Raw genomic sequence first — 55,935 nt, 5'->3', positions numbered from 1 at the left:
CGCTTCCGCGCCACAAGAGCCGGCTGGTGGGCGCGGCTGGAATTGCCGACCTGGATCCTGATTGCCACCATCTACGGCGGCTGGCTAGGCTGTGTGCTGCATTGGCAGGCGCTGGGCCCATGGCTGGGAACGCCGTTGCTGATTCTGCTGACGGCCTGGTATATGTCGTTGCAGCATGAGCTGATACACGGGCACCCTACCCGCAATGCCCGTTTCAACGCCCTGCTCGGCCAGTTGCCGCTGGCCGTCTGGTATCCCTATGCGGTCTACCGTGACAGCCATCTCGACCATCACCATAACGAAACCCTGACCCTGCCCGGCATCGACCCGGAAACCTATTATGTATCCCGGGCCGGCGCCGGCAACGGCTCGCGCCTGCGCCGCTTCCGCAACACGTCCGCCGGCCGCCTGCTGATAGGTCCGGCGCTGGGGTGGTCGCGCACCATCCGCGCCGCGTGGTTGGCGCGCGACCGCAAGACGGCGCTGACCTGGGGCGGCCACGGACTGTTGCTGGCCGCAATGCTGACCGTGCTAGAGCACGCCGGCATATCGCCCTTGTTCTACGTATTGGCGATCGCCTATCCGGCACTCAGCCTGACCATGGTGCGCTCCCTGTTCGAACATCGGGCGGTGGAATCCGAACACGGGCGCTCGGTGATTAACGAAGCTGCATGGCCTTGGCGCCTATTATTCCTGAATCTGAATTATCATTTGGTACATCACCTCCATCCCGGACTGCCCTGGTTTCATCTGCGGCTGGCCTACCTGGCCGAGCGCGAGAGCTACCTGGAATCGTCGGATGGGTTCGTCGAACGCGGCTATCTGCCCTTGCTGTGGCGCTATCGCAGCAAGCCGGCGATTGCCGATGTTCATCCTTTTGCCTGAAGCAGCATGATATTTGAAACCGCCTCTTGACGACCACATGAACCTGCCCATCCGCCGCCTGACCGCCCTGTTCGCCTTTACCCTGCTCACTTCCCATGCACAGGCGGCCGAGCCGATCCGCGTCGGCTCCAAGATCGATACCGAAGGCGCCTTGCTGGGCAATGTCATCCAGCTGGTGCTGGAAGCCAACGGCATCAAGACCGTCAACCGCCTGCAGCTAGGCACCACCAAGGTGGTGCGCGGCGCGCTGCTGGCGGGCAGTATCGACATCTACCCGGAATATACCGGCAACGGCGCCTTCTTCTTCGCCGACGGCAGCAACCCGGCCTGGAAGAATGCCGGCGCCGGCTATCAGCTGGTGAAAAAGCTCGACGCCGACAAAAACCACGTGATATGGCTGACGCCATCGCCGGCCAACAATACCTGGCTGATTGCGATCCGCCAGGACATCGCGCAAGCCAACAAACTCAAGACCATGGCCGACCTCGGCCGCTGGATCGGCCAGGGCGGCAAGATCAAGCTGGCCGCCTCGGCCGAATTCATCGAGCGTCCGGACGCCTTGCCGGCCTTTGAAGGCGCCTACGGCTTCAAGCTGAAACAAGACCAGCTGCTGACCCTGGCCGGCGGCGACACTGCCGCCACCATCAAGGCCGCTGCCGAGCAGACCTCCGGCGTCAACGCCGCCATGGTCTACGGCACCGACGGCGCGGTCGCGGCCCTGGGCCTGACGACGCTGGATGACGTCAAAGCCGTGCAGCCGGTCTACGCGCCGGCGCCGGCGATACGCAGCGACGCCTTGGCCAGGGAGCCGAGGATCGCCGCCTTGCTGCAACCGGTATTCAGCTCCCTGGATAGCGCGACCCTGCAAAAACTGAATGCCGGCATCGCCATCGAAGGCCGCGATGCGCGCAAGGTCGCCGCCGATTATCTGCGCAGCAAGGGCTTTATCCGATGACGGCAGAGCGCCTGGTGAACCTGCCGCCGCGCTCCGGCACACTGGCGCCGCTGTCGATCCAACTGCACAATCCGGTACACCTGCTGCTAGCGGCGACGGCCATCCTTGCCGCCGCCGGCTTGCCGCTGCTGACTTTTGCGCCCAACCGGCTGCTCAGCGGCCATGGCATCTATCTCAGCGAACTGTTCAACCATGCCGGTCTGTACTGGCTGCTGGCGCTCCCGGCCCTGTTTCTGCTCGCCGCGCCCTGGCTGCGCCCGCGCCGCGGCAGCCGGATATTGCTGATCCTGGCTGCCGCGCTGTTCAGCTGCGGCCTGCTGGTCCTGGCTGGCCAGGAAGCCCGCTTGCGCAGCGGCGCGGAGGACTCGCTGGCGCGCGTCTCGTTCGGCGGCGCCTTCTGGCTGCTGGCGCTGGTCGCCTGGCTGCAGCTGGCCGAAGCCTTGCGCGGGCTGCGGCTATCCTTGCCGGCCCAGGTCGCGGTGGTGGCGCTGGCGGCATTGCCGGCGATCGGCCTGCTGCTGACGGGCCAGCTCGACAGCCTGTCGCTGCTGAAGGAATACCGCAATCATCTGGACAGCTTCGACCAGGCACTGCTGCGGCATCTGCAGCTGGTGCTGTTTTCCGTGCTGCCGGCGGTCGTCATCGGCACCAGTTTCGGCGTCCTCTCGTTCCGCAGCCCGCGCCTGCGCAAGCTCTTGTTTCCCGCCTTGAACGTGATACAGACGATTCCATCGATTGCCTTGTTCGGCCTGCTGATCGGTCCCTTGACCCTGCTCGGCCTGATGCTGCCGCGCAGCGGCATCAGCGGCATCGGCATGGCGCCGGCCTTGCTGGCGCTGATCCTCTACTCGCTGCTGCCGATGACCCGCAGCGCCGTGGCGGGACTGCAGCAGGTGCCGGCGGCGGTGCGCGAGGCGGCCCGCGGCGTCGGCATGTCGCCGCGGCAGATCTTCTTTCGGGTCGAGCTGCCGCTGGCGCTGCCGGTATTTCTCAACGGCGTGCGCGTCACCACCGTGCAGGCGGTAGGTTTGGTGGAAGTGGCGGCGCTGATCGGCGCCGGCGGCTTCGGCACGCTGATGTTCCAGGGCATGGCCAGCAGCGCGCTGGACCTGGTGCTGCTCGGGGTGATTCCGGTGGTGCTGCTGGCGATCAGCGTCGACGCTGCGTTCAAGGTGGTGATTTCATTGCTTACCGGGAAAATTCAGGAAAATCAATGATTGAAATCGAGAATATCAGCAAATCCTTCGATGGCCGCCTTGCGCTTGACAACGTCTCGCTGGCCGTCAACGCCGGCGAGCTGGCGGTGCTGATCGGCAGTTCCGGTTCCGGCAAATCGACCCTGCTGAAGCTGTTCAACCGCTTGCTGGAGCCGGACAGCGGCAATATCCGCTTGTTGGGACAGGATATAACCGACTATTCGCCGGAGCAGCTGCGGCGCCGTATCGGCTATGCGATCCAGTCGGTCGGCCTGTTCCCGCACTGGACCGTGGAACAGAATATCGCTGCCGTGCCGACCCTGCTGAAGTGGCCGAAAGCACGGATCCAGCAACGCGTCGACGAATTGCTGGCGCTGCTGCACCTGGCGCCGGAGAGCTTCCGGCATCGCTATCCGCACCAGCTGTCCGGCGGCCAGCAGCAAAGAGTCGGCGTGGCGCGCGCGCTGGCGGCCGATCCGGAAGTGCTGCTGATGGATGAACCGTTCGGCGCGCTCGACCCGCTCACCCGCAGCAGCTTGCAGCAGGAGCTCGCCAATATCCACGCCATTTCGGGCAAGACCATCGTGCTGGTCACCCACGATATCGACGAAGCGCTGGCGCTGGGCGAGCGTATCGTGCTGCTGGATCACGGCCGCATCGTGCAGCAAGGCGCGCCGCGCGATTTCCTGCTGGCGCCGGCCAGCGACCTGGTGCGCGATTTTGTCGGCCAGAGCGATGTCGGCATCCGCCTGCTCGGGCTGGACAAGATCGCCACCAGAGTGCGCGCCGAGCCCGCCATCGAAGGCGAGCCGATCCGCAGCGACGGCAGCTTGCGCGAAGCGCTCTCGGCGTTCATCACGCGCAAGGTGTACAGCCTGCCGGTGGTGGATGAACACGGCCAGTCTGCCGGCGTACTGCATTTTGCAGATTTGCTGACGGAGCGGACTTGAGCTGGCCGGGCAAACCGCGAAATTCTCTGTATCGCCAGCGCTGGCTGATTGTCAGCAGCTTGCTTCTGGCGGGACTGATCTTCGGCATGCCGCTGGCAAGCCCGCTGTTCAGCGCCGTTTTTCCGGAGCTGGAACGGCCCATCTATCAGCAGGACTCGTTTCTTACCCTGGTGCTGGCGCATCTGCGCATAGTCTCTATCTCTGGCGGCATCGCTGTACTGGGCGGCGTCGGCGCTGGCTTGCTGGTGACCCGGCCGGCCGGCAAGGCTTTTCGCTCGCTGCTGGAAACAGTGCTGGCCGTCAGCCAGTCATTCCCGCCGGTGGCGGTGCTGGCGGTGGCCGTGCCGCTGGTCGGCTTCGGCGAAACGCCGGCCCTGATCGCGCTGGTGATGTACGGCATCCTGCCGGTGGCGCAAGCCGCCATCACCGGCTTGTCATCCATCCCGCAGCCGGTGCTGGAAGTGGCGCGCGGCATCGGCATGAGCCGTCGCCAGATCCTGTGGCGCGTCGAGCTGCCGCTGGCGGCGCCGGTGATACTGGCCGGCGTCCGCACCTCGGTAGTGATCAATATCGGCACTGCGGCGATTGCCTCCACTGTGGGCGCAAAAACCCTGGGCTTGCCGATCATCGTCGGCCTCAGCGGCTTCAACACCGCCTATGTGATCCAGGGCGCGCTGCTGGTCGGCTTGCTGGCGATCGTGGCCGACCAGCTGTTCGAATTGCTGGCGCGCCGCTGGACGCCGCAGTCCGCGGGCGGCGTCCAAGACCAGGGGGACGCATGATCTGCGCGCTGCCGATGTATCCGTTTGCGGCAGCCAGCCTGCGCGCATTCTGGTCGGCCTTGCGCGACAACTTGCAGCGCGCCGGCCTGCAGCGGCTGCCGCTGGAGTTGACGCAGCCGGACCACCTGCTCCGGCATTGGCAGCGCAGCGATCTGCTGCTGAGCCAGTCGTGCGGCTATCCGATTTCCACCCTGTTGCGCGGCAAGGTGCGGGTGGTCGGGGCATTTCATTTCGACGTGCCTGGCTGCCAGCTGAGTGCTTACAGCAGCGCCTTGCTGGTACGCAAAGACGACAAGCGCACATCCTTGCCTGAATTTCACGACGCCGTCGCCGCCTGCAACGAACGCCATTCGCAATCCGGCTATCACGCGCTGCGCAGCGCGGTTGCGTCATTGGCGCGCGACGGTCGCTTCTTTTCCAAGGTCCTGTTCAGCGGCGCGCATCGCCATTCGGCGCAAATGGTTGCCGGTGGCGAGGCCGACATCGCAGCCCTCGATTGCGTTAGCGCTTTCCTGTTGCGCAGGCAAGAGCCCGAGGTCTTCGAGCGGCTGACCACTATCGGCTATACCGAGCCCATGCCTGGCCTGCCGCTGATTACCTCGCTGAGCACGTCTACAACGGCATTGGCGCAACTGCGGCAGGCACTGAGCATGTGCTGTCAAGCGCCAAGTCAGACGCCAAAACTACGCGACAGCCTGGACGCCATGCGTATCACCGGCTTTTCCGCCCTCGATGAAAGCGACTACCGCATCTGCGCGGCCAGGGCCGAACAAAACACGCGAGACGGCCTGGCCGACTGGTAGCCAGTCTGGCGCCGGCCGGTTTCGCCGCCGCTTCAAGGGCGCCAGGGTTCCAGGGTTTTCAGCATGACGCCTTTTTCCTGGACGCATTCGCCCAGCAAGGCAAAACCGCATACCTCTTCCTGATGGTTGGTGTACACCGCGCGCATGCCGGTGACGATGCCCTCTACCTGCAAGGATTCCGCCGGTTCCCAGCGGCCGTCCGACAGGATAGGCGGCACGATCACGGCCGCCAGCGCCGGCGTTTTCACCACCACCGGCATGGCGGGATACACCACGCGGGTCGGCTCGCCGTTGAGTGTTTTGGCCAGCGCCCGCGCTGCCTGCATGATCGGCATGACGTAAGGCAGTAGCAAGCCGTCCACTTCGGCGCAATCGCCCAAGGCATACACGTGCTCCGCACTGGTGTAGAGCCAGGCGTTGGTGACGATGCCGCGGTCGACAAACAGCCCGGCCTTGCGCGCCAGCGCCAGCCGTGGCGCCAGGCCGACTGCAGCCACTACCCGCTCGACCTCCAGGCTATCGCCATCGGCCATGCGCAAGGTGTAGCCGCCGTCGCGCCGTGTAACGGCTTGCGGCGTCTTGCCCAGATGTAGCGCCACCCCGAGCCCGGCCAAGGCGTTTGCCATGGCCAGCCCGGCCTGCTGTGGCAGCAGGCGGCTCAGCGGCCAAGCGGCCGGATCGACCAGGGATACCTCGAACTGCGCGTTGGCCAGGTCGTTGGCGAATTCGCAGCCGATCAGGCCGGCGCCAAGGATGGCGACGCGGCGGATTCCATGCAGCGCCTGGCGGAAGCGGCCGTAATCGGCCAGGTCGTTGACCGTCATGACGTCGGCGGCGCCGTCGCCGTCCAGCCTGAGCTGGCGCTGGTCTGCTCCCACCGCCAGCACCAGCGCGCTATACGGCAGGCGCTGCCCTGCCACGGTAATGCTGCGGCTATTTGGTTCGATCGTGTCGACTTCGCTATGGCTGAGGACGGTAGCGTCCAGCTGTTCCGCCATTTGCTGCGCCGTGAAATTGACCAGTCCTGCCATGTCCTTGCCCTGCTGAAAAGCGTTCGACAGCATGGGCTTGGCATAGAAACTGCCGCAGTCGCGGCTGATGATGGTGAGCGGCGTTTGCCGGTTCAGCTTGCGGAACTCGCGCGCCACGGTGTAACCGGCCATGCCGCTGCCGATGATGATGATTGGTGCCATGATGAAACCTCTTGGTTGGATGACGGTCGATGGCTGCGGCCTAGGCCGGCGCCATTTCGAATTCTGCTTTGGCGACGCCGCAGTCAGGACAGAACCATGTGTCCGGAACATCTTCCCAGCTGGTCCCCGGTGCGATGCCGTGTTCCGGCATGCCTTCGGCTTCGTCGTACTGGAAGCCGCACACTACACATTCCCATTTGCGCATATTGTTCTCTTCGATATAACGTTGGTTCTTGCCTGGTTCAGATGGCCGCGGCGCCATGCTGCCGCTCTCAGTGCCTGGCCAGGGCAATGAGAGACGGCGCCTGCCCGGCGCCGGCGGCGAACTTGCCTACGACAGGGTTACAGGGTTACGAGAGGGTCAGCCCGAATACGCGCTGCCCAGGCCGAGCAGGCTCATGGCGCGGCGGTAAGCGCCCGAGGAGCGATCAGCCAGGATATGCGCCTCGACGCCCCGGTCCAGCGGCAGATCGTCGGGGCGCTGGGTTTCAACGATCGCGCGGTCTTCTTCGAAAATCTGGCGATTGAAGTCGTACACCTCCTGCAAGGGCTGGTCCTGGTCGAAGTTGCGCGTGATAGGCACGAACAGGCGCGTCGACCGGGCCGATACCGGACTGGCGGCATTCAGGATAGACAGTACGCCGCCCTCGGGGAAATCGACCGTCAGGCTGGCGGTGAACGGCAGTTCGATATTGAACACCCGGCGCCATAGGTAGTCCGGCGGCGCGCGGTGCTGCATGCGCTTGGGGAAATTGCTGACCGTGCTGATGTATTCGGCGTGCATGCCCCGCTCGGTGCGCTCGGCGGTATATTGCGGCACAAAGGGATTGTCGCGGTCGGCAAAGGTCGCTTCATGGATCCAGGCGAAGTGGGCGACGTCGATGAAGCCCTCTACCTGCCGTCCGGCCGAAGCGGCGATATCTATCGATGGCGGCAGGATCTGCTGGAAAGCCAGATTATCCCAGGCCGGGAATTCCGGGAAGGTTTCGTGGCCGCCGCCAAGCGAGGTCCAGATCAGGCCGTAGCGCTCTTGCGTCGGATACATGCAGATCTTCAGGCGCTCGGAAATATGGCCGTCGGGCTGCGACGGGATATGGCGGCATTTGCCGTCCGGTCCGTAACGCAGTCCGTGATACGGACAGACGATGTTTTCGCCCTCGACCCAGCCCAGGCTCAGGGGCACGCCGCGATGCGCGCACATATCCTTGGCGATCACCACCCTGCCGTCGGCGCGATAGGCGACCAGACGCTCGTCCAGCAGGCGCACGGCGATCGGCTTGTCGGTCAGGTCAGAGGAAAATGCGACGGGATACCAGAATTTGCTGAGGATTTTCCAGTCTTCCGGATGGAATGTGCTGTCGCGCGGCGGGCTGATGTCGGGCGCGCTGTGTTGCTCTTGTTGCTGGCGTTGCTGGTATTGCGATTCGGTTGCTATAGAAATAGGCACATATGACATCAATTCTCCAAGTTAATTTATAGCGCGCCTATGAGGCAAGCTGCAAATTCCCCATAGGGGCAAAAACGTTAATTATGGTTTTCCTGCCAAGACAGGCTTGTGGCCGGCCGGCGCCGCTGCACCGCAAGCCAAGGGGAGAATAGGCGCTAAATTACGGTTTCACTATATTTTTTAATATATAGCGAAGATGCGAGCGCCAGATAGGCCAAACCGGCGCGGATGTGCGCAAACTCGCAAACGGCGTGCCAGCGGATTGCGGAACGCTCTATGACGGCATCGTTGTATACGTTAAAATATAGCGAGTCTGTCATCATCGGCCACGGCAGCGTGCGATGGCGCTGGACAAGAACTATTTTGCAGAAAATCTTAAAGAAAACCTGAAAGCGCCATGAAAACCGCTCTCGTGCTCAGGCACGTTGCATTTGAAGACCTGGGACAGCTGGCGCCACTGCTGAGCCAGCGCGGCTTCGACATCACCTATTTCGATGTCGGCGTCGCTTCGTTCGCCGCCACCTCGCCATTGAATCCCGATCTGGTGATCGTTCTCGGCGGCCCGGTCTCGGTCTACGACGTCAAGACCTACCCTTATATGAGCACCGAGGTGGCATAGCTGCGCGCGCGCATGCTGGAAGATCTGCCGACACTCGGCATTTGCCTGGGCGCGCAACTGATGGCGGCGGCCCTGCATGCACGGGTCTACCCGGGTTCTGCCGGCAAGGAAATCGGCTGGGAGCATTTGAGCGCAGGCGAAGATATGGGCGACCGGCCCTATATCCGGAAACTGATAGGCGCCGAGCTCAGGATGCTGCACTGGCACGGCGACACTTTCGACTTGCCAAAAGGTGCGAAGCACCTTGCCGCCAGCAGCCGCTATCGCAACCAGGCGTTCGCCTGGGGCCGCAATTGCCTGGCCTTGCAGTTTCATCCCGAGTTCGATATCCGCATGATCGAGCGCTGGCTGATCGGCCATGCGCACGAGTTGGCCCATATGCAGGATATCGATCCTGCCCGCTTGCGCGCCGACACTGAACAGTTCGGCCCCGGCTTTGAAGATGCATCGGCTGCGTTCTGGACCGCCTGGCTCAACAGCATCCAGGAGAAAGTAGCGCCGCTGGCCGCGGTCGGGGGCTATGGCGGCAGCTGAGCAGGTAGTCGAGGCAAAGAATTATTGCGTCTTGTCCCAGTGCATGCGCCGCTCTTCAGTTGCTTCCTTGAGCAAATGATAGGACCGCTCTGGATTTTTCTCTGCATTCGGACTTCCGGCATCCATGGCCAGCGCCAGCGACTGCAGCGCCGGCGGAAAATCTCCCTGCGCGGATTTTTCCAGCCAGCTGTGCGCCAGCGCCAGATCCTGGGGGACGCCGTCGCCCGCAGCATATGCGTTGGAAAGCAGGAACATGGCTTGCGCACTGCCGTTGGCGCTGGCTTGCTGCAGCCAGGACACGGACTGTCTCAGGTCTTGCGGCATGCCTTCGCCATATTTGGCCATGCGCGACAGCATCAAGGCAGCTCTTTCGTCATCCTGCGCCGCTGCCTTTTTGTACCATTGCGCGGCCAGCACCGGCTCTTTGCCGAGGCCAAGCTTGCCGTTGTAGTAAGCGCCGGCCAGCACAAAAGCCGCTTCTCTGTCCCCGCCCTGGGCGGCTTTGCTCAACCAGAAGGCGGCATCCTTCTCGCTCGCCGCCGTATCTTCGTAGGCCAAGGCCAATTCTCGCTGCGCTACTGCGGAGCCGCGCTGCGCCCAGGCCTGCAATTGATCGACAGCCGATGCCTGCCGGCCTTGCCTGGCCAGCACGCCCAGGCTTTCCAGCTGCGCGCTGCCTGGCGCTGCCGGCTGCTGATCGCTACAGGAGGCAAGCAGCAGTCCGAAGACCAGCGCCGCCGACAGATTTGAATATGTTTTCATCTTTATCAAACAAGACAAGCCCCGTACAACCGGGGCTTGGTACATCGGAGATGCGAGCTGCGCCTACGCCGGCCGCACCTCGCCGGCCGCACCTATTTGCTCAAGTCGATCGCGTACTTGGAAAAGCCGCTGGGATCAAGAGCGCCCTCGGTGGCGACGCGGTTCAGGCCGAGCGCCTGCGCCACGGCCAGCTTGCCCGGCGCCGAACGCAGGATCACCGGCCCCTTGGTCGCCACTTTGACGAAGCTCCAGCTCTGGCCGCCGCCGTTATTCGCCTGCGTGACCTTGCCGAGCTTTTGCAGGTAGCCGCTGACCACCGCCTGGCTGGCGTCCGGCGACTTGATGATGGTCTTGCTGCCGTCGATGCCCGGGAAATTGCCGCCGCCGCTGGCGCGGTAGTCATTAGTGGCGACGATGAAATCATCCGTGGCAGCCACCGGCTTACCCTGGTAAGTCAGGTTGACGATGCGGCTGCCGACCACCTGGGTGACGTCGATCTGGTACTGCATCGCATTGCCTTCGGCGTAGAACACGTCGTAGTTGTAGATGGACGAATATGAAGGCACCAGGTCTTGTTCCGCGGTTGCGTTGGGATCGATCTTGCCGAACTGCGAAGCGGAGGTTTCCAGCCAGTTTTTGAGGTCCGATCCCTTGATTTTCACCGCCTGCAGATTGTTGTTGCTATACAGGTAGAGATCGCCGGGATTACGCACCTGCAAGGCAAATGGAGCCGCCTTGGATGCGGTTGGCGCGACATCCGTGAAATCCGACGGCCCGTTGCGGCCGGCCTTGAACGGCGCGCTGCAAGAGATCACCGGGATGTTCTTGTAGCTGGCCAGCGTGGCCTCGGTGGAACTGCCGATGAAATTCTTGACGTAGTCGATCTGCGCCTGGTTGACGATCTGGATCGCGCCGACATCGCCCGCCAGCGCAAAGTACGACGACATTTCGAAATCCGTAGTGGTGCCGAGCGGCTGCTGCGCATAGGCGATGGTGGCCTTGTGTTCGCTGTCCACCAGCGCCGCAATGGCGGGATCGGCCGCCACGCTGGTGACGCCGTCGCTGTATTTGAAACCGCGCGCTTCGACGGTAGTCAGGGGTTGCTGGATCACCCATTTGCCGCCTGTATATTGCAAGGTCAGCTTGATGATGCCGAGGCGACGGCCCCAGCTCTGCGCCATCACGGTCGGCACATTATTGACAAAGCCGTTCTTGCTGTCGACGATGTTCTTAGGCAAAGCTGCCAGCGATGCGTCCAGCGCCGGCGCTTTGGCTTCCTTCGCCGCCGGGAAAATCAGGTGCGAGTGGCCGACCAGCAGCGCGTCGATGCCGGTGGTCGAGAGGTACAGGCTGCCGTTTTCCATCTTCGGGCTGTAGGGCGAGGCGTCCAGCCCGCCGTGCGAGAGCGCGACGATGACATCGGCGCCGGCGCTACGCAATTGCGGTACGTACTGGTTAGCGCTCTCTTGCACGCCGTTGACATATACCTTGCCAGCCAGGTTTTTCTGGTCCCAGTCCATGATCTGCGGCGGCACGAAGCCGAGGATGCCGACCTTGAGCGGCACTTCGATGGTCTTGCCGTCCCGCGTGGTGGCGGCGAACAGCTTGGGAATCACGGCATAGGGATTGAAAATCGGCTTCTGGCTGGCGACGCTGTTGACGTTGGACAGCACCAGCGGGAACGCCGGTGCGCCGCAAGTGCCGGCCGGCTTGGCGACGCCGGTCACGCCCAGATCGGAATTGGTGATCTGGCTGAGGAATCCCAGGCCGTAATTGAATTCATGGTTGCCGATGCCGCCGCCGTCGTACTTGAGGGCATTCATCACCTTGTGCACCGCCAGCGTGCCGCTGCAGGTGACCGGCGTGGCCTGCGCCTGGTAGTCGCCCAGCAAAGTACCTTGGATGACGTCGCCGTCGTCGAACAGCACGTTGTTGGGATTTTCAGCGCGCGCGCCCTGGATCAGGGTCGAGGTGCGGTCCAGGCCCAGGCTGGCGTCGGGCGCCAGCGCGTAGTAGTTATAGCCGAGCACATTGGAATGGATATCGGTGGTCTCAAGAATCGCCATCTTGAGCACGCTGCCCTCCTGCACCTGCGTCGATAGCGTGGAGGAACTGCTGCCGCAGGCAGCCACGGTCATTGCGGCGACGGCGGCCAGCGCCGGCTTGCCAAATTTATTGATCATCAAACGGTCTCCGGAAAAGAGAACGCGCCTTGGATGGCGCGTTCGTCATGTGGGGCGCGTGGTTCTGGTTTTATGTATCGGCCAGGTAACGCATTGTCGGGATTATGTATCCCGAATATGACCCCATCATGAATCCGGTTGGCAATTATTTATCAGCCCTTGAGGCGGTAGCCGGTCTTGAAGATCCACCAGAGCGCGCCCATGCACAGCGCCAGGAACGCCAGCGCCATGCCGGCGCTGATCAGCACGTTGACGTCGGCAACGCCGTAGAAGCTCCAGCGGAAGCCGCTGATCAGGTACACCACCGGATTGAACAAGGCGATCTTTTGCCAGAACGGCGGCAGCATGTTGATCGAATAGAAGCTGCCGCCCAGGAAGGACAGCGGCGTGACGATCATCAGCGGGATCAGCTGCAGCTTTTCAAAGCCGTCGGCCCAGACGCCGATGATGAAGCCGAACAGGCTGAAGGTGACGGCGATCAGGATCAGGAAGGCCATCATCCACCAGGGATGGGCGATCTCGAAAGAAATGAAGAGCCGCGCCGTGGCCAGGATCAGCAGGCCGAGGATGACCGATTTGGTGGCCGCTGCGCCGACATAGCCGCCGACGATTTCCACGCTGGAGATCGGCGCTGACAGCACCTCGTAAATGGTGCCGGAAAATTTCGGCATGTAGATACCGAACGAGGCATTCGCGGTGCTTTGCGTCATCAGCGACATGATGATCAGGCCGGGAATGATGAAGGCGCCGTAGCTGACACCGTTGATGCTGACCATGTGCGAGCCGATGGCGGCGCCGAACACGACGAAATACAGCGCGGTGGATATCACCGGCGAAGCGATGCTCTGCATCAGCGTACGCCCGGTGCGCGCCATCTCGAACATATAGATCGCGCGGATAGAGTGAAGATTCATGTTTATGCTTTCACCAGGTTGACGAAAATTTCTTCCAGCGAGCTTTGGCTGGATTGCAAGTCCTTGAAATCGATGCCGTGCTCGCTCAGCTGGCGCAGCAGACCGGCGATCCCGGTTTGTTCGCTCTGGGCGTCGAAGGTGTAGATCAGCTCGTTGCCATCTGCCGAGAGTTCCAACTGGTTGCCGCCCAGGCTGTCAGGGATCTGCGACAGCGACCGCTGCAGGTGCAGCTTCAGCTGCTTCTTGCCGAGCTTTTCCATCAGCAGCGCCTTGTCTTCCACCAGGATGATCTCGCCCTTGCGGATGACGCCGATGCGGTCGGCCATTTCCTCGGCTTCCTCGATATAGTGGGTGGTCAGGATGATGGTGACGCCGTTCTCGCGCAGGCCGCGGACCATCTGCCACATGTCGCGCCGCAGTTCGACGTCGACGCCGGCGGTGGGTTCATCCAGGAACAGGATCTGCGGCTCGTGCGAGAGCGCTTTGGCGATCATCACCCGGCGCTTCATGCCGCCGGACAAAGTGCGGATCTTGGCATCCTTCTTGTCCCACAGCGACAGGTCGCGCAATATCTTTTCGATATGCGCCGGATGCGCGGCCTTGCCGAACAAGCCGCGGCTGAAAGAGACCGTGGCCCACACGCTTTCGAAGGCGTCGGTGGAAAGCTCCTGCGGCACCAGGCCGATGCGCGAGCGCGCCGCCTTGTAGTCGCGCACAACGTCGTGGCCGTCGGCCAGGACCTGGCCCTGGCTAGGGTTGACGATGCCGCAGATGATGTTGATCAGGGTCGTCTTGCCGGCGCCGTTCGGCCCCAGCAGCGCAAAGATCTCACCGCGCCGTATCTCCAGGTTGATGCTTTTGAGCGCACTGTGCCCCGATGCGTAGGTCTTGGTCAGGTTCTTGACTGAAATGATGGATTGCACTCGGCTTCCTTCTAAAAATCCGGATAGTCATGCATTCTAATGGTGCTTTGTATTTGCTGCTGGCAAGCGGCCGTATGCATGGGATATGCCCCCTGGCCGATTTTCCATAAGCAAAGTTAGCTTGCGCACAGAAGCCGGCGGATTTCTAGATTACCCTTCCCGCCTTTGACCAATCATGTTTCTACGGAGCGGAAATGTTATTACGATCCATATTCCTGATCTTCTCCCTCGCCATTTTGGGGTGTAGTAAAACCGACAAGCCTCGCGTGGCCCCCAGCACCATGTTCCAGGCGCCGGCTTTCCCCATGCCCGCCGCGACGCTGAACGCGCATCCGGTGCCGCACCTGGCCCCGGCCCATCCCGCGTCGGCTGACAGCCGCTGAAATTGCCAAATTTGCATTGTTGTCATGTAGCGCCAGAGATTATTCCGGGCATTTGCACAGCTTGTGATTGCCTCGATTCAAAAAACTACTTACTCTCTCTGCCTATATCCATTTTTGCTTTGCTTTAAAGACAATATGAACGCAGCTATCCTGCTCACCGGGGCAACCGGCTACATCGGTTCCCACACCTGGGTTGAGCTGCTGAATGCCGGCCATGAGGTGGTTGGCGTCGACAACCTGGCCAACAGCAGTCCGCTGGTGCTGGACCGCATCAAGAAAATTACCGGCAAGACCCCGGTTTTCGTGCAGGCGGATCTGTGCGATCGCGCCGGCACCGAACGCTTGTTCCGTGATTACCGCATCGGTGCAACCATCCATTTCGCAGCGTTGAAATCGATAGGGGAATCTGTCGCCAAGCCGCTGGAATACTATGCCAACAACCTGAACAGCCTGCTGACGCTATGTACGGCGATGCGCGATGCCGGTGTGGAAAAAATGGTGTTCAGCTCATCGGCATCGGTGTATGGCGATCCAGCCGCCTTGCCCATCCTCGAACACTTTCCGCTGTCGGCCTCAAGTCCCTATGGCCAGACCAAGCTGATCGGCGAACAGATATTGCGCGACCTGGAACAGTCGGACCAGCGCTGGAAAATCGCCTATCTTCGCTATTTCAATCCGGTAGGCGCGCATAAGAGCGGATTGATCGGCGAAGACCCGCGCGGCAATCCGGATAACCTGATGCCTTATATCGCCAGGGTGGCCTCCAGGCGCAGCGCCAGCTTGCCGGTATTCGGCGGCGACTATCCGACCGCCGACGGCACCGGCGTGCGCGATTATATCCATGTGGTCGACCTGGCCAAGGCGCATCTTGCGGCGCTCGACTATCTGCAAGACAAACAACAAAGTTTCACCGCGAATATCGGCAGCGGCCGCGGCTATAGCGTGCTGGAAGTCATCGCTGCCTACGAAAAAGCCAGCGGCCGGCCGGTGCCTTACGATATGGCGCCGCGCCGTCCGGACGATATCGCCTCGTGCTATGCCGATCCCGGACGGGCGGCCGAACTGCTGGGCTGGCGCGCAGAGGAAGACCTGGAATCGATCTGTACCGATTCCTGGCGCTGGCAGTCGCAAAACCCGGCCGGCTTTACAGATTGACCTGCATTGCCCGGCGCCGCGAAGACTGAGGATTAGCTATCAATGCAGAATGGCGCCGTGTTTGCCGACCATGATCATTTCGACAAATTTCGAACCGTCGTGATTGCCTGGCGAATATGACACCCGCACGCCGCCCAGGTCGAAATCGCGTATCGTCTCCAGCGCTGCAATCAGTTTCGGCCGGGTTGGATTCGGCCCGGCCCGGCGCAATCCTTCGGTCAGCAGTTTCGCCGCCACGAAGCCCTCAAATGCCGAATAGGAACTAGGCGGCGGCTTGGCCATGCCCTTCAGGACGCTCTGAAACTCGCGCGTCGCGGCTGCCGCGAAGTCTCTGGGATAAGGCATCACCTGCATGACGCTGACGCCGCGGCCATCGTCGCCCAGCGATTCGAAAAAAGTCTCGGAACTGACGTTGGAGAGCATCATGAATGCCGGATGCGCGCCCTTCTTGTGCATCTGCTTGACGAAATCGGCGCAAGCTGACGGCGTGCACGCCATCAGGACTGCCTGCGGATTGGCGGCAGCGATGGCGCTGACCGCCGGCTCCAGCTTCAGGTCCTTGCGGTCATAGCTTGCGGTGACCAGCGGACTCAGCTTATGCGCAGCCAGATTGCGCTGGAATCCTGCCAATCCATCCTTGCCGAAGCTGTCGTCCTGATACAGGATGGCCACCTTCTTGATGCCGAGCGAACCGAACAACTCGATCATTTTCGCGGTTTCAGCCTGGTAGCTGGCGCGCAGATTGAACAGATAGGGGTTGAACGGCTGATGCAAGCTCTGGCCGCCCGAAAAAGGCGCGATCAACGGCACCTTCTCGCTCAGCAGCAGCGGCAGCACGGCCTCCACCGTCGGCGTGCTGCGATAGCCGAACAGCGCCAGCGCATTGTCTTCCTTCAGCAGCTTCTCAGTATTCAGCCGGGTGGTCTCCGGCTTGCGCTTGTCGTCATAGGACTTGAGCTCGATTTTGCGGCCATAGACGCCGCCCTGGGCGTTGACCCAGGCGAAATAAGCCAGCGCCCCCTCCATGTTTTCCTTGCCGGTGGCTTCGCCCGAAAGCTCCACCGACTGGCCGATGACGATCTTTTCCTGGCCCGCCCGATCCTGCGCCTGGGTCAGCGCGACAGATGCAAATAAGAGTATGCCGATCAACATTTTCATGCTTGTCCCTCCTGTTTGTAATTATTTTCTCAGGACAATACTCTTACAAAGCTTACAAACAGCTTTCAAACGGCATTCATTTCACTTCGATTTTTTGTAATCGCCGACTTGGCAGGCCATGACGTTTCGGCACTTGCGCCGAGCAATCCGGTCCAGGCCGGCGGCCCGTGCCGCAAACGCGGAGCGCCAGACAGACAGGCCTGCGCACTTCATTTCTTGACGCGGGTAATCAGTCCGCTGCTGGCGTCTTCCGGATAGGCGTAAGCCACCTGCCCTTTGTGGATTTCGCCCATGACGATCATGTTCAGACTGATGGCTTCATGGTCGGTCGGCGAAAACGGCCGCTGGTAACGCGAAACCACGGTCGACATGGTGGTCTGGTGCAAGTCTTCAAGTGCAGCACGGATCTTGTCGCCATCGGTGGAGCGGGCCTGGTAGATCGCCAGGATAATCAGGCGCAAGGCATCGTAAGTCTGTGCCGCGGCGACCGCCGACGGGATCAGGCTCACCTTGTTGGTTTTCTTGTAAGCCAGCGTAAATTGGTTGCTGACCGAGCTGATGTCGTTTTCGATATAGGTGACCGCCGTGCGCACGCCTTCGCCGCTATCGGCGGACAAATCGATAAACGATTTCTGCGACAGCGTCCAGGGGCCGACAATCGGCAGTTTCAGCTTCATCCTGGCGGCGCTTTTCGCCACCATGGCGCCTTCGGTCGCCAGGCAGTACAGCACCACCGCCTGGGCGCCGGCTTCGCGCGCCTGCGCCAGCTGGCTGCTCATGTCTTGTTCGCCGACCTTGAAGCTGGCCACCGTCACCGGCGCCAGATGGCGGCGCGCCAGTTCGTCCAGCACGCTCTGCTTGCCTGACTGGCCATATGGCGTTTCATCATGCAGCAGCGCGATCTTGGTGATCTTGCGACGGTCGATCAGGTCGTTCAGGATCACGATCGGCTGCAAAGCATCGCTGGCGGAGGTGCGGAACACATAGCTGACGGCAGAGGCCGGCGGCATCAACTGCTTGTTGATGACGGCGCCGGTGGCGCCGCTGATGATCAGGGGGATCCTGGCTTCCTGGAATATCTTGGCGGCGGGCAGCGCGACGCCGGTGTTGCCGAAGCCAACCACGGCGACGACTTTTTCCTTGTCCACCAACTCCCTGGCGATGCGGGCGCCGACCTCCGGCTTGGCTTCGTCGTCGCGCTCGACCAGCTCGACGCGGCGTCCCAGCACGCCGCCAAACTGATTGATGTCGCTCAGGAAAACCCGGGCGCCGCCGCGTATGCTTTCGCCCATGTCTTCGGACGACTTGCCGGTAGTCGGGCCGATGACGGCGATCCTGACCGGCGGTTCTTCAGCAAAAACCGGCAAACTTGTACAAAGAATCAGGGCCGGCAACATCCTTTTGAAAGAAAATTTTAGCAACATCGTCTCCGTTTTGTAATGTTCAGGTTTTCCTACGCCGGATAAACAGCGCAGCAGTGCACTAGCGTTGTTATATCTTACGCCACTGTTTCCGTAAAGCAATAATTGCAATTACAATACCACCTGCCCAGCGCTCTTTCCGAGCGCACAAGTAAAAACGGCTCCCTTAGGGGAGCCGTGAAACCTACGAATCAGTGATTCTGCCTGCCATCCTGCTTAAAGCTGACGCCTTCCTTTTTACCGTGGTCTTTTCTGCGCACCACGACGGTGTCCGCCATCTTGTCGTGCCAGCCTTGCTTCCTCTTGTCGAAGGCGATCCAGATGAAACCCAGGCACAAGCCGAACAGTGAAACGTAATAGCCGATATAGCGTACGAGCAGTTGGGCTGGCTGGGGATTCTCGCCGGTCCTGGCGTCGACGATCTTCGCGCCTATCATCATTTTTCCTGGCGTGCTTTGCTTCACCAGCCAGAATGCCAGCACGGCGACAATGGGAAGTATCCATTCAAAGAGGACGCCGCCGTAGCCCTTGAAAAGACGTTCGTCTTCCCAGTATGCGCTGCCGTAGATCGACAGCATGACCGGGATGATCACCAGCGTCAGCAACACCGTGTCGACCAGGCTGGCCAGCATGCGAGGCCAGAATCCAACGTACTCCAACTCCAGTTCAGATTGCGCTTGCTCCATATGACGGCCTTTGCTGTGAGCGCTACGATACGGATTGAACGACTACTACTTGATACGCTGTTTTTCCAGCTTGCGTGCCAGTGTACGGCGATGCATGCCCAAACGGCGCGCCGTTTCGGAAATATTGAAACCGGTTTCCACCAGCACTTCGTGGATGCGCTCCCATTCCAGCGTCTTGATCGAGGTCGAACGCGTGCTCAGCTCAAGCTCGGCCACCCCGGCAACGTGGCCGAAAGCGGCCTCGATGTCGTCGGTATTGGAAGGCTTGGCGAGGTATTGGCAAGCGCCCAGCTTGATCGCTTCCACCGCCGTGGTGATGCTGGCGAAACCGGTCAGCACCACGATCAGCATGGCGGGATCGTGCTTGTGCAGCATCTGCACGCAGGCGAGTCCGGAAGTACTATCGCTCAGCTTGAGATCGACCACGGCATAGCCGGGTGAATGCTGCTGCAGCAGCTGCGCGGCTTCATCCAGGTTGGCGGCCAGCAGTACTTTGTAATCGCGCCGCTCAAACGAACGGCCGAGCGTACGTGCGAAGGTGGCATCGTCTTCAATGATCAACAGCAGACGATCAGCCGGCATGTTCTGTTTCCCCTTGTTCTAGGCGGATGGCCGCCAGCGGCAGCGTCAGCTGCACCAGCGCCCCGCCCTGCGGCCGGTTGCTGGCGCTGAAAGTGCCACCCAGCTTGCGGGCAACGTTGACCACAAAGAACAGCCCCAGGCCGCTGCCCGGCCGTCCCTTGCTGGATTGATAGGGTTTGCCGATCTGGGCCAGGATAGCGGGCAGGAAGCCCGGACCGCTATCGGTGACGACCAGGATCAGCGCATCGCCTTCGCGCGAGGCTTCCAGGCTGACCCATTGCGGCGAGGCTTCCAGCGCATTGTCGAGGACATTGCAGATCATCTGCTTGAGCGCGGAATCGAAGGCCACTGGAATGTCTTGTTCGATGCGGTTTTCGTAAGCGAACGAGATCACCGGCCGGGTCGCGCCCCATTCCTTCGCCAGGTCGTTCAGGAAAGTGTTGATGGTGGTCTTCACGGACGATTCGCCGCGCGCCTCGCCGGCCGACAGCAGGATGCCGCTGACGATGCTCTTGCAGCGCTGCAGCTGGGTTTGCATGTCGCCGATTTCCTCCAGCAATTCGCGGTTCTGGCTGAACTCGGGCATGCGCCGCCAGTCGCCCAGAATCACCGACAAGGTCGCCAGCGGCGTTCCCAGTTCATGCGCCGCGCCGGACGCCAGCAGGCCCATGCGGACGATGTGGTCTTCCTCGGCGGCGCGCTGGCGCAGTTCGGCCAGCTGGGCGTCGCCGGCGCGCAGGTTGCCGTTGATGCGGGTGATGAAAAACACCAGCAGCGCGGCGTTGAGCACAAAGCACATCAGCATGCCTTCCACATACAGGCTGGACAAGGCGTTGCCGTGATCGGGCGGAAACGCCAGCGGTTCGGAAAACAGCGACAGCCCGGCCAGGCACAGGCTGGTGATAGCGACCATGGTCCAGGTCGACCAGGCTTCCAGCAGCACGGCGCTGAGGATCACTTGCAGCAGAAAGAGAAAGGCAAAGGGATTGGTGGTGCCGCCGCTCAGGTATAGCTGGGCGGTCAGGATGCCGACGTCGACCAGCAGCGCCAGGAACAGTTCGCCGTTGGTGGCGACGCGCCGCTCGTGCCAGCGCAGGTGGCTGGCGATATTGAACGCCACCAGGCAGGCCAGCACCTTCAGCATGTGCGGCAAAGGCAACTGGATGCCGAAGCCGAGGATGACGATAGCGATCGTGGTGATCTGGCCGATCACGGCAATCCAGCGCAGCTGGATCAGCTGCAGCATGTTCTTGTGGCCAGCACCGTTTTCCACGCCCGCCGCCACGGTCCAGCGCTGTTTCAAGTCTTCTGTATTTGCAAGAATATCAATTTTGCTTGCCATCTTCACTTTCACTTTGGTCTTTGCCGGCCGCGTTGCCGCCATTCTTTGGCGATTTTCGTTCTTCGCGCACGACCCAGTAGCAGGCCCCCGCCACCATCAAGGCCAGTGCATACCAAGTAAGAGCATAAACCAAGTGGCTGTTGTGAAAGGAAATTACTGTCAAACCGGCGACCGGACGCAGGCCGTCGCCGATATCCTGCGCGGCAGGCTGGCGCACGGATTCGGCGTCGACAAAGTAAGGCGCAACCCGGTCCAGGCCGCGCGCCGCCGCAATCGCCTGTACATCGCGTGAATACCAGCGGTTGCCTGCAGGGTCGTTGTGACGCAGGAAGCCGCCGCCCGGCTCGCTGATGCGCAACAGGCCGTTGACGACGGCCGGCGCGGATTCCGCGACCACCACTCCGGATTCGGGTGTAGCGGTCGGCACGAAGCCGCGGTTGACCAGCACCGTGCTGCCGTCGGCGCTGCGCAATGGCGTCAGCAGCCAGAAGCCGCCGCCCAGCTCGGTCGAAGCCTGGACCCGGGTGGTCAGTGCATACAGATAAGTGCCGCTGACGCGCACATGGCGATATTCATCGGCTTCGGCGCTGATGTGCGGCCATAGCTCCGGTCCCGGGGCGGCAACGGCAGGCGCATGCACCCGCGCATCGACCCGCTGGATCAGGTCTAGCTTCCACTGCAAGCGCTTGATTTGCCAACTGCCGAGGGCGAAGAAAGCGGCAAACAGCAGCACGGCGCAGGCCAGCAGCGCCATTTTTGCGGCCCTGGAGCGCGAACGCGGCGTCGTTGCCGGCGCCGCGTTCTGGTTTGCCGGGCTCAGCGAGCCCTGCGGTTCTGGTCTCATCGCGCCGGATTATGGCATATCGTGCATGCTGTGCGACTTCGGCATGGTCGACATGTCCATGCCTGGCATGCTCTGCATCGACTCAGGCACCGTCTCGTGCATGGACGAATCGGTCATCATGCCCGGCATCATGTTGTGGTTCAGGTGATACATGACCCACAGGGAACCGCTCAGCATGATGAACACCAGCATGATAGTGAAGATCAGCGCCAGCATCGACCAGCCGCCTTCCGACTTGGTGTTCATGTGCAGGAAGTAAACCATGTGCACCACGATCTGCACCGCGGCGAAGCCGAGCAGCACCAGTCCGAGGGTGCTGGACTTGTCGATCACCTTGCCCATCACCAGCCAGAACGGAATCGCGGTGAGGATCACCGCCAGGATGAAACCGGTGGTATAGCTTTTCAGGCTGCCGTGGTCGGCGTGGGTGTGGCCGTGATGACCGTCGTGGTCATCGTGATCATGGCCATGGCCGACGACACGGGCCGGGTGTTGTTGATGTCCGCCGCTCATGGCAAAACTCCCATCAGATAGACAAAGGTGAAGACGCCGATCCAGACCACGTCCAGAAAGTGCCAGAACATCGACAGGCACATCAGGCGACGGCCGTTTTCCTGGGTCAGGCCATGGCGCTTGACCTGGAACATCAATGTAATCAGCCAGACGATGCCGAAGCTGACGTGCAAGCCGTGGGTCGCCACCAGGGCGAAGAAGGAAGTCAGGAAGCCGCTGCGTTGCGGACCGTAGCCTTCGTGGATCAGGTGGGCGAATTCATACAGTTCAAAGCCGATGAAGCAGGCGCCAAGGATGCCGGTGACCGCCAGCCACGCCAGGGTCGCGCCCTTGCGCTTGCGCTGCATTTCCAGCATGGCGAAACCGTAAGTAATCGACGACAGCAGCAGCAGCGAAGTATTGACCGCAACCAGCGGCAGGTCGAACAGCTCGGCGCCGGTCGGGCCGCCTGCATAGTTGCGGCCCAATACCGCGTAGGTGGCAAACAGACAGGCGAAGATCAGGCAATCGCTCATCAGGTACAGCCAGAAACCCAGCAAGGTGCCGTTTTCCGGATGATGTTCGCGGACGTAGAAGCGCGCGCTCGGGTCAGCCGCGCCGGTGGCGCTGTTGGTATTCATAGTGATATCAGACATGGCTAGCCAGCAATCGTGTGCGTTCGCCCTCGGTGCGGACGACTTCGTCCGCCGAGATGTGGTAATCGCGGTTGTAGTTGAAGGTGTGGACGATGATGGCTGCCATCATCGCGGCAAAACCGAGGCCCGCCACCAGCCACATGTGCCAGATCAGGGCAAAGCCGACGGCAGCGCTGAGCGCAGCGATGATGAAACCGGCGCCGGTGTTCTTCGGCATGTGGATGGCGACGAAGTCTTTCAGCGGACGGCTGTAGCCGTTGGCTTTCATGTCGGTCCAGGCGTCGTTGTCGTGCACTTTCGGCGTGAAGGCGAAGTTGTAATCTGGCGGCGGCGACGAAGTCGACCATTCCAGCGTACGTGCATCCCATGGATCGCCGGTGGTGTCGCGCAACGATTCGCGGCGGCGGAAGCTGACTATCAGCTGCACGATGAAGGAAGCGATGCCGAGTGCGATCAGGACGGCGCCGAAGGCGGCGATCTGGAACCAGATCTGCAGCGACGGATCTTCGAAGTGGCCCAGGCGGCGGGTCACGCCCATCAGGCCCAGCACATACAGCGGCATGAAGGCGACATAGAAGCCGATGGTCCAGAACCAGAAGCAGCACTTGCCCCAGAAATCGTCGAGCTTGAAGCCGAAGGCTTTCGGGAACCAGAAGTTGATGCCGGCAAACATGCCGAACAATACGCCGCCGATAATCACGTTATGGAAGTGAGCGATCAGGAACAGGCTGTTATGCAGCACGAAGTCGGCTGGCGGTACCGCCAGCAGCACGCCGGTCATGCCGCCGATGACGAAGGTGATCATGAAGCCGATGGTCCACAGCATGGGCAGCTCGAAACGGATGCGGCCGCGGTACATGGTGAACAGCCAGTTGAAGATCTTGGCGCCGGTCGGGATCGAGATGATCATCGTCGTGATGCCGAAGAACGAGTTGACGCTGGCCCCCGAACCCATGGTGAAGAAGTGATGCAGCCACACCAGGTAGGACAGGATGGTGATCACCACGGTGGCGTAAACCATCGAGGTGTAACCGAACAGGCGCTTGCTGCTGAATGTGGAAACCACTTCGGAGAAGATACCGAAAGCAGGCAAGATCAGGATGTAGACTTCAGGATGGCCCCAGATCCAGATCAGGTTGACATACATCATGGCGTTGCCGCCCATGTCGTTGGTGAAGAAGTTGGTGCCGAAGATACGGTCCAGCGACAGCATGCCCAATACCGCGGTCAGGACTGGGAAAGCAGCGACGATCAGGACGTTGGTGCACAAGGCAGTCCAGGTGAACACCGGCATCTTCATCATGTTCATGCCAGGCGCGCGCATCTTGACGATGGTGGCGATCAGGTTGATGCCCGATAGCAGCGTCCCTACCCCGGCAATCTGCAGCGCCCATATATAGTAGTCGACCCCCACATCCGGACTGGCCAAGATGCCAGACAGCGGCGGATACGCCAGCCAGCCGGTACGCGCGAATTCGCCGACGAACAGCGACGCCATCACCAGCATGCCGCCGAAGGTGGTCATCCAGAAGCTGAAGTTATTGAGGAAAGGGAAAGCAACGTCGCGCGCGCCGATCTGCAGCGGCACCACGTAGTTCATCAGGCCGGTCACCAGCGGCATGGCGACGAAGAAGATCATGATGACGCCGTGCGCGGTGAAGACCTGGTCGTAGTGGTGCGGCGGCAAGAAGCCTTCCGAACCGCCGAAAGCAAACGCCTGCTGGGCACGCATCATCAAGGCGTCGGCAAAGCCGCGCAGCAGCATGACCAGGCCAAGTACAACGTACATGATGCCGATTTTCTTATGGTCGATGCTGGTGAACCAGTCACGCCACAACGTACCCCAGACCTTGTAATAGGTCAGCGCGCCAAGCACCGCTGCACCGCCGAGGGCGACCATGAGGAAGGTCGCGATGAGAATCGGTTCGTGATAGGGAATCGCTTCCCAGGTGAGACGGCCGAAGATCAGCTTCGTCAGATCGATATGGTCTAGCATCATTACTTTCCGGTGAAAAAGGGAAACGTGGCGCTTACCTGCGCGCCACTGCTTGCAGAGCGGAGCGCTGCGCGCGTGTATGGCGTTTGTTGCGGGCTTTGCAAGCCCTTATTCATGATGTTGTTCCACCATCTTGTGGCCGCCCATCATCTGGTCCATGCACATCTGGCCCGGTTCGATGCAGCGGTTGAGAATGGCGTGGTAGAGGTCCTGGTCGACCGAAGCGTAGGAGCGCACCGGCTCTTTTTCGCTAGGCTTTTCCAGCTGCAGGTAGTCAGGACGATTCAGATGGCCGCCGGCCGCCTTGCGCGCCTGCACCCACTTGTCGAAGTTTTCCTGGGTCAGGCCGTGGAACTTGAAGCGCATGTCGGAAAAGCCGGCGCCGCTGTAGTTGGCGGAGAAGCCGTCGAACTCGCCAGGACGGTTGATCACCGCGTTGAGCGAGGTCTGCATGCCGGGCATGGCATAGATCTGGCCGGCCAGCGCCGGGATGAAGAAGGAATTCATGATCGTCGACGAAGTGATCTTGAAGCGGATCGGGACGTCGACCGGCGCCGCCAGTTCGTTAACGGTGGCGATGCCTTGTTCCGGGTAGATGAACAGCCACTTCCAGTCCAGCGCCACCACTTCGACCGTCAGGGTCTTGGTATCGGCTGGAATCGGCCGGTCCGCATCCAGGCGCGACAGCGGCCGGTAGGGGTCCAGGGTATGAGTGCTGATCCAGGTCAGCAGGCCGAGGGCGATGATGATCAGCAGAGGCGCGCCCCAGATCACCAGTTCGAGTTGTGTAGAGTGGTCCCAGTCCGGCTCGTAGCGCGCGGCGGTATTGTTTTTACGGTAGCGCCAGGCAAACCAGATGGTCAATGCGATCACTGGAACGATCACCAGCAGCATCAAGAGGGTGGAGACGACGATCAGGCGTCCCTGCTGAGAGGCGATATCGCCGGACGGATTCATCACTACTGTGTTACAGCCAGCCAGTAAAAAAACGGGCAGCAGAAGCAATCCGCGACGAGAAATTAGGGAAACCATGGAGTAAAAGTCCAGTCGAAGCTATCAGATCGTGGTACTGTACACTGACTGGTGCGCGTTGGCGATTGGACGTTTTGTCCTACCCTTGCCAGTGTAGTGTTTCGTATGTAATCGTATGTAATGGAGCCTCAGATTATGTGCGAAGCGCCACACTAAACGTCGGGAAGGGTTCGCCATGCCATTAGTAGGCAAGGCCATAATTAGTAGAGACCCAATCCAACTAGAGACAAAATTATGATGACCAGCACCCATAGCCATAATGGCGATCTTTCCGCCAATCTCTCGTCCGCCCAAGACGTCCGCAGTGCCAAATCCGACCACCCTGAAGTCGCCCCGGGCGAAATAGCCATTGGCGTTGTGATCGGCCGCGCCTCGGAATACTTCGACTTTTTCGTCTATGCGATGGCCTCGGTTCTGGTGTTTCCGGCGGTTTTCTTTCCGTTCGAACAACAACTGGAAGGGACGCTGTACGCCTTCGTGATTTTCTCCTTCGCCTTCCTGGCCCGACCGTTCGGCACCGTTCTGTTCATGACGATCCAGCGCCGCTTCGGCCGCGAAGTCAAGCTGACTGCCGCGCTCTTCATATTAGGTATTTCCACGGCCGGCATGGCCTTCCTGCCGACCTTTGAACATCTTGGCTTCGCCTCGATAGTTTTGCTGTCGCTGCTGCGTATCGGCCAGGGGATTGCCTTGGGCGGCTCGTGGGACGGCCTGCCGTCGCTGCTGGCGCTCAATGCGCCGCAAAACAAGCGCGGCTGGTACGCCATGTTGGGCCAGCTGGGCGCGCCGGTAGGCTTCATGATCGCCGGCGCCCTGTTCGCCTACCTGCTCTCCAACCTGACCACAGAAGACTTCCTCGACTGGGGCTGGCGCTATCCGTTTTACGTGGCCTTCGCCATCAACGTGGTAGCGCTGTTCGCTCGCCTGCGCCTGGTGTCGACGCCGGAATATGCGCGCCTGCTGGATGAGCGCGAGCTGGAGCCGACCAAGGTCATCGAAATGACGCGTTCGCAAGGCCGTAACCTGCTGATCGGCGCCCTGGCCGCCCTGGCAAGCTATGCGTTGTTCCACCTGGTGACGGTGTTCCCGCTGTCATGGATCAGCCTGTATTCGATGCGCTCGGTGCACGACTTCCTCATCATCCAGGTCATCGGCGCCGCCCTGATGGCGGTGGGCGTGGTGGCTTCGGGCCTGATTGCGGACCGTTTCGGGCGCCGCACCACGCTCGGCAGCTGCGCGATACTGATCGCGATACTCAGCGCCTTCGTGCCGACACTGATGAACGGCGGCGAGCTTGGCCAGAATATCTTCATCCTGCTGGGCTTCAGCTTGCTGGGCCTGTCCTACGGCCAGGCAGCCGGCGCGGTCACCGCCAACTTCCCTGCCAAGTATCGCTATACCGGCGCCGCCCTGACCTCCGACCTGTCATGGCTGGTCGGAGCAGGTTTCGCACCGCTGGTGGCGCTCGGCCTGTCGGCCCACTTCGGCCTTGCCTATGTCAGCTTCTACCTGCTGTCGGGCGCCGCCTGTTCGCTGGCGGCCCTGAGCCTGAATCGCGCGCTGGAGATACGCGACTAGGCGAGTGAATCGCTGCTGCGCATGGCCTTGCCGAAGCAAGCCACCCGCAGCAGCATGCCATGCCGGACGCATGCAGATTAATCCTCGGCGCGCCAGCCGCTGCGGCCGAGGTACCCCTCTTCCAGTCCAACATCAGAAAAATCAAAGTCAGCGTTGCAGTTCGGGACGGAGCGCAACGCCAACGCCAGGTAACCACCCAAGGCACACACGCCGGCGCCAGCGCCGGCCAGCAAGAAAATCATCATCGCAGCCCCTTTTTTCGCACACCAGTGCGAAATTGAATTAAAAAAAACTTCAACCACCCCCGGCTATGCACCCTGGTAGTTAAAGCTCCGGTAAGTGGAAATCAAGCGGCTGTAAGCGTTATGCACCCGCTGCACCGCGCCGTTATCCCGCATGAAGCGGATATCGTGGGTAAGCCCAACGATCAAACTGTAGATTTCGAAAATCAGCTGCTCCGGATCGCTGTCCGGCCGCAGATGCCCTACTTCGATAGCCTGGATAATCGTGCGCCGCATCGTCGCCCGCCAGCGCACTACCCCGCGCTGGATGCGGTCGCGCAGCGGGCCGTCAATGTCATCGTATTCAAACGCGCCGGCAATATACAGGCAGCCGGCCACCTCGCGCGGATCGCTGGCGCGGCCGATCCAGGCCTTGACCTGGGAGCTCAGGCGCGGCAAACCGCGCGGCAGCGCCATGGATGGCCAAAACACTTCCGCACTGAAGCGGCGGTCAAACTCCTCCAGCACCGCCTCCTGCAGCGCTTCGAGCGAACCGACCCGCGAGAACACTCCGCTTTTGCTGATGTCCAGCTGCTTCGCGACTTCGCCGAGGGACAGATTGCCTATGCCCTCCGCCGCGGCAAGCGCCAAGGCGGTGTTGACGATGGAGACGTAGGTGAGTTCGCTTTTGCTGGTTTGGCTCATGATGCATGCATATTAGCACACTCATGCGAAATTGATAGAGCTTTGTTGCGCTCGCCGGCTTCCGCTAAATCTTGCTGCCGTCGACCAGCCGCAGCCAGTGCAGGTCCGAATCGCTTTCAGCAACAGGCGCAGCCGTGATGCCAGAACGGTACTTGCTTCTCAGGTTGCGCTGTTTGCCATAGGCGCAGATTTTCTCTATCACCGCGCGCAGCTCGGCGTCTCCGGACGAATCGTCCATCAGTTCGGCCCACAGATTCGAGGCGTCCCAGCGCCTGAAATGCACGTACACCGTATTCCACTTGCCGAAGCGCGCCGGCAGCTCGTGCCATGCGCGCTCGCTACCGATCAGCCATAGCAAGGCTTCTATGAACTGACGATTCTTCTTCGCGCGCACCTCAGAGTATCCGCGCTTGGCAGATAGCAGAAGCTCCAGTCTTCGCCATTGCTCATCCTGAAGAATCATGATGCTCTCTTTCGTTGGTCTCACCGCGGATCGTGCCGAAGAGCGGCTTGCCGGGACGGCATTGCCGGATTGCCTGCCTTGATGGTCGAGCGCTGGCGGGCTCATATCGTCATCGCGGCTTATGCAGCCGCCTGTACGAGCTGATTTTACATATTACTTTGATAATTTTATGTTAATGATTGTTAATTTTCGATGAGATTTATCTTGCGGAGAGCTTGATGCCGACATGACAAATTTGTCATGCCTGCGTCATCAGATCGTTTGAGGCCGAAGCATAGACTGTTGTTCAGCGATGGCGGAAAACACTGTCGCCCTCCCCACATCTAAGGAAACGATCATGCGTACCATAAAAACGATTTTCACTGTCTTGGCCTTCGGCGCCGCCGCATCAGCTTTCGCAGAAGCACCCTACCCGCCTGAACAGGCGTTCGTGTCGACCCTGACCCGGGCGCAAGTCGAGCAGGAAGTCGCCAAGGCCGAAGCGCAGGGAACGCTGCTGCAAAGCGACGCCAGCTATCCGGTCATTGCCACGCCTGCCGCCCAAGGCGAGACGCCGATGATGGCGCAATTGCACGAGCACGGTAAGACCGAGGCCGGAGCCTCTATTTATGCCGGTGCATGACACTGATGGCTCGCGCGCCGGCCGTAATGGCGGCGACTCAGCGCTTGCGCGCCAGCGTCAGGCCATCGCCGACCGGCAGCATGGACAGGTCGATGCGCTCGTCGGCATGCAGTTTCAGGTTAAGCGCCTGCAAGGCAGCGGTATCTGCATCTTGCGCGGGAGCGGCCACGCTGCCGTCCCATAGCACGTTGTCGATGGCGATCAGGCCGCCGCGCCGCACCAGCTGCAGGCAGCGTTCGTAGTAACCATCGTAAGCGCTCTTGTCGGCGTCGATAAAGGCAAAATCGTATTGCCCGGCCGCGCCGGCAGCCAGCCTGGAGTCGAGTGTTTCCAGCGCCGGCGCCAGCTGCAAGTCGATCTTGTGCGCCACCATCGCTTGCTCCCAGTAGGGGCGCGCGATGCGCGTATATTCGTCGCTGATGTCGCAAGCCAGGATCTGGCCGTCTTCCGGCAAGGCCAGCGCCACCGCCAGCGCGCTGTAGCCGGTAAAGACCCCTATTTCTATCGTCTTGCGCGCGCCCATCAGGCGTATCAGCAGCGCCATGAATTGCCCTTGCTCGGGCGATATCTGCATGCCGCCGCGGGCATGGCTACGGGTGGCGGCACGCAATGCGGTCTGCGCCGGATGTTCGCGCAGCGAGTGGCTTAGCAGATAGTCATAGAGCGTATCGTCAAGATTAAGCGTGCGGCTGGACATGGTTTCGCTTTCTTCGTTCTTGTAAGTGGAAAGATCAATTTACCACGCCAGCCTGCGCCGTCAAGGTAGGCAACTTGCTTGAGAACGCATGCGGCCACCGTTAGCCTGACCTGCCTGCAAGACCGGAGCTTATGCCTGAGCCTAGCGCGCATCGGCGAAGATGGTCACCAGCCAGTCGACCAGCACCCTTACCTTGGGCGACAACTGCCGGTGATGTGGATAGAGCACCGACACGGTCGACGGCCGCGGTCTGGCCGCTGGCAAGATTTCCCGCAGCTCGCCCGAGGCCAGCAGATGCGCGACGCCATAGCGCGGCAGCTGGATCAGGCCGAAACCTGATTTGCAGCACTGCACATAGGCATCCGCATTGTTGACCGATATGCTGCCGCTGATCGCATATTCGCCGGCCTCGCCGTCCACTGTGAATTCAAACGGATAAAGCTTCCCGCTTTGCGGCGAAAAGAAATTGACTGCACGGTGCCGGTCAAGTTCGTCCACTGCCTGCGGTTCGCCATGCTTTTCCAGATAGGCCGGACTGGCGCAGGTGACCTGCTCCAGGCTGGCGACCCGCCGGCCCACCATCGACGAATCGCGCAATTCACCCACTCGCAGCACGCAATCGACGCTCTCGCGCACCAGGTCTACCAGGCGGTCGCCCATGCCTATCTGCAGTTCGATATTCGGGTAACGGTTGCAGAACTGGTCCAGCACCGGCAGCACGAAATGGCGCCCCAGCGTGCCGTGCATATCTATCCTCAGCTTGCCCGAGGGGTTGGCGGCGGCTTGCGAAAACACATTTTCGGTTTCCTCCAGATCCGCCAGCAGTTGCGCGCAGCGCGTGTAATACGCGTCGCCGTCCAGGGTGGTGCTGACCTGGCGCGTGGTCCGGTGCAGCAGCCGCACGCGCAGACGCGCTTCCAGCTGCTTGATGGCGTTGGTCACGGTCGCTTTCGGATAGCCGAGATCCTCGGCGGCTCGGGTGAAACTTTTCAATTCGACAATACGCGTAAAAATACGCATGGCTTCAAATTTGTCCATAGAGGCGTCAAGCTTAATTGTTAAATAATATGGAACAGTGTAAGCATAAATAGCTAGTTTATCCAATTAATATTAACTGCCATGATGCACTCACTGCCCTGCAAACCGATATCCGGCAAGCACATGGGCGGCTTAAGCAACGCTCAAACCAACTTCAAGGAGCTTCAAATGAACAACGCGGACAAGAAAGTAGCCATCGTCACAGGATCCTCGCGCGGCATCGGCGCGGCAGTGGCGCAACGCCTGGCGCAAGACGGCTTTGCCGTGATCGTCAATTATTCGGGCAGCGCCGGCGCTGCCGCAACCCTGGTGCAGCAGCTGCTCGGCCAAGGCGGCCAGGCGTTGGCGGTACAGGCCGACGTCAGTGATCCCGCAGCGGTGCGCGCCATGTTCGATGCCGCGGAACAGACCTTTGGCGGCGTCGACGTGCTGGTCAATAATGCCGGCATCATGGTCAACGCAAGCATCGCCGAAACCGACGATGCCGGCTTCGACCGTCAGATCGCCATCAATTTGAAGGGCAGCTTCAATACGCTGCGGGAAGCCGCCAAACGCCTGCGCAACGGCGGCCGCATCATCAACTTCTCGTCGAGCGTGGTCGGCATGCTGCGACCCACCTATGGCGTGTATGCCGCCACCAAGGCCGGCGTGGAAGCGATGACCAGTGTGCTGGCCAAGGAGCTGCGCGGCAAGAACATCACCGTCAACGCCGTCGCGCCGGGGCCGACCGCCACCGATCTTTTCCTCAACGGCAAACCGCAGGAGCTGGTCGAGCGCCTTGCCAAGATGGCGCCGCTGGAGCGCCTTGGGCAGCCGCAGGATATTGCCGGCGCGGTGTCCTTCCTGGCCGGCGCCGACGGCGGCTGGATCAATGGCCAGGTCCTGCGCGCCAACGGCGGCGTCATCTGAGCCGCACTTTTCATACATCAATGAGAGGAAACATCATGCAGCAAGTCATCGTCATTACCGGCGCCTCCAGCGGCTTCGGCGCCCTCACCGCGCGCGCCCTGGCCCATGCCGGACATATCGTCTACGCCAGCATGCGCGAAACCGCCGGCCGCAATGCGCCGCAAGTGGCAGAGCTGAAACGCTACGCCGCCGAGCACCAGGTCGATCTGCGTGCGCTTGAACTGGATGTCGCCGCCAGCGCTTCGGCCGAGGCCGGCATCGCCAGCATCATCGCCGATTGCGGCCGGCTCGACGTGGTGATCCATAACGCCGGTCATATGTCTTTCGGTCCAGCCGAAGCGTTCACGCCGGAACAGTTCGCCCAACTCTACGATATCAACGTGCTCAGCACGCAGCGCGTCAACCGCGCGGCGCTGCCGCAACTACGCAAGCAGGGCAAGGGACTGGTGTTGTGGGTCTCTTCCAGCAGCGCACGCGGCGGCACCCCGCCCTTTCTGTCGCCGTATTTCGCGGCCAAGGCGGCGATGGATTCTCTGGCGGTTTCCTATGCCAGTGAACTGGCGCGCTGGGGCATAGAAACAGCGATCATCGTGCCCGGCGCCTTCACCAAGGGCACCAATCATTTCTCTCATTCAGGCGCACCGGCCGACCGCGATCGCGCGGCGGAATATGACAACGGTCCTTATGCCAGAGTGCCTGAGCTGGCTTTGCAAGGGCTGGCGGCACTAGAACCCGCCGACGCAGATGCGGGTGCGGTCGCCAAGGCGATCGTCGATGTGGTTGGCATGCCCTTCGGCAGCCGGCCGTTCAGGACCCATATCGACCCTTCGCAGGATGGCTGCGAGATCGTCAACGGCGTCGCCGATCGCGTGCGCAGCGAGATGTTCCGCCGCATCGGACTGGAAGATCTGTTGCGGCCGAGAGTGAACGGCTGATTCCGGCGTCAGGCATGGGGAGTGCATTTTGCCTCAAGCGGCAGATTGCGCTCCACATACGCCGCCAGCTGCTTCACGCTTGCGGCGATGCTTTCATGGCCACTATCGATCACAAGTTGCGGATGCTCCGGCGTCTCATATGGCGCGCTGATGCCGGTAAATTCTCGCAATTCGCCCGAACGCGCTTTCTTGTACAAACCCTTGGGGTCGCGCGATTCACAGGTCGCCAGGTCGGCGGCGACATGGATTTCGTGAAACGCTTCTCCGCAGGATTGGCGGGCGCGCGCACGGTCGGCCCGGTACGGGGAAATGAAAGCCGTGATGCAGATCAGGCCGGCGTCTGCAAACAATGCGGCGACCTCGCCCACGCGCCGGATATTCTCGCTTCTACCCTCCGGACTGAAGCCGAGATTTGCATTCAGGCCATTGCGTATATTGTCGCCATCCAGCACGTAGCAGGAATATCCCAGCGTCGTCAGTGCATGCTCCAGGGCCATGGCCAGCGAGGATTTGCCGGAGGCGGACAATCCGGTCAGCCACATGACTGCGCCGCGGTGGCCGTAGTGCGCCGCACGCTGCGATGCATTTAGGGCATGAGGAACTGCGGTCAAATTTTTTTGCATTCAACGCTCCACAGAATACGGCGCCCCGCGACGGCCAGGCGGCAGGATACATGATGCCTCAAAACGCAGCGGCCGCAACGGCCTATATCAGTGATTCAAGCATTAGCCATGTTACACAAGTGCAGGATGCGGTAATATTTGCTGTACAGTTTGCCGGCGCCGCGGGTGCGGAAAACGTCTCGGGCAGCCATTCAATTTGAGAGCAAAGGCCATTTCTGATGATCCCAGCATTCGTCGGCGTAACGGGTTTACCGAGGGCGGGTTCCACGCTGCTGTGCCAGCTGCTGGCCCAGCATCCCGAAATTCATTGCGAAGGACATAGCTCTCCCCTGTGCAACACCTTGCTGGGGATCCGCCGCATGATCAGCGAAGATACTTTTTTCCTGTCGCAGCTCGATACTCAGTTCGAACAAAGCTATGCCCACCTGACCTCGGCAATGCAAGGCTTCTTGCGCGGCTGGAATCATGATTGCGGCAAGCAGGCGGTGGTGGACAAGAACCGCGCATGGCTGCACGCGATAGAACTGCTGCTGCATATCGAGCCGAACGCCAAACTGATCGTGTGCCTGCGCGAACTCGGACAAATCTATGGCTCGATCGAAGCGCAGCACCAGCGTACCATCCTGGTCGATTTTATCGATCATCTGGCCGATTTCGACCGCTTCGGGCGGGCCGACATGCTGTTCGCCAAAGACAAGGCCATCGGCGCTCCGCTGATATCCCTGCATGCGGTCGCCGATCTGCCTAAGCATGTGCAGGAACGTCTGTATTTCATCCGTTTCGAAGACTTGATGGAACGGCCTTCGGCCTGCATGACACACCTGTATTCCTGGCTAGGACTGTCGCCGTTCGAAATCGATCCCGATCATCTGGCGGTCGGGGTCCAGGAAAGCGACAGCCACTACCACATGAAATACAGCCACAAGCAGGCCCGCCAGATCAGCAAGCCGAAACGGCATGACATCCCGCCGCGCATACAGGCGCAGATCGAAACTGCCTGCTCCTGGTTTTACCAGCTTTACTATCCGCAGAAGATGTAGGCCCGGTCCTTTGGGTCAGTAGCTCCTAAAACGCCTTGCCGATCTCGGCCCAGGCGCGCACTGATTTATTGTCGCCGATCAGTTGCGGCGTCGACCCGAACGGCGCCGCAACATAGAGCTTGGCATGCCACTGCTCCGGTCCGGCCCAATTCATGCCGACGCCGGCGCCGCTCAGCGTCGCGCCATTGTCGCCCGGCAGCCAGGGATTCTTGTTGACCGTCACGTGTTCGCTGTCGACGAAGGCCAGCACCTGCCAGCGCCCGCTCGCGAACTGGCCAAGATCGTGCCGCAGCTCGACCGAACCGAAGACCCCGGTATCGCCGGACAGAACGCCGATGTCATAGGCGCGCACCGTATAAGGACCGCCCGCGACCATCTTTTCGGCGGGATCCAGGTTGCTGTTGGTCCATTGGCCGGCCAGCGTGAAATACAGGGAATCGTTCTGGGTCAGATTTTGCAGCTGCGCCAGATTGCCGTTCCATTTCGTGTAGCTGCCCTGGGTTTTGGCGGTGACGGAATCGGACAGTTGCGCCGCCCGGTCGTCGAAGCCGACACGTCCCGCGGTGACGCCTATATTCCAGGTGCCGATGCCGCCAGCCAGCACGCCGTTGCGCCAATCGCCGTTCAGGCTTGCGCTCCAGTTGTCCAGATGACGGTCGGTCTTGATGTTGCTGACGCCGATGCGGTCGTTCAGTTGTTTGCGATCGTACTGGATCTGGCCGTACAGATTGGCGTCGCGCGAGCGCATGAACGGATGTTTGACCCAGATGCTCGCCACTTGCGCGGTGCCGCGTGCGTCCAGCGCGCCCAGGGCATCGCCGAGGATGTAATGCAGCGCCGAATAGGAGCCGCCCATGCGCGTGCCCAGGCCGTTGAGCAGGGTTTCATAGGCAATGCTGCCGTAATTCATGTCTCTGCCGCTGGTCAGGGCGCCAAGGCTGAGGACATCACCATGGTGTAGCGGATTGAAGATATTGACGGCAGCGCTGAGGCGGGCGCGGCCGGTATAGCGGTTGCCAAAATTATCCACAGTCACATTGCCGGCGACCTGCGCCGTCGGGTCGGCTTGCACCTGCAGGTCGGAAGTGCCGACTGCTTCGCCCGGCTTCAGGATCGCGCTGACGGCGACACCCGGGATATCCGAGGCCAGCAGCAGCGTGCGGTCAAGCCCCGCCTGCGTCACCACCTGCCCGGCCTGCAAAGGAGACAAGGTTTGCTGCAGCAAGGCGTCGCCCACCCGGCTGCGGTTGTCCAGCTTGACCTGGCCGTAACGAGCCTCGATCACCATCACCTTCACCACGCCGCCTTGCACGGTCTGGGCCGGGATGATGGCGCGCGCCAGCGGGTAACCGTGACTATGGTAGTAGTCGGTGATGCGCGAGACTACTTCGCCGAGCTGGGCCAGAGTAAGGTTCTTGCCCTCGGCGTCGGCCACCAGCGCATGCAGGGTGGCCGTATCGAACGCGGTATTGCCGGACAGCTGTATGCTGGTGACGTTGAAAGCCGCGCCCGCCGGCTGCTGGGCGCCGCCCTCCCGTTCGATGGTCAGGCCGGTTCCCGTTGAAGCGGGAAGCGCCGGCTTGACCGGCTGGATCTGCTGCAGTATCGAGCCGGCGCCGGGCGGGGTCACCGGATCGGCCGCCAACGCGCAAAAATATGGATAGCTGAGCAGCATGGCTGCGATGATCGGCTTCATTGGATATAGGAATCTACCGTTATTTTTCATTGAGGCTCGCTTATTCATCCGTGCTCACAATATTGTCCGGCAGCTTGACGCCGCCGCCCGTGATCTTCACTTCCACACCGTTCATGCCGTCGCCGATTTTATTGTTCGGCGGCTGGATATTGAACTGCACCAGGTCGAGCGCCGCCAGGTTGACGCCCGCGTGCGAAGGATCAAAAACCGAATCCAGGGCGGTGATCACGTTCTGCACCGTGACAGGCGCCGCACCCGGCTTCAAGGTCAGCGCGGTGGCGTTCCCTGCCGCTTGCACGAACACATAGTTCATCGCGCTCAAGCCGCCGCCGTCAATCGCATACAGTCCTGGCTGGCTGGTCGGCTGGGCGTTGGTTGTCCAGGCCAGGCTGCCAGTCGTAGCGTCGCCCAGCGTATCGCCGCCCAGCAGGCCGCTCAGGGTTCCGCTCAGGCCGGACGGCGTTTGACCGGCAATGCTGCTTGCCGGGGCGGCGGTATAGGTAAGCGTCGCCGGCGTAATATTGGCGCTGGTCGTCGTCGTGGCGCTCACTGTATAGTTCCCGGCATCGGCGCCGCTGGCACTGATGCCCGCCACCGTCACAGTCTTGCCGGCGCCGGCATTCTTGTCGGCGAAGTTGGCAGAGGTATCGCTGAACGTCACCGCATCGCCTGCCAATCCGCCGCTGAGCGTCACCACAGCCGTCGTATTGCCGTCATAGGTTTTGTTGGCGCCGATGGCGGCAACGGTGATGGCCAGCGGCGTAATATCGGCAGTGGTCGATGCGGTGGCATTGCTGAGCAGGTAGTTACCGGCATCCGCACCGCCTGCGCCTATGCCTGAAACGGTAAGCGTCTTGCCGGTGCCTGCATTTTTGTCGCCAAAATTTGCCGAAGTATCGGTGAAGCTCACCTTATCGCCGCCTATCAGGCCGCTGCCGGTCAATATCGCCGAACCGGAAGTGCTTGCGTCATAGACCTTGTTGACGCCGCTGGCAGTGACCGTGACCGACTGCCGGTTGACCGTATAGTCGCCGCTAATGCTGCCCAATATATAGTTGCCTGCATCGGCGCCGCCCAAGACGCCATTCACCGATTCGATGCCGATATGGGTGCCGGCAGTGAGGTGGCCGCTGCTGCTGGTAAGCCCAGCCGTATTCACCGAAACGCCAGGGGCGCTGACAAGGTCTCCCGAGATGACATTCGATATGCTGAGTGCGCCTGGCGCCAGCGCCGCACCGTAGGTCGAGCTGCCGGCGGCAATCGAACCGGCCAGCGCCAACGGACTGACAGTGTAGTTGCCCGTCGGGCCGGCAAACGTATAGTTGCCGGCATCGGCCCCGCTCAGCGCGCTGACCGATTCAATGCCGTTATGCGTTCCGGCATTCAGGTGTCCGCTGCTGCTGGTGAGGCCGGTCGTGTTGATTGCAACCGTCGCCGTGCCCAGTAGGTCGCCTGTCACGGCATTGGTGAAGCTGGCCGCCCCCGGCGTCAACGCCGAACCGTAGGTCGAGCTGCCAGCGCCTATCGAACCGGTCAATGCCAGCTGGCTGACGGTATAGTCGCCGGTTGGCGCGGCAAACGTGTAATTGCCGGCATCCGCCCCGCTCAACGCGCTGACCGATTCAATGCCGGTATGGGTTCCGGCGATCAAGTGTCCGCTGCTGCTGGTAAGACCCGTGGTGTTGACGCCAACCGTGGCCGTACCCAGCGCATCGCCTGACACCGCATTGGTGAAGCTCGCTGCACCCGGGACCAGGGTTGCACCGTAAGTCGAGCTGCCCGTCCCTATCGAACCGGTCAAGGCCAGCGGCGTAACGGTGTAATTGCCCGTGGCTCCGGCAAAGGTGTAGTTGCCGGCATCCGCCCCGCCCAGGGCAGTGCCTACCGATTCAATGCCAGTGTGCGTTCCGGCCGTTAAGTGTCCGCTGCTGCTGGTCAGGCCGGCTGTATTCACCGTGACTGCGCCCGGTGTGACCAGGTCACCGCTCAAGGCATTGGTGAAGCTCGCCGCCCCCGGCGCCAGCACAGCACCGTAGATCGAGCCGCCCACCGCCACCGTGCCGTTCAAGGCCAGCTGGCTGACGGTATAGTCGCCCGTGGCTCCGGCAAAGGTGTAGTTGCCGGCATCCGTTCCACCCAAGGCAGTGCCCACCGATTCGATGCCGGTGTGGGTGCCGGCAATTAGGTGGCCGCTGCTGCTGGTCAGGCCAGTCGTATTCACCGTGACAGCGCCCGGCGTGACCAGGTCGCCGCTCAAGGCGTTGGTGAAATTCACCGCCCCTGGCGTCAGGGTCGAGCCGTAGGTCGAGCTACCTGCGCCAACCGTGGCGTTCAACGCCAATTGGTTGACGGTGTAGTTGCCCGTGACCCCGCTGAATGTGTAGTTGCCGGCATCAGCCCCGCTCAAGGCGCTGACCGTTTCAACGCCGTTATGCGTGCCTGCAATCAGGTGGCCGCTGCTGCTGGTAAGACCCGTGGTGTTGACGCCAACCGTGGCCGTACCCAGCGCATCGCCTGACACCGCATTGGTGAAGCTCGCTGCACCCGGGACCAGGACCGCACCGTAAGTCGAGCTGCCCGTCCCTATCGAACCGGTCAACGCCAGCGGCGTAACGGTGTAATTGCCAGTGGTGCCGGCAAAGGTGTAATTGCCCGCATCGGCGCCGCTCAGCGTACCGCTCACCGACTCGATGCCAGTGTGGGTGCCGGCAATCAGATGACCGCTGCTGCTGGTCAGGCCGGTCGTATTCACCGTGACAGCGCCCGGCGTGACCAGGTCGCCGCTCAAGGCATTAGTGAAATTCACCGCGCCCGGCGCCAAAGTCGAGCCGTAGGTCGAGCTGCCTGCCGCAAGCGTACCGTTCAAGGCCAGCTGGTTGACGGTGTAGTCGCCCGTGACGCCGCTGAATGTGTAGTTGCCGGCATCGGCTCCGCTCAAGGCGCTGACTGTTTGGATGCCGGTATGCGTGCCGGCAGTCAGGTGACCGCTGCTGCTGGTAAGACCCGTGGTGTTGACGCCAACCGTGGCCGTACCCAGCGCATCGCCTGACACCGCATTGGTGAAGCTCGCTGCACCCGGGACCAGGGTTGCACCGTAAGTCGAGCTGCCCGTCCCTATCGAACCGGTCAAGGCCAGCGGCGTAACGGTGTAATTGCCCGTGGCTCCGGCAAAGGTGTAGTTGCCGGCATCCGCCCCGCCCAGGGCAGTGCCTACCGATTCAATGCCAGTGTGCGTTCCGGCCGTTAAGTGTCCGCTGCTGCTGGTCAGGCCGGCTGTATTCACCGTGACTGCGCCCGGTGTGACCAGGTCACCGCTCAAGGCATTGGTGAAGCTCGCCGCCCCCGGCGCCAGCACAGCACCGTAGATCGAGCCGCCCACCGCCACCGTGCCGTTCAAGGCCAGCTGGCTGACGGTATAGTCGCCCGTGGCTCCGGCAAAGGTGTAGTTGCCGGCATCCGTTCCACCCAAGGCAGTGCCCACCGATTCGATGCCGGTGTGGGTGCCGGCAATTAGGTGGCCGCTGCTGCTGGTCAGGCCAGTCGTATTCACCGTGACAGCGCCCGGCGTGACCAGGTCGCCGCTCAAGGCGTTGGTGAAATTCACCGCCCCTGGCGTCAGGGTCGAGCCGTAGGTCGAGCTACCTGCGCCAACCGTGGCGTTCAACGCCAATTGGTTGACGGTGTAGTTGCCCGTGACCCCGCTGAATGTGTAGTTGCCGGCATCAGCCCCGCTCAAGGCGCTGACCGTTTCAACGCCGTTATGCGTGCCTGCAATCAGGTGGCCGCTGCTGCTGGTAAGACCCGTGGTGTTGACGCCAACCGTGGCCGTACCCAGCGCATCGCCTGACACCGCATTGGTGAAGCTCGCTGCACCCGGGACCAGGACCGCACCGTAAGTCGAGCTGCCCGTCCCTATCGAACCGGTCAACGCCAGCGGCGTAACGGTGTAATTGCCAGTGGTGCCGGCAAAGGTGTAATTGCCCGCATCGGCGCCGCTCAGCGTACCGCTCACCGACTCGATGCCAGTGTGGGTGCCGGCAATCAGATGACCGCTGCTGCTGGTCAGGCCGGTCGTATTCACCGTGACAGCGCCCGGCGTGACCAGGTCGCCGCTCAAGGCATTAGTGAAATTCACCGCGCCCGGCGCCAAAGTCGAGCCGTAGGTCGAGCTGCCTGCCGCAAGCGTACCGTTCAAGGCCAGCTGGTTGACGGTGTAGTCGCCCGTGACCCCGCTGAATGTGTAGTTGCCGGCATCAGCCCCGCTCAAGGCGCTGACCGTTTCAACGCCGTTATGCGTGCCTGCAATCAGGTGGCCGCTGCTGCTGGTAAGACCCGTGGTGTTGACGCCAACCGTGGCCGTACCCAGCGCATCGCCTGACACCGCATTGGTGAAGCTCGCTGCACCCGGGACCAGGACCGCACCGTAAGTCGAGCTGCCCGTCCCTATCGAACCGGTCAACGCCAGCGGCGTAACGGTGTAATTGCCAGTGGTGCCGGCAAAGGTGTAATTGCCCGCATCGGCGCCGCTCAGCGTACCGCTCACCGACTCGATGCCAGTGTGCGTGCCGGCCGTCAAGTGGCCGCTGCTGCTGGTCAGGCCTGCCGTATTGACGGTCACCGGCGCAGCCGTGACGACATGGCCGGCGATCATGTTGGTGAAAATCACAGTACCAGGCAACAGAGCTGAACCATAGACGGAGCTGCCGGCGCCGAGCGTGCCGATGAGCGCCAGCGGATTGATCGTCAATGCGCCGTTGACATAGGTAACGACGTAACCCTGCTGGCCAGTGGACGAAAGGCCGGATGCCGTGATCGTGTAAGTGCCGGCGTTGAGCGCGGCTTGCGACGTTCCGCCATAAGTTATGCTGCCCAGCACACCGACCGGCGTCCCGGAATATCTGTAGCCGTTGAGACCGGTGTATGTAACGCCATTGTTGCTGCCATAGGCCGCGCCGTTGAAAATGCTGGTGGCGTTGTTGGCAGTGACGGTCAGCGCCGTCATACCGGAGAGTAATAACGGGTAGCCGCCAGATATTACCCAGGTGCTGCTGAAATCCCATGCAGGGTTCAGATTGCCGTTGGCAGCGGTGCTGGATGTGAAATTGGCCTGATTCTGCATGTTGGCAGTGGTCATACCGGTGCCGGCGGCGGATGTAGCCTGGCCGGAGCTTGTCTTATCCCAGAAGCTGCCGGTGACGGTGCCGGCGTTGTTGCCAATCAGCCCGCCAACCGAGGTCGAGCCGGCCCCAGCGCTGACGCCGCCTGTCGAATAGCTGTTGGTGACTGTGCCGCCTAAGGCCCCGGCGCCGGCATTATTGCCTACCAGTCCTCCGACAAAGGAAGCGCCGGCCGTGCCGGTTACGCTGCCCGTTGCATAGCTGTTGCTGATCGCAGGGTTGCCGCCCGCACCGCCGTAATTGTGGCCAACCAGGCCGCCGACAGCGCTGGTGCCGGCAACGGCGCCCGTCGCATAGCTGTTGCTGATCGTGGAAGGGCCGGAAAAGCCATAATTGGCCCCGAGCAAGCCGCCCACATAGGACGAGCCGCTGACGGAGCCGGTGGCATAGCTGTTGCTGATCACGCTGGTGGCGCTGCCTCCGCCATAGCTGTAGCCGATTAATCCACCGACATAATTGCTGGTTCCGGTGACATTCCCGGTGGCATAGCTATAACTGACCGTCCCCCCCTGCATGCCGCCGAGCAAGCCACCGACGTTATTTGCTGCAGCCCCGGCATTGAGCGTTCCGCCTGCATGACTTCTGTTGATCGTGCCGCCGGAGTTTTCGCCCACCAGGCCGCCGATAAAAGTCGCATTGCTGCTGGCACTCACCGTAGCGGTTGAAAAGCTGTTGTTGATCTTGCCGAAATTCTGCCCCACCAGCGCGCCGGTGTAGTTGGACGAGGTGACGGCCACGCTGCCGCCGAGCAGACCCAGGTTGCGCACCACTCCAGCCGCACCCGTCGCGCCGATCATGCCCACGCCGACAACCGAACCTCGATTGATCGTCAGACCGCTGACGGTATGGCCGAGGCCATCAAAGACGCCGGAAAATTCCTGCGCCGGGGTCAATACTGTAACTCCATTACCGCCTATCGGCGTGAAGCCTGCGCCGCTGTTCCATGCCGAAGTGGCGGCTGCGTTGATATCGCTGCCCAGCGCATAATAACCGGCGAGATTTCCTAGCGTCCCCTGCAAGCTGCCGTCGCCGCTGCTGGTGGCCGTACCCAGGGAGTTGATGACCGTATAAACATGATTGTTCATCGTCAGCACGCCGCTGCCGCTGAAATTGACGCGCCCGTTAAATGCGCTGCTGCCCACGGCGACATTGACATTGCCGCTGCCAGGCTCCAGATCCAGGCTGGCCGAACCGCTTGCCGTCATGGTGGCATTGATGTTCACGTCGTTGCTGGCATTCAGGGTCAGCTTGTGTCCGCTCCAGGTTACCGTATCGTCGACGTTGACATTGCCGCTGGTGCCGCCGGCGCCGCTGGCCGAAGAAATGGTCACGTTGCCCAAGCCTAATGCGGTGCTGAGCGTGGCGCCGGTCTGGTCGCCGCCGCTGGGCGCAATCGTGAAATCGGTAGGATCGATCAGCCAGGTGCCCGCCAGGCCAATCGCCGCGGCGGTGGTGATCTTGGTGTTGTTGGCCACCTTAACGTTGGCCGCGCTGGTTTCGATGAAACCGCCGTTGCCGCCGGCCGGCGCGCTGGCGTCGAGCGTGCCGCCGACATTGACGGTTCCCGCCGCCATGCCGCCCAGCAGGGTAATCGTGCCGCCCTGGTTCTCCACGGTGCGCGCTTCAATCACGCCGGTGTTGTTGACGACGCTGGCCAGCAACGCATCTTTTGCGCCCGCGCTCATGATCACCCGGCCGCCGTCGGCCCGGATCAGCCCGCCGTTTTCCGCCGCGCTGTTCAGCACGCTCTGGTCGACCTGCAGCTGCAGCAGGCTGTTGCCGCTGAATGTGAGAGTGACGGCGTTGCCGGCGCCTAGCGCCACCGCGCCTTGTTGCGCGCTGATCGTGCCCTGGTTGCTGACATGGTTGCCGAGCAAGGCGACGTAACCGCCGTTAGCCGCCGTGATCGATCCCTGGTTGACCACGCTGCCCGTGCCGCTGCCGCTGAAAGTGCGAGCATTGCCGTTCAGGCTGGCGTCGCGCAGATCCAGGGTGGAAGCCACCAGGCCGCCGACATTGACCTGTGCGCCGGAGCCGAACAGGATGCCGTTCGGGTTGATCAGGAATGCCTGGCCGTTGGCATTCAGATGGCCGAGGATCTGCGTGCCGTTGGTATCGAATATGCGGTTGACGGCAATCGCGCTGACAGACGGCTGCACGAAGTTCACCGTTTCTTGCGGAGCGATGTTGAAGCCGCTCCAGTTCAAGGTGGCATTCTGGCTGGTCTGGCTGATCGTGGTGGTCGCGCCGGATTGGCGGATGCTGCCGCTGCCCGCGACAATCTGTCCACCGGTAGGCGCCGCCTGGGCGGCAATGGCGGTCAGCGACAATGCCGCCGCCACCAGTTTGCGGCGTCCGCCCTTGCCGCGTCCACGCGTTGTTTCCGCGACTGCGATCCAGCCATTGGTCACTGTGCTCCAGACCAGGCGATAGATGTGGTTCATAGATCCGTGGCGTTTCATGGAATGGTTTCCTGGTTGAACCTGCACTTCTCGACCAAACAATGCGCGCGGCCTGCAAAAGACGTGTTCAGCCGCTCACCTGCTCCTTGCTTCAACAAACCGTGCGGCATCGACATTGGCGCCGCGCATTCGTCACGCAGAAACTATGCTTAAGCTGCCTGCGCTGGAAAACAGCAAATGGCTGGGCAGATTTTCACGAAAATCGTATTGCAACAACGGATTCAAAAGGATGCGACTGGCGCAAGGCGCGCCAAAGTGAAAGCTCTCGTTCAAACAATGACAGCCTGGGGGACATAGCTGGTTTCCCTATCCAACTTTCTTATAAGCAAAATATTACACCAAGACAAGGTGTTACACGCAAGCTAATTGTTACTCTTAATTGTATTTTATTGTTTCCGTGTAATTCTGGCGTCGGATTGCGGCTTGCTGGGTCTTTGCCATGATTTTTTTCATGCAAGTATTGTCGAATGCTATTGCCGAATTCCAATTTTCCTGTTCAACTGCGGCTTGCTGCAGGTTAACATTCAGCAACCCGATATTTACAAAAGCAAGCTACTCACTGAAGGAAATGCGATGAACATATTTCTCGGTAGCATCATGACTTTCGGTTTTCAGTTCAATCCCAGCGGCTGGCAGCAATGCAACGGTCAAACGCTCAGCATTGATCAAAATTCGGCGCTGTTCGCCTTGCTCGGCACCACCTTTGGCGGCGATGGCATGCAAACTTTCCTGCTGCCAAATTTGCAAGGTCGGATGCCGCTTTGCCAAGGTAACGGCGCGGGGCTGAGCCCGCGCGTGATTGGCGAGTTGGCGGGCACTGAAAACATCGCGATCGGGATCAGCAACCTACCGTCCCATACCCATACCGCCACCTTTACTCCTTCGGGCAGCGGCGGCTACACGGTATCGGGCAACACCAGCGGCAACCTGCTGGCGCCCACCGCGACCAACAACATCCTGTCCGGATCGCCTGCCGGCACCTCGGCCGGGGCGATCTGGGGCTCGACGACACCGGCTATCCCCTTGGGCGGCAGCGGCGGCGGTTCCGGCGGCACGGTAAGCAACGCCCTCACTGGCAACAGCTTACCCGCGGCGAGCATGAATCCATACCTGGCGCTGAATTTCAGTATCGCGTTGACGGGTATTTTCCCTTCGCGCAACTAACAATCGCCGCACTAGAAATTACCACGCGTACAACAGCAAACAGCAATAACACCGGTCCTTAAACCGCAGCAATCACAAGGGAGATTTCCATGGAAGTATTTCTCGGCAGCATAATGACGTTCGGTTTTCAGTTCAATCCTAACGGTTGGCAGCTATGCAACGGCCAGACGCTCGCCATTCAGCAATATGCAGCCTTATTCTCGCTGCTGGGCACCAACTATGGCGGCAACGGCACGCAAAACTTCATGTTGCCGAATCTACAAGGACGGGTACCGATTGGCCAGGGTAACGGACTCGGCCTGACGCCGCGCGTGATCGGCGAAGCGTCCGGTACGGAAAACATCGAGATCTCCATCAGCAATCTGCCGTCCCATACCCACGTCGCCACCTTCACTCCTTCGGGTGGCGGCAGCGGCTACATGGTATCGGCCAACACGACTGGAAACCTGCTGGCGCCGACGGCGACCAACAACATCCTGTCCGGATCGCCTGCCGGTCCGCAAGGTGCAGCGATCTGGGGTTCGGCCGCAGGCACCATTCCCCTGGGTGGCAGCAGCGGCAGTTCCGGCGGCACCGTTACCAATGCTCTCACCGGCAGCAACGCACCCGTGGGAACCATGAATCCCTACCTGGCGCTGAACTTCAGCATCGCACTGGTAGGTATTTTCCCGTCCCGTAACTAGCGGAATGTAACAGCGAGTTGGCCGGCAGCCGGCCAACTTCGCTTCCGTTTTTTCATTGCCGACAGATTGAATCCGATGCTAGAACTTGTTGATGCCGCTTATTTCGCCCCTGCGACCGGACAGGTCTGCACGCTGCAACTGCCTGACGGCAGCACCTTGCCGATGCTGGTCGACAGCGTGAATGTGAAAGCGCAGTACCGCAATCCGTATGCGCCGGAACAGCAACGCCTGCCGTTCATCGTCACGCTGACCGCGCAGCAAGCCACCGCTTTTCTCGAAGGCCCGTGCGCGATCGATCTGCCGCAGCGCGAGCGCCTGGAAGGCGTTTACGTATCGCGCCTGGCGCCGCTCGGACGCGATCCGGCTGGCGCGTATTTTCAGGTGGTGTTCAGCTAAGGCGATTCAAGGTAGGCGCGGCCTGGATACCACACCATGCGCTCGGCCATCAGTTCCGATTCTTCCACCTGGAATCCCAATTCCAGGTAGATCCGCTTGGCGCCGGGATTGTTGTGCCAAACCACGACCGCGACCGGGCATTGCACATTGCTTGCAGCTTGCTGCACGCCGCGCAGGACTGCCTTGCCGTAACCGAAGCCGCGGGCGGCGGCAATGAAAGCGATGTAAATCACGCGCACTTCGTTGTGGCCGAAATCGACCACCAGCGCACCGACCGCAGCCTGGGTTTTCTCGATGACGAAATGCATGGCGTTCGGATATTCCTCACCGGCGCCCTGAACATGCGCGGCATATTGCTGGGCTACCACGGTTTCGACGAATTCAGGTTCGCCATCGATGAATTGCAGGTCCGGCCGGGCGGAACGATAAAGGGTTGCCAGGAAAGGCTGGTCGCCGGTGGTGGCTGGCCGCAGGGAAATGCCGGCCGGCATGGCAGAGGAAGAAGTGAGCATGCTGAGTTTTCTCGGGAATTGAAATAAATACGGCGGACGTCACACTGGTGGTGCAGCTTATAACAGAAGCTGCCTTGACGGATGGAGCTGCCTCAAATAAAGTGCCTCGGCGCAAGATTTTTGCCTGCTCCGCCTGCAGGTGGAGAAGCGCCGCAATCGACGCATCAATCGGATTGAAGGTAGTCGAATGAATAGATTCCTCAAATTACCGCTGCTCTTTGATCCTGACGAATTGCTGAAGGATTTGCGGGCGTGCGAGACCATGGAGTGGTCGCGGCATTTCCATACCGACGACTATTCCGGCCTGTGGTCCGGCCTGGCGCTGCGCTCTGCCTCCGGCAAGGCGGACGATATCTATTCGCACCCTGGCAGCGCCGGCTATATCGATACGCCTGTGCTCGGCCTTTGCCCTTACATCGCCAGCATCCTCGGCCTCTTCGAATGCGAGATAGAGTCGACCAGGCTGCTGCGCCTGGCGCCCGGCGCGCATATCAAGGAACATCGGGATGTGCATACCGGCTATCAGTTCGATGTCTTTCGCGTACACATTCCGATCGAGACCAGCACGCAAGTGCGATTCCTGGTTGGCGGACATGCTTTGGACATGCGGGAAGGCGAATGCTGGTATGCCGATTTCAGCCAGCCGCACAGTGTCGAGAATTGCGGCGCCACAGCGCGCACCAACCTGATCCTGGACTGCAAAAGGAATGACTGGTCAGATACGCTATTCCGTCAGGTGGGCTACGATTTCGCTGCGGAGGCGCGCAGCAGCAGGCTGGACCGAGCAACGCGCACCATGGTGATCGCGCAGTTGTCGGAGATGAAAACCGACACGGCAGAGCGATTGATCAAGCAACTGGAAGCCGAGGCGGATATCGATGAATAGCGCAATGCAACAAGAGATGCGGCAAGAGATACAGCAAGATGATGCGGCTACCCCCGAGGAGTGGATACCCTACAAGCTGGTGCAACAAGAACAGCAATGGCGTTGCCTCTGGCTCGACCTGGAGGGTAAGCGCATTGCCGAGCCGTTCTTCGCCGACACGATTCTACGTTGCAGAGCCAATGCGCCAGTCAAGCGGCGCTTTCCCAGTCTCAGCTCCCTCGAATACCTGACAGATTGCGCAGCAGCCGCGACCGATGTGGTTGCGCCCAGCGCTTTCATTTTCCATGTTTCGCGCTGCGGCTCGACCCTGGTCTCGCAGCTGCTTGGATTGAGCGAAAAAAACATCGCCCTGTCCGAAGTACCCTTGATCGACGAATTGCTGCGCATGTCACGCAGCCAGGCAGATTCTTCTGGAGCGGAATCCGCGTTGAAGGCCAGCATTGCTTTGCTGGGACGGCGCAGGCTTGGGCAGGAAAAGCATTTGTTCATCAAACTCGACAGCTGGCATGTTTTTTTTGCCGGCACGCTGAGAAGACTCTACCCGGACGTTCCATTCGTACTGCTGTATCGCACCCCGGACGAAGTGGTTTTTTCACATCAGAAGCGGCGTGGGATGCAGGCCGTGCCGGGGCTGCTTGAACCGGAACTGTTCGGCATGTCACAGGCAGAATCGGCAAGCTGCGACGGCGACCGCTATATCGCCAAGGTGCTGGAATATTATTATTCGCAATTTTTGCTCATCGCCGAAAAAGATGATCGTTCACTCCTGCTGGATTACAGGCAGGGAGGCATTGAAATCGTGCGCCGGCTGGCTGAATTTTCGGGTGTAGCCCTGGATCAAACAGAAACGGCGGAGATGGCAGTCCGTTCGTGTTTTCACGCAAAATATCCGGAACAGGGATTTGCCGAGGAAAAGAAAGAATCTTGTGCGCCTGCAGATCTTCAGACAGCATTGGCGATGTATGCCCGCCTTGAGCAACTGCGGGCAAAACTGGGCGACTGATACGCCGCCGTCATCTCAACAGATATCGCCGTAGCATCAAGAAGGAAATGGCTCGCGCCATGCCGGCAGTTCCCTGAGGCGCTCATGCCAGCGCTGGACTGCAGGAAGATCGGCCAGCGGCATCTGTTTGTGAAGCGGTATTCCGATAAGCCGAGAACGCGGTTACGCGATATGTTTGTGGCAGATGCAGTGCCCCAGCGGTACAGATGCATATTATGCAGCAGGTCCTTGGTCGCCGTCGGCACGCCGCTCAGCAGGATCTCTTTCGCGGTCAGGCCGAATACCGCCAGGCTGATCGACGGCGCCAGCGAAACCACTGCATGCCAGGTCCGCTTCGGAATGAACAAGGCATCGCCCTGCTCCACCCGCGCGTACAGTCCCTTGGCTTGCTCCAGCGCACGCAGCTGCTCCGGATGCTCGTCGAAACGGGCGATATTGATGGTGCTGAGCGTGGCGCCCCAGTCGTATTTGCTGGACGGATTCATGAAGGCTTCTTCGGAAGGCGGGAACATGACGAATTCCTTGACTCCGCGCGCCTGGCAAAACCAGTTGTTGGGGACGTCGCGGTGCAGTCCGGTGTGAGTATTGGCCGGCCCCATGAATACCGACTCCCAAGTCCAGCGCCAGCCTGGCCACAGGCTGCGGATATCGAAATCGCTGCGCAGCTGCGGGAAATCTTCCAGGATGCTCCACTGCGCCAGGTAATTGCGGTGCGGCGTAAACGATTGCATGTGCGCCCAGTTGAGATGGAATTCCTCGCCCGGCTGCAACAGGCGCCGCCGTTGGTTCGGCAGCAGCCCCGTCTGTTCGCTTACCGGCTCCTTGGCAAGCTCTGCCAGCTCGCGCAGGTAAGGCGCAATCGGCAGCGATGGCCGTTCCTGGGTTTCACCCTGTTCGACCAGGCCGTTCTGGAACTTGCGGACCGGTTCCGAGCCGTCTTTATTGCGCAACTGCGCCATCTTTTCAAACGACCAGTTCTGCTGCGCCGGCCAGTCGCGCAAAGCGCCTTTGACCAATAACGGCCGGGTCCGGCTGCCAAAGCCGCCGGCTTGCGCCAGCTCCGATACATCGATTTGTTCGACCAGCTTGAATGAGGGGCCTAGTATTTGTGTCATATCTGATTGCAGGTTAACGTTGCGGCGGCGCTGCTTGCCAGCGCCCTTGCCATATTATGGCGCGATCTCGGGATCTTCGCCGACGGCAACATAGCGCCGCTCGCCGCTGGTCGGACTGTATTGGACGGTCATCAGGCGGCCTGATTCCGGATCGACGAAGCGTTCCCCGGTTTCCTGCCAGGGACCGTCGTCAGCCAGGTGCTTGCGCTTATAGCGCCAGCGCTCCGCCAGCACCGCGACCACCAGAATCAAGCCCCAGGTGGTCAATGGAAACGCCGCCGGCGCGCCGCGGATATTGCAAAAGATGCCGGCGCCGGTCAGCAGTACGGCGAATCCAAGCAAGGCCAGGCGCAACATGGTCAGGGCGCCACGGGTTCGATGATCACGGCCGTGCCGTAGGCCACGATTTCACTCATGGTCTGGCCCATTTCGGAAGAGTCGAAGCGCATCATCACCACGGCGTTGGCGCCCATCCGGTGGGCGTTCTTGACCATGCGGTCGACCGCATGGCGGCGTGCTTCTTCCAGCAATTGTGTGTATTCCGTGATTTCGCCGCCAATGATGGAGCGCAGCCCGGCCATGATGTTGCCGGCCAGCCCGCGGCTGCGCACCACCAGTCCGAATACCTGGCCTTTGACTTCCTTGACGCGATAACCGGAGATGTTTTCTGTTGTAACGACGAGCATGTTTCCCTCTTTGCGTGTTGCTGGATTTCAATTGTAATTGACTGCAGCAAGCAGGCGGCAACAATTTTGCTCAAGCCAGCATGATCTGTGGCCTGAGCAAAAAAGGGAAATACTGCAAAGGAGGGATTCAGCTGCGCAGGAAATTGAGTCCGGGATTGGCCGCTGGCATCGCCGGGAATACTTGAACCAGTTGCTGGTCGCTCAAGCGCAGATGGCGTTCGCTGACCTGCGCCAGCACCGAACGGAAATCCGTGGTGACCGGCAGATCGCGTCCTTCATGCAACTGGGCCTCGCCCAGCCCCTGCCAGTCGCCGTACACCTTGCCGCCGGCAACCCCGCCGCCCAGCACCCACATCACATTGCCGTGGCCGTGATCGGTGCCGCCGTTGCCGTTCTGGCGTGCGGTACGGCCGAACTCAGACATCACCACAATGGTGGTGTCGTCGAACATAGGTCCCAGGCCTTGCGCCAGCGTCGCCAGCCCCTGCCCCAGTGGCGCCAGCCGGTTGGCCAGCTGGCCTTTGCCGTTGCCCTGGTTGGCATGCGTATCCCAGCCGCCCAGCGCCACGAAAGCGATCTGGATCTTGGGATCGTTGCGCATCAGCTTGGCCAGATGCGCCGCATCGTTTGGGAAGCCGTTCGGCAAGGGCGCGCCGCCATTGGCGGCCTGCATTTCATCTTGCATGGAAGCCGTCATGATCTCCTTGTGCGCATCGCGGCCGTCCTGGTAGGCGCTGGCGTATTTATCGCTGCCCTGATACATCTGGTCGAAAGCGCTGCCGATCTGCGGCCGGTCGAGTATCGATTGCTTGGTGCCTGCAGCGCCCGCCGCCAGGTTGGTGGCCGGCGCCCGGCCGCCGAGGATGCGCGGCATCAGCGGACCGATGCTGATCGCCCGGGTCGGCGTTGCAGTGCCGGGCAAGACCGTCAGCAAACGGTTCAGCCAGCCGTCCTGCGTCGATTTCCTGCCGGGCGTACCGGATTCAAGATAATCCTGCGCATCGAAATGCGAGCGGGTGGCGTCCGGCGAACCCGAGGCGTGGATGAAAGCCAGTTTCTTTTGTTCCCACAGCGCTTGCAAGGAAGCCAATGCCGGATGCAGGCCGAAATAGCCGTCCAGATCCAGCGCGCCGCCGTCCTGCCCGGGCCGCGCCAGGCCGATGGTCGGGCGCAGGCGCGCGTAGTTGGCGTCGCCGTATGGTGCAACCACATTCAGGCCGTCGACCGCGCCGCGCAGCATCACCACCACCAGCTTGCGCCTGGTAGCCTGGCTGTCGTCGCCGACCGCGGCCCAGGCCTGGCGGCCGACCGGGATCACCAGGCTGCCTGTCAGCGCCATCAGTTTCAATAAATTTCTGCGGTCCATCATGTTCTCCTGGCATTCAATCTGGTCAAGGCTCAACGCTGCATGAAATCCGGGCTGCCGAGCACCATCGCGGCGCGCAAGGCGGCTGGGTTATTGTTGATGGTGGCGCGCGTCTTGGCCGAAATCGCCGGACCGAGCGTATTCAGCAAGGTTTTGGCGTCGAGCGGCGGCTCGGCAGCTGTAGCGGCAGGCGCATTCGCGACGTTATTGTCCTGACCAGCAGCCTTGTTCAATGGCAAGCGCCCGGCTGCCAGCGCGGTAGCAAACGTGATGCGCCGCGCCAGCGCATCAGGATTGAGCCATGCCGCTTCGGTATTCTTGTAGCCGTCCGGGGTTTGCGCGCCATACAGCGGCATGCCGAGCTGGTTCAAGGCGCCTAGCAAAGGACGGACATTGGTGATCGGCATCTGGCCGGCACGCGCCGCCGAAATCACATACTGATAAGGCGTCTTGAACTTGGCGCCGACAGCCCCGGCGGCCATGAATTCAGGACTGTGGAACAAGGTGCGCAATACTTCGCGAATGTTGCCCTTGGTTTCAAGATAGCGCTTGGACATGCGCTCCACCAGCTGCGGCGGCGGATTGTCCAGCACAAAATACTGCGCCAGCTGATAGCTCAAGTGGCGGGCGGTGGCTGGATGCATGGCCAGCACGTCCAGCGCGAATTCCCCCTCGCCCTGGCCCTGGGCGCCGACGTGATGGCCCAGCCATTCCTTGTCGCCCATGTCGTGCCGTTGCGCGTCGAAACGGAAAGTACGGTTGTTGCGCGCCAGCTCGCGCGGCTCGAAACTCCAGCCGGTCAGCATGCGCGCCAGTTCGGTCACGTCCTTCTGGGTGTAACCGGTGTCCACGCCCAGCGTATGCAGCTCCATCAGTTCGCGCGCATAGTTTTCATTGAGGCCGGTGGCCTTGGCTTTTTGTCCTTGGGCGGCGCCCTTCCTGAATGGCCGCGCCTGGTAATCGTTGCCAGTGGACAGCCAGTTATCCAGATAGAACAGCATGGCCGGATGCTTGGCGGTCGCTCCAAGCAGGTCGCGGAAGGAGCCCAGCACATAAGGACGGATAGCATCGCGCTCGTAGCTGCCGATCAGGGCCCGGTCCAGGCCCTTGCCGCCGTACACATTGAAGTGGTTGAACCAGAAATCGACCATCACTTCTTCCAGCTGGCGCGGGCTGTCGATGGCGCGGGCGATCCTGGCTTCGGCATTCTGCTCGACGATCTTGCCGACCACTTCGCGCCGCTTTTGCTTGGCCGCGTCGTCGCCGTCATTGGCGACCTTGCGCACCGCCAGGAACTCGGACAGCACTTCGCCAGCGCTGGCGTTGCTGGCGTCGAGCGTGCTCAAGCGCTGAGACAGCGCGGCCGGCAAGGGGATGCTTTCCGGCTGCAGCTGGCTGTCGATGTAGCGCTCGACGCCCATGTGCTTGACCCTGTCGATATCGCCCGGCTTGGGACCGTAGCCCAGCCGGTCCAGTACATGCAAGGCCTGCTGATCGCTGGACAAGGGCGCGGCCGTTGCCGCCAGGGCACTGACCGACAGCAGTGTAAGTACGGCGAAGCGGATGGGTAATTTCATGGACGGTCACCGGCAGGAATGATCAGGATTGGGAGCAATTGACATGTCTCTTGTATTAACTACATTAACGCATTTCAGATAGGCCTCTGCCACCACCTAGATGTATCGGTTGTAACGAGCTGTAAAGACAACATTAAGTTACGTTAGCGCACAAAAACCTCACCCGGAACACGGCGGCAGAAAAAAGCGCAGCCGTCCAATCGGGCGGCTGCGCTTTTCCTGTCGGCTCCCTCGCCGGGAGCCCGCTCTCTACGGCTGCGACTGCAGATATTGCTTCACATCGTCGAATGTCACCTTGCCAGACTTGTTGACGTCGATCTTGCCGAAATTGTTAGCCACATAGCCCAGGCCGCTCTTTTGCGCCTGCTGTTGGGTCAGCGTGCCCGTCTTGGCGACATCGGCAGCATCGAAATTCGACTTCAAACGGCTCATGGCTTGCGCCTTGAGCGTGTCGCCGGTGGATGCCGCCGCGGCTGGCGCCGCCGGCCGCGCTGCCGGGAAGAACGGACCTTCCACGCCATGTTTCGCAATTCCGGCCGGAGTGGCAGCTGTATCGCTCGCATGCGCCAAGCCGGCCGTTGCACAAAGGGCAAATACCATCAGATAAAATGTATTTTTCATAGGATTTCCTATACGCCTTTCTTCATCATAGTACGATCCGTACGCCGTCGGCGCGGGTTCCGCGTATTGCCTCACGTGCCTAAGGCGTACCCGCCGGCCCCATATCCGACCACGGCGCCGGCAGCTCGGCGAAGCGCATGGCGCCCCTTATCCGCCTGCCCTGGTAATAATCGACCAGGTCGGCCTTCATGCGCGGCCGCGAGTTGTCGTCCAGGTAGATCATGTGGCCGCCGGCATAATGCGTCACCTGGATGTCGGGCCGGATGCCGGGAACGCTCTTGAGCCGTCCCAGATCTTTCTCAGTCATGAAAAATGGCGTAACCAGGTCGTGGTAGCCGTTTTCAACCAGCACCTTGATGTGCGGATTAAGCGTGATTTCGGCCAGCAGGTCGGGCAGCGTATCCGGCACCGGCAGCCCGCCATGGCTGAAATCCCAGTTACTGTTGGCGCTATTGCTCAAGGTTACGTAGGTGGTGTTCGGCGCCGTGTACTTCAGGTAGTCCGGCAGCTGCTGGCTGAGAATCGCCGGGAACGGCTTGGCGATCAAGGCATCGGATGGATCGGAATCGCCCACCAGCATCGGGCTGCCGTTCGGCGCCGACACGCGGCCGTCATAGCCGCCGATGGTGTAGCCTGGCACCAGCGTGGTGTTGAGCGAGTTCGGCCCCAGATAGGCTTGCAAAGCGCTCACGTTGATGCCGCTCTGGCTCGACATTTGCGCATACACGGCGGGTGTCGGGAATACCGGCGGATTTGCCAGACCGAGGAAGGTCGGACCGTAAGGCAGGAACTCCGCGTAACGATCGGTCGAGAAGTCGCGCATGCGCCGGGCAAAGCTACGTACGCCGGACGGCGGCGGCGTGACCTGGCCGAAGAATGCCGCTACTTCGGCATAGCCTGGCAGCAGCGATACCGTGTAGTCGGTGGCCCGCTGCAGATCCGCTGCGCTTGGATATTGATCGTTGTAATCCAGGATGCAGGACTGCAGGATGATTCCGCTCAAACGCACGCCAGCCTGTTCCAGCAACGGCGCCAGCACATCGGTGCGCGGTGTGCCGTACGATTCGCCGTACAAGTAGATCGGCGAATGCGGGCGCGGATTGACCGCAAGATAACGCAGGATGAAATCGCGCATCACGCCGGCATCCTGGTCGACGCCCCAGAACGTTTGATTGGTATTCGGCAGGACCGCCTCGGAGAAACCGGTGCCCGGCGGATCGATGAACACCATGTCGGTGGTGTCGATCAGGCTCTCCTGGTTATCCACCAGCGGGAAGTTAGGCCAGCCGGTGGTGTACGGATCAAGCGTGGCGACCCGGCTCGGCGCGAAAGAACCCAGGCGCAGCCAGATCGATGAAGATCCCGGTCCGCCGTTGTAGAAGAACGTGACGGGACGCGGCCACGGCCAGTGGTTTTTTGCGGTATAGGCAACGTAGAACATCGACGCTTCAGGCTTGCCGCTGGCGTCGGCCGCGGTCAGGTGTCCGGTAGTGGTGATGTAGTCCACGCGCCTGCCGCTTTCGCGATAGGTCAGCTGATGGTAGGCGACTGCCGCCTTCTCGTTGACAATCGACGCCGCCAACCCGTCAGCAGGGCCGAATGCGTAGGCTGTGTTATCCATGTAGGGCTGGTCAGGCGGGAACACTTCGGCCGCCGCCGGCGTGGAAAAAATCGCGCAGAATCCTGCGGCCAGCGCCGCCGCGAATATGGTGCTTCGGATTGTTCGAGGGGGAGTACTGGCATTCATGGGACGATCTGTTTTCATCTCTTGCCCTTTCTTGTTAAAGACGTACCGCCTGACGGCGGCACAACCGGGTGATTTGACTGACAAAAGCGCTACCGTTACTTCGCCATCGCTTGCTGCGCC

53 protein-coding genes (1 of these 53 cut by a window edge) are annotated in these 55,935 nt (G+C 61.1%); 20 read left to right on the top strand and 33 right to left on the bottom strand.

Annotation, left to right across the window (positions count from 1 at the left end; genetic code table 11):
- The 6 genes in view from BCF11_RS23900 to BCF11_RS23875 are tightly spaced (at most 37 nt apart) and all read left to right on the top strand, a layout consistent with a single transcriptional unit that may run on beyond the window.
- A protein-coding gene (locus tag BCF11_RS23900; RefSeq protein WP_098496953.1) for a fatty acid desaturase crosses the window boundary here: on the top strand, positions 1-885 show its 3' portion. It extends 30 nt beyond the left edge of the window; the window shows 885 of its 915 coding nt (coding positions 31-915); its start codon lies off the left edge, out of view; the stop codon is at positions 883-885.
- A 37-nt stretch (positions 886-922) separates the two neighbouring features.
- Positions 923-1,840, top strand: coding sequence for an ABC transporter substrate-binding protein (locus tag BCF11_RS23895; RefSeq protein WP_098496952.1), 918 nt, complete (start codon positions 923-925; stop codon positions 1,838-1,840).
- Positions 1,837-3,057, top strand: coding sequence for an ABC transporter permease (locus BCF11_RS23890; RefSeq protein ID WP_098496951.1), 1,221 nt, complete (start codon positions 1,837-1,839; stop codon positions 3,055-3,057). Before BCF11_RS23895 ends, BCF11_RS23890 begins: the two co-directional genes overlap by 4 nt.
- Positions 3,054-3,986, top strand: coding sequence for an ABC transporter ATP-binding protein (locus BCF11_RS23885; RefSeq protein WP_098496950.1), 933 nt, complete (start codon positions 3,054-3,056; stop codon positions 3,984-3,986). The genes BCF11_RS23890 and BCF11_RS23885 overlap by 4 nt, the downstream gene beginning before the upstream one ends.
- Positions 3,983-4,768, top strand: coding sequence for an ABC transporter permease (locus BCF11_RS23880; RefSeq protein ID WP_304441871.1), 786 nt, complete (start codon positions 3,983-3,985; stop codon positions 4,766-4,768). The genes BCF11_RS23885 and BCF11_RS23880 overlap by 4 nt, the downstream gene beginning before the upstream one ends.
- Complete coding sequence (locus BCF11_RS23875; RefSeq protein ID WP_098496949.1) at positions 4,765-5,571, top strand: phosphate/phosphite/phosphonate ABC transporter substrate-binding protein; 807 nt, start codon at positions 4,765-4,767, stop codon at positions 5,569-5,571. The genes BCF11_RS23880 and BCF11_RS23875 overlap by 4 nt, the downstream gene beginning before the upstream one ends.
- 32 nt (positions 5,572-5,603) lie before the next feature.
- Here BCF11_RS23875 and BCF11_RS23870 read toward each other — a convergent pair whose 3' ends face one another.
- From BCF11_RS23870 to BCF11_RS23860, 3 genes are all read right to left on the bottom strand, one after another.
- Complete coding sequence (locus tag BCF11_RS23870; RefSeq protein WP_098496948.1) at positions 5,604-6,764, bottom strand: FAD-dependent oxidoreductase; 1,161 nt, start codon at positions 6,762-6,764, stop codon at positions 5,604-5,606.
- A gap of 40 nt (positions 6,765-6,804) precedes the next feature.
- Entirely contained in the window at positions 6,805-6,969 is a 165-nt protein-coding gene (locus tag BCF11_RS23865) for a rubredoxin (RefSeq protein ID WP_098497675.1), read from the bottom strand.
- Positions 6,970-7,125: 156 nt separating this feature from the next.
- Entirely contained in the window at positions 7,126-8,220 is a 1,095-nt protein-coding gene (locus BCF11_RS23860) for an aromatic ring-hydroxylating dioxygenase subunit alpha (protein WP_098496947.1), read from the bottom strand.
- A 388-nt stretch (positions 8,221-8,608) separates the two neighbouring features.
- Between BCF11_RS23860 and BCF11_RS28715 the strand changes: the two genes are divergently transcribed.
- Both BCF11_RS28715 and BCF11_RS23855 read left to right on the top strand, forming a co-directional pair.
- On the top strand, positions 8,609-8,830 hold the full coding sequence (locus BCF11_RS28715; protein WP_369827821.1) for a hypothetical protein: 222 nt from the start codon (positions 8,609-8,611) through the stop codon (positions 8,828-8,830).
- 12 nt (positions 8,831-8,842) lie between these two features.
- Positions 8,843-9,364 carry a hypothetical protein gene (locus BCF11_RS23855; protein ID WP_369827820.1) on the top strand — a complete coding sequence of 174 codons (522 nt, stop codon included), beginning with the start codon at positions 8,843-8,845 and terminating at the stop codon, positions 9,362-9,364.
- A 21-nt stretch (positions 9,365-9,385) separates the two neighbouring features.
- On the opposite strand, the gene BCF11_RS23850 is transcribed toward BCF11_RS23855, so the two are convergent.
- From BCF11_RS23850 to BCF11_RS23835, 4 genes are all read right to left on the bottom strand, one after another.
- On the bottom strand, positions 9,386-10,126 hold the full coding sequence (locus tag BCF11_RS23850) for a tetratricopeptide repeat protein (RefSeq protein WP_158229267.1): 741 nt from the start codon (positions 10,124-10,126) through the stop codon (positions 9,386-9,388).
- Between the two features lie 92 nt (positions 10,127-10,218).
- Complete coding sequence (locus BCF11_RS23845) at positions 10,219-12,309, bottom strand: bifunctional 2',3'-cyclic-nucleotide 2'-phosphodiesterase/3'-nucleotidase (RefSeq protein WP_098496945.1); 2,091 nt, start codon at positions 12,307-12,309, stop codon at positions 10,219-10,221.
- Positions 12,310-12,461: 152 nt separating this feature from the next.
- Positions 12,462-13,223, bottom strand: coding sequence for an ABC transporter permease (locus BCF11_RS23840; RefSeq protein ID WP_098496944.1), 762 nt, complete (start codon positions 13,221-13,223; stop codon positions 12,462-12,464).
- Positions 13,224-13,225: 2 nt separating this feature from the next.
- Positions 13,226-14,146 (bottom strand): ABC transporter ATP-binding protein, encoded by a 921-nt coding sequence (locus tag BCF11_RS23835; RefSeq protein WP_098496943.1) that lies wholly within the window; start codon positions 14,144-14,146, stop codon positions 13,226-13,228.
- Positions 14,147-14,340: 194 nt separating this feature from the next.
- Between BCF11_RS23835 and BCF11_RS27780 the strand changes: the two genes are divergently transcribed.
- Positions 14,341-14,529 (top strand): hypothetical protein, encoded by a 189-nt coding sequence (locus BCF11_RS27780; RefSeq protein WP_143751438.1) that lies wholly within the window; start codon positions 14,341-14,343, stop codon positions 14,527-14,529.
- A 135-nt stretch (positions 14,530-14,664) separates the two neighbouring features.
- Positions 14,665-15,684 carry a UDP-glucose 4-epimerase GalE gene (gene galE / locus BCF11_RS23825; RefSeq protein ID WP_098496941.1) on the top strand — a complete coding sequence of 340 codons (1,020 nt, stop codon included), beginning with the start codon at positions 14,665-14,667 and terminating at the stop codon, positions 15,682-15,684.
- A 39-nt stretch (positions 15,685-15,723) separates the two neighbouring features.
- Here galE and BCF11_RS23820 read toward each other — a convergent pair whose 3' ends face one another.
- From BCF11_RS23820 to cyoA, 10 genes are all read right to left on the bottom strand, one after another.
- Positions 15,724-16,842: an ABC transporter substrate-binding protein gene (locus BCF11_RS23820; RefSeq protein ID WP_098496940.1), complete on the bottom strand. Its 1,119-nt coding sequence runs from the start codon at positions 16,840-16,842 to the stop codon at positions 15,724-15,726.
- A gap of 209 nt (positions 16,843-17,051) precedes the next feature.
- Complete coding sequence (locus BCF11_RS23815) at positions 17,052-18,209, bottom strand: ABC transporter substrate-binding protein (RefSeq protein WP_233212617.1); 1,158 nt, start codon at positions 18,207-18,209, stop codon at positions 17,052-17,054.
- 245 nt (positions 18,210-18,454) lie between these two features.
- Positions 18,455-18,949 carry an RDD family protein gene (locus tag BCF11_RS23810; RefSeq protein WP_098496938.1) on the bottom strand — a complete coding sequence of 165 codons (495 nt, stop codon included), beginning with the start codon at positions 18,947-18,949 and terminating at the stop codon, positions 18,455-18,457.
- Between the two features lie 45 nt (positions 18,950-18,994).
- The gene (locus tag BCF11_RS23805) at positions 18,995-19,531 is read right to left on the bottom strand and encodes a response regulator transcription factor (protein ID WP_098496937.1); all 537 of its coding nucleotides are present in this window, start codon (positions 19,529-19,531) and stop codon (positions 18,995-18,997) included.
- On the bottom strand, positions 19,521-20,873 hold the full coding sequence (locus BCF11_RS23800) for an ATP-binding protein (RefSeq protein WP_098496936.1): 1,353 nt from the start codon (positions 20,871-20,873) through the stop codon (positions 19,521-19,523). Before BCF11_RS23800 ends, BCF11_RS23805 begins: the two co-directional genes overlap by 11 nt.
- Positions 20,857-21,717, bottom strand: a complete 861-nt coding sequence (locus BCF11_RS23795) for an SURF1 family protein (protein ID WP_098496935.1) — start codon at positions 21,715-21,717, stop codon at positions 20,857-20,859. Before BCF11_RS23795 ends, BCF11_RS23800 begins: the two co-directional genes overlap by 17 nt.
- A gap of 9 nt (positions 21,718-21,726) precedes the next feature.
- Positions 21,727-22,230 (bottom strand): cytochrome o ubiquinol oxidase subunit IV, encoded by a 504-nt coding sequence (gene cyoD / locus BCF11_RS23790; RefSeq protein WP_098496934.1) that lies wholly within the window; start codon positions 22,228-22,230, stop codon positions 21,727-21,729.
- A complete protein-coding gene (gene cyoC, locus BCF11_RS23785; RefSeq protein WP_098496933.1) occupies positions 22,227-22,865 on the bottom strand; it encodes a cytochrome o ubiquinol oxidase subunit III in 639 nt (212 codons plus the stop codon). Before cyoC ends, cyoD begins: the two co-directional genes overlap by 4 nt.
- The gene (cyoB, locus tag BCF11_RS23780; protein WP_098497674.1) at positions 22,858-24,861 is read right to left on the bottom strand and encodes a cytochrome o ubiquinol oxidase subunit I; all 2,004 of its coding nucleotides are present in this window, start codon (positions 24,859-24,861) and stop codon (positions 22,858-22,860) included. Before cyoB ends, cyoC begins: the two co-directional genes overlap by 8 nt.
- A gap of 108 nt (positions 24,862-24,969) precedes the next feature.
- Positions 24,970-25,893: a ubiquinol oxidase subunit II gene (gene cyoA, locus BCF11_RS23775; RefSeq protein WP_098496932.1), complete on the bottom strand. Its 924-nt coding sequence runs from the start codon at positions 25,891-25,893 to the stop codon at positions 24,970-24,972.
- A gap of 237 nt (positions 25,894-26,130) precedes the next feature.
- On the opposite strand from cyoA, the gene BCF11_RS23770 reads away from it, so the two are divergent.
- On the top strand, positions 26,131-27,471 hold the full coding sequence (locus BCF11_RS23770) for an MFS transporter (protein WP_098497673.1): 1,341 nt from the start codon (positions 26,131-26,133) through the stop codon (positions 27,469-27,471).
- Positions 27,472-27,548: 77 nt separating this feature from the next.
- Here BCF11_RS23770 and BCF11_RS28080 read toward each other — a convergent pair whose 3' ends face one another.
- The 3 genes from BCF11_RS28080 to BCF11_RS23760 form a co-directional block, all read right to left on the bottom strand.
- Positions 27,549-27,716, bottom strand: coding sequence for a hypothetical protein (locus tag BCF11_RS28080; protein ID WP_158229266.1), 168 nt, complete (start codon positions 27,714-27,716; stop codon positions 27,549-27,551).
- Positions 27,717-27,779: 63 nt separating this feature from the next.
- On the bottom strand, positions 27,780-28,400 hold the full coding sequence (locus BCF11_RS23765) for a TetR/AcrR family transcriptional regulator (RefSeq protein ID WP_098496931.1): 621 nt from the start codon (positions 28,398-28,400) through the stop codon (positions 27,780-27,782).
- 61 nt (positions 28,401-28,461) lie between these two features.
- The gene (locus BCF11_RS23760) at positions 28,462-28,860 is read right to left on the bottom strand and encodes a transposase (RefSeq protein WP_158229265.1); all 399 of its coding nucleotides are present in this window, start codon (positions 28,858-28,860) and stop codon (positions 28,462-28,464) included.
- A gap of 337 nt (positions 28,861-29,197) precedes the next feature.
- On the opposite strand from BCF11_RS23760, the gene BCF11_RS23755 reads away from it, so the two are divergent.
- A complete protein-coding gene (locus BCF11_RS23755; protein ID WP_098496929.1) occupies positions 29,198-29,482 on the top strand; it encodes a DUF4148 domain-containing protein in 285 nt (94 codons plus the stop codon).
- Between the two features lie 37 nt (positions 29,483-29,519).
- Here the strand turns inward: BCF11_RS23755 and BCF11_RS23750 are convergent, their stop codons facing one another.
- Together BCF11_RS23750 and BCF11_RS23745 are read right to left on the bottom strand one after the other, a co-directional pair.
- The gene (locus BCF11_RS23750; protein WP_098496928.1) at positions 29,520-30,179 is read right to left on the bottom strand and encodes a class I SAM-dependent methyltransferase; all 660 of its coding nucleotides are present in this window, start codon (positions 30,177-30,179) and stop codon (positions 29,520-29,522) included.
- A 141-nt stretch (positions 30,180-30,320) separates the two neighbouring features.
- Positions 30,321-31,217, bottom strand: a complete 897-nt coding sequence (locus BCF11_RS23745; protein WP_098496927.1) for a LysR family transcriptional regulator — start codon at positions 31,215-31,217, stop codon at positions 30,321-30,323.
- Between the two features lie 168 nt (positions 31,218-31,385).
- Between BCF11_RS23745 and BCF11_RS23740 the strand changes: the two genes are divergently transcribed.
- Positions 31,386-32,126, top strand: a complete 741-nt coding sequence (locus BCF11_RS23740; protein WP_098496926.1) for an SDR family oxidoreductase — start codon at positions 31,386-31,388, stop codon at positions 32,124-32,126.
- A gap of 35 nt (positions 32,127-32,161) precedes the next feature.
- Positions 32,162-33,061 (top strand): SDR family oxidoreductase, encoded by a 900-nt coding sequence (locus BCF11_RS23735; RefSeq protein ID WP_098496925.1) that lies wholly within the window; start codon positions 32,162-32,164, stop codon positions 33,059-33,061.
- A gap of 8 nt (positions 33,062-33,069) precedes the next feature.
- Here BCF11_RS23735 and cysC read toward each other — a convergent pair whose 3' ends face one another.
- The gene (gene cysC / locus BCF11_RS23730; protein ID WP_098496924.1) at positions 33,070-33,684 is read right to left on the bottom strand and encodes an adenylyl-sulfate kinase; all 615 of its coding nucleotides are present in this window, start codon (positions 33,682-33,684) and stop codon (positions 33,070-33,072) included.
- A 218-nt stretch (positions 33,685-33,902) separates the two neighbouring features.
- Between cysC and BCF11_RS23725 the strand changes: the two genes are divergently transcribed.
- Entirely contained in the window at positions 33,903-34,724 is an 822-nt protein-coding gene (locus tag BCF11_RS23725; protein ID WP_098496923.1) for a sulfotransferase, read from the top strand.
- A gap of 25 nt (positions 34,725-34,749) precedes the next feature.
- Here the strand turns inward: BCF11_RS23725 and BCF11_RS23720 are convergent, their stop codons facing one another.
- Positions 34,750-36,420, bottom strand: coding sequence for a ShlB/FhaC/HecB family hemolysin secretion/activation protein (locus BCF11_RS23720; protein ID WP_098496922.1), 1,671 nt, complete (start codon positions 36,418-36,420; stop codon positions 34,750-34,752).
- A gap of 40 nt (positions 36,421-36,460) precedes the next feature.
- Positions 36,461-44,059, bottom strand: coding sequence for a YDG domain-containing protein (locus tag BCF11_RS23715; protein WP_098497672.1), 7,599 nt, complete (start codon positions 44,057-44,059; stop codon positions 36,461-36,463).
- 573 nt (positions 44,060-44,632) lie between these two features.
- Between BCF11_RS23715 and BCF11_RS23710 the strand changes: the two genes are divergently transcribed.
- The 3 genes from BCF11_RS23710 (at position 44,633) to BCF11_RS23700 (ending at position 46,302) form a co-directional block, all read left to right on the top strand.
- A complete protein-coding gene (locus BCF11_RS23710; RefSeq protein ID WP_098496921.1) occupies positions 44,633-45,223 on the top strand; it encodes a phage tail protein in 591 nt (196 codons plus the stop codon).
- An 89-nt stretch (positions 45,224-45,312) separates the two neighbouring features.
- Positions 45,313-45,906 (top strand): phage tail protein, encoded by a 594-nt coding sequence (locus BCF11_RS23705; RefSeq protein ID WP_098496920.1) that lies wholly within the window; start codon positions 45,313-45,315, stop codon positions 45,904-45,906.
- 75 nt (positions 45,907-45,981) lie between these two features.
- A complete protein-coding gene (locus BCF11_RS23700; protein WP_098496919.1) occupies positions 45,982-46,302 on the top strand; it encodes a hypothetical protein in 321 nt (106 codons plus the stop codon).
- Here the strand turns inward: BCF11_RS23700 and BCF11_RS23695 are convergent.
- Positions 46,299-46,814 (bottom strand): GNAT family N-acetyltransferase, encoded by a 516-nt coding sequence (locus tag BCF11_RS23695; protein ID WP_098496918.1) that lies wholly within the window; start codon positions 46,812-46,814, stop codon positions 46,299-46,301. The two genes, BCF11_RS23700 and BCF11_RS23695, sit on opposite strands and share 4 nt — an antisense overlap.
- A 187-nt stretch (positions 46,815-47,001) precedes the next feature.
- Here BCF11_RS23695 and BCF11_RS23690 point away from each other — a divergent pair, with 187 nt between their 5' ends.
- The gene (locus BCF11_RS23690) at positions 47,002-47,700 is read left to right on the top strand and encodes an aspartyl/asparaginyl beta-hydroxylase domain-containing protein (RefSeq protein WP_098496917.1); all 699 of its coding nucleotides are present in this window, start codon (positions 47,002-47,004) and stop codon (positions 47,698-47,700) included.
- 4 nt (positions 47,701-47,704) lie between these two features.
- On the top strand, positions 47,705-48,703 hold the full coding sequence (locus BCF11_RS23685) for a sulfotransferase (RefSeq protein WP_143751436.1): 999 nt from the start codon (positions 47,705-47,707) through the stop codon (positions 48,701-48,703).
- Here the strand turns inward: BCF11_RS23685 and BCF11_RS23680 are convergent.
- The 7 genes from BCF11_RS23680 to BCF11_RS23650 form a co-directional block, all read right to left on the bottom strand.
- The gene (locus BCF11_RS23680; protein ID WP_098496915.1) at positions 48,643-49,818 is read right to left on the bottom strand and encodes a cupin-like domain-containing protein; all 1,176 of its coding nucleotides are present in this window, start codon (positions 49,816-49,818) and stop codon (positions 48,643-48,645) included. The two genes, BCF11_RS23685 and BCF11_RS23680, sit on opposite strands and share 61 nt — an antisense overlap.
- A 54-nt stretch (positions 49,819-49,872) precedes the next feature.
- Positions 49,873-50,175, bottom strand: a complete 303-nt coding sequence (locus BCF11_RS23675) for a hypothetical protein (RefSeq protein ID WP_098496914.1) — start codon at positions 50,173-50,175, stop codon at positions 49,873-49,875.
- Between the two features lie 2 nt (positions 50,176-50,177).
- Entirely contained in the window at positions 50,178-50,504 is a 327-nt protein-coding gene (locus tag BCF11_RS23670) for a YbjQ family protein (RefSeq protein ID WP_098496913.1), read from the bottom strand.
- Positions 50,505-50,631: 127 nt separating this feature from the next.
- The gene (locus tag BCF11_RS23665; protein ID WP_233212616.1) at positions 50,632-51,873 is read right to left on the bottom strand and encodes a DUF1501 domain-containing protein; all 1,242 of its coding nucleotides are present in this window, start codon (positions 51,871-51,873) and stop codon (positions 50,632-50,634) included.
- 29 nt (positions 51,874-51,902) lie between these two features.
- A complete protein-coding gene (locus tag BCF11_RS23660; RefSeq protein ID WP_098496911.1) occupies positions 51,903-53,447 on the bottom strand; it encodes a DUF1800 domain-containing protein in 1,545 nt (514 codons plus the stop codon).
- A 249-nt stretch (positions 53,448-53,696) separates the two neighbouring features.
- Positions 53,697-54,068 (bottom strand): EF-hand domain-containing protein, encoded by a 372-nt coding sequence (locus BCF11_RS23655; RefSeq protein WP_098496910.1) that lies wholly within the window; start codon positions 54,066-54,068, stop codon positions 53,697-53,699.
- Positions 54,069-54,147: 79 nt separating this feature from the next.
- Positions 54,148-55,815, bottom strand: a complete 1,668-nt coding sequence (locus BCF11_RS23650) for a peptidase S10 (protein ID WP_369827868.1) — start codon at positions 55,813-55,815, stop codon at positions 54,148-54,150.
- Between the last annotated feature and the right edge of the window lie 120 nt (positions 55,816-55,935).

The sequence above is a fragment of the Collimonas sp. PA-H2 genome, assembly GCF_002564105.1.
In the GTDB taxonomy this organism is placed as follows: domain Bacteria; phylum Pseudomonadota; class Gammaproteobacteria; order Burkholderiales; family Burkholderiaceae_D; genus Collimonas.
Note: the sequence above shows the minus strand (reverse complement) of the source record. Positions and strands in the feature narration are given on the sequence as shown.

What these genes read in the sequence shown, in the direction of transcription:
- BCF11_RS23845 (WP_098496945.1), bottom strand. Translation starts at nt 12,309, where the DNA reads ATGATCAATAAATTTGGCAAGCCGGCGCTGGCCGCCGTCGCCGCAATG.
- BCF11_RS23840 (WP_098496944.1), bottom strand. Translation starts at nt 13,223, where the DNA reads ATGAATCTTCACTCTATCCGCGCGATCTATATGTTCGAGATGGCGCGC.
- BCF11_RS23725 (WP_098496923.1), top strand. Translation starts at nt 33,903, where the DNA reads ATGATCCCAGCATTCGTCGGCGTAACGGGTTTACCGAGGGCGGGTTCC.
- cyoB (WP_098497674.1), bottom strand. Translation starts at nt 24,861, where the DNA reads ATGCTAGACCATATCGATCTGACGAAGCTGATCTTCGGCCGTCTCACC.
- BCF11_RS23745 (WP_098496927.1), bottom strand. Translation starts at nt 31,217, where the DNA reads ATGGACAAATTTGAAGCCATGCGTATTTTTACGCGTATTGTCGAATTG.
- BCF11_RS23650 (WP_369827868.1), bottom strand. Translation starts at nt 55,815, where the DNA reads ATGAATGCCAGTACTCCCCCTCGAACAATCCGAAGCACCATATTCGCG.
- BCF11_RS28715 (WP_369827821.1), top strand. Translation starts at nt 8,609, where the DNA reads ATGAAAACCGCTCTCGTGCTCAGGCACGTTGCATTTGAAGACCTGGGA.
- BCF11_RS23675 (WP_098496914.1), bottom strand. Translation starts at nt 50,175, where the DNA reads ATGTTGCGCCTGGCCTTGCTTGGATTCGCCGTACTGCTGACCGGCGCC.
- BCF11_RS23755 (WP_098496929.1), top strand. Translation starts at nt 29,198, where the DNA reads ATGCGTACCATAAAAACGATTTTCACTGTCTTGGCCTTCGGCGCCGCC.
- cyoC (WP_098496933.1), bottom strand. Translation starts at nt 22,865, where the DNA reads ATGTCTGATATCACTATGAATACCAACAGCGCCACCGGCGCGGCTGAC.
- BCF11_RS23700 (WP_098496919.1), top strand. Translation starts at nt 45,982, where the DNA reads ATGCTAGAACTTGTTGATGCCGCTTATTTCGCCCCTGCGACCGGACAG.
- BCF11_RS23810 (WP_098496938.1), bottom strand. Translation starts at nt 18,949, where the DNA reads ATGGAGCAAGCGCAATCTGAACTGGAGTTGGAGTACGTTGGATTCTGG.
- cyoD (WP_098496934.1), bottom strand. Translation starts at nt 22,230, where the DNA reads ATGAGCGGCGGACATCAACAACACCCGGCCCGTGTCGTCGGCCATGGC.
- BCF11_RS27780 (WP_143751438.1), top strand. Translation starts at nt 14,341, where the DNA reads ATGTTATTACGATCCATATTCCTGATCTTCTCCCTCGCCATTTTGGGG.
- BCF11_RS23660 (WP_098496911.1), bottom strand. Translation starts at nt 53,447, where the DNA reads ATGAAATTACCCATCCGCTTCGCCGTACTTACACTGCTGTCGGTCAGT.
- BCF11_RS23805 (WP_098496937.1), bottom strand. Translation starts at nt 19,531, where the DNA reads ATGCCGGCTGATCGTCTGCTGTTGATCATTGAAGACGATGCCACCTTC.
- BCF11_RS23690 (WP_098496917.1), top strand. Translation starts at nt 47,002, where the DNA reads ATGAATAGATTCCTCAAATTACCGCTGCTCTTTGATCCTGACGAATTG.
- BCF11_RS23680 (WP_098496915.1), bottom strand. Translation starts at nt 49,818, where the DNA reads ATGACACAAATACTAGGCCCCTCATTCAAGCTGGTCGAACAAATCGAT.
- BCF11_RS23695 (WP_098496918.1), bottom strand. Translation starts at nt 46,814, where the DNA reads ATGCTCACTTCTTCCTCTGCCATGCCGGCCGGCATTTCCCTGCGGCCA.
- BCF11_RS23865 (WP_098497675.1), bottom strand. Translation starts at nt 6,969, where the DNA reads ATGCGCAAATGGGAATGTGTAGTGTGCGGCTTCCAGTACGACGAAGCC.
- BCF11_RS23665 (WP_233212616.1), bottom strand. Translation starts at nt 51,873, where the DNA reads ATGATGGACCGCAGAAATTTATTGAAACTGATGGCGCTGACAGGCAGC.
- BCF11_RS23670 (WP_098496913.1), bottom strand. Translation starts at nt 50,504, where the DNA reads ATGCTCGTCGTTACAACAGAAAACATCTCCGGTTATCGCGTCAAGGAA.
- BCF11_RS23795 (WP_098496935.1), bottom strand. Translation starts at nt 21,717, where the DNA reads ATGAGACCAGAACCGCAGGGCTCGCTGAGCCCGGCAAACCAGAACGCG.
- BCF11_RS23770 (WP_098497673.1), top strand. Translation starts at nt 26,131, where the DNA reads ATGACCAGCACCCATAGCCATAATGGCGATCTTTCCGCCAATCTCTCG.
- BCF11_RS23740 (WP_098496926.1), top strand. Translation starts at nt 31,386, where the DNA reads ATGAACAACGCGGACAAGAAAGTAGCCATCGTCACAGGATCCTCGCGC.
- BCF11_RS23890 (WP_098496951.1), top strand. Translation starts at nt 1,837, where the DNA reads ATGACGGCAGAGCGCCTGGTGAACCTGCCGCCGCGCTCCGGCACACTG.
- BCF11_RS23720 (WP_098496922.1), bottom strand. Translation starts at nt 36,420, where the DNA reads ATGAAGCCGATCATCGCAGCCATGCTGCTCAGCTATCCATATTTTTGC.
- BCF11_RS23705 (WP_098496920.1), top strand. Translation starts at nt 45,313, where the DNA reads ATGGAAGTATTTCTCGGCAGCATAATGACGTTCGGTTTTCAGTTCAAT.
- BCF11_RS23860 (WP_098496947.1), bottom strand. Translation starts at nt 8,220, where the DNA reads ATGTCATATGTGCCTATTTCTATAGCAACCGAATCGCAATACCAGCAA.
- BCF11_RS23750 (WP_098496928.1), bottom strand. Translation starts at nt 30,179, where the DNA reads ATGTCCAGCCGCACGCTTAATCTTGACGATACGCTCTATGACTATCTG.
- BCF11_RS28080 (WP_158229266.1), bottom strand. Translation starts at nt 27,716, where the DNA reads ATGATGATTTTCTTGCTGGCCGGCGCTGGCGCCGGCGTGTGTGCCTTG.
- BCF11_RS23870 (WP_098496948.1), bottom strand. Translation starts at nt 6,764, where the DNA reads ATGGCACCAATCATCATCATCGGCAGCGGCATGGCCGGTTACACCGTG.
- BCF11_RS23800 (WP_098496936.1), bottom strand. Translation starts at nt 20,873, where the DNA reads ATGGCAAGCAAAATTGATATTCTTGCAAATACAGAAGACTTGAAACAG.
- BCF11_RS23655 (WP_098496910.1), bottom strand. Translation starts at nt 54,068, where the DNA reads ATGAAAAATACATTTTATCTGATGGTATTTGCCCTTTGTGCAACGGCC.
- cyoA (WP_098496932.1), bottom strand. Translation starts at nt 25,893, where the DNA reads ATGGTTTCCCTAATTTCTCGTCGCGGATTGCTTCTGCTGCCCGTTTTT.
- cysC (WP_098496924.1), bottom strand. Translation starts at nt 33,684, where the DNA reads ATGCAAAAAAATTTGACCGCAGTTCCTCATGCCCTAAATGCATCGCAG.
- galE (WP_098496941.1), top strand. Translation starts at nt 14,665, where the DNA reads ATGAACGCAGCTATCCTGCTCACCGGGGCAACCGGCTACATCGGTTCC.
- BCF11_RS23735 (WP_098496925.1), top strand. Translation starts at nt 32,162, where the DNA reads ATGCAGCAAGTCATCGTCATTACCGGCGCCTCCAGCGGCTTCGGCGCC.
- BCF11_RS23820 (WP_098496940.1), bottom strand. Translation starts at nt 16,842, where the DNA reads ATGAAAATGTTGATCGGCATACTCTTATTTGCATCTGTCGCGCTGACC.
- BCF11_RS23850 (WP_158229267.1), bottom strand. Translation starts at nt 10,126, where the DNA reads ATGAAAACATATTCAAATCTGTCGGCGGCGCTGGTCTTCGGACTGCTG.
- BCF11_RS23760 (WP_158229265.1), bottom strand. Translation starts at nt 28,860, where the DNA reads ATGATTCTTCAGGATGAGCAATGGCGAAGACTGGAGCTTCTGCTATCT.
- BCF11_RS23710 (WP_098496921.1), top strand. Translation starts at nt 44,633, where the DNA reads ATGAACATATTTCTCGGTAGCATCATGACTTTCGGTTTTCAGTTCAAT.
- BCF11_RS23885 (WP_098496950.1), top strand. Translation starts at nt 3,054, where the DNA reads ATGATTGAAATCGAGAATATCAGCAAATCCTTCGATGGCCGCCTTGCG.
- BCF11_RS23715 (WP_098497672.1), bottom strand. Translation starts at nt 44,059, where the DNA reads ATGAAACGCCACGGATCTATGAACCACATCTATCGCCTGGTCTGGAGC.
- BCF11_RS23855 (WP_369827820.1), top strand. Translation starts at nt 8,843, where the DNA reads ATGCTGGAAGATCTGCCGACACTCGGCATTTGCCTGGGCGCGCAACTG.
- BCF11_RS23895 (WP_098496952.1), top strand. Translation starts at nt 923, where the DNA reads ATGAACCTGCCCATCCGCCGCCTGACCGCCCTGTTCGCCTTTACCCTG.
- BCF11_RS23685 (WP_143751436.1), top strand. Translation starts at nt 47,705, where the DNA reads ATGCAACAAGAGATGCGGCAAGAGATACAGCAAGATGATGCGGCTACC.
- BCF11_RS23875 (WP_098496949.1), top strand. Translation starts at nt 4,765, where the DNA reads ATGATCTGCGCGCTGCCGATGTATCCGTTTGCGGCAGCCAGCCTGCGC.